The organism is Kocuria nitroreducens (assembly GCF_042879195.1).
Lineage (GTDB): Bacteria > Actinomycetota > Actinomycetes > Actinomycetales > Micrococcaceae > Kocuria > Kocuria nitroreducens.
Genome location: NZ_JBHZTC010000002.1, coordinates 171,659 through 228,727 on the forward strand (window position 1 = coordinate 171,659; position 57,069 = coordinate 228,727).

General features: G+C 73.4%; 48 protein-coding genes and 1 tRNA gene (2 of these 49 only partly in view). 12 read left to right on the top strand and 37 right to left on the bottom strand.

What is annotated here, in order from left to right:
- The 16 genes from ACFYE1_RS01920 to dinB form a co-directional block, all read right to left on the bottom strand.
- Positions 1-282: the 5' portion of a polyphenol oxidase family protein gene (locus tag ACFYE1_RS01920; protein ID WP_387739351.1), read on the bottom strand. The gene continues 450 nt to the left of window position 1, outside the view; only the first 282 of its 732 coding nucleotides appear in the window; the start codon lies at positions 280-282; its stop codon lies off the left edge, out of view.
- Between the two features lie 122 nt (positions 283-404).
- A complete protein-coding gene (gene ftsZ, locus ACFYE1_RS01925) occupies positions 405-1,652 on the bottom strand; it encodes a cell division protein FtsZ (RefSeq protein WP_387739354.1) in 1,248 nt (415 codons plus the stop codon).
- A 248-nt stretch (positions 1,653-1,900) separates the two neighbouring features.
- Positions 1,901-2,812 carry a cell division protein FtsQ/DivIB gene (locus ACFYE1_RS01930; protein ID WP_387739356.1) on the bottom strand — a complete coding sequence of 304 codons (912 nt, stop codon included), beginning with the start codon at positions 2,810-2,812 and terminating at the stop codon, positions 1,901-1,903.
- A 251-nt stretch (positions 2,813-3,063) separates the two neighbouring features.
- Complete coding sequence (gene murC / locus ACFYE1_RS01935) at positions 3,064-4,467, bottom strand: UDP-N-acetylmuramate--L-alanine ligase (RefSeq protein ID WP_387739358.1); 1,404 nt, start codon at positions 4,465-4,467, stop codon at positions 3,064-3,066.
- Positions 4,457-5,584: an undecaprenyldiphospho-muramoylpentapeptide beta-N-acetylglucosaminyltransferase gene (gene murG, locus ACFYE1_RS01940; RefSeq protein WP_387739360.1), complete on the bottom strand. Its 1,128-nt coding sequence runs from the start codon at positions 5,582-5,584 to the stop codon at positions 4,457-4,459. Before murG ends, murC begins: the two co-directional genes overlap by 11 nt.
- A complete protein-coding gene (ftsW, locus tag ACFYE1_RS01945; protein WP_387739363.1) occupies positions 5,581-6,816 on the bottom strand; it encodes a putative lipid II flippase FtsW in 1,236 nt (411 codons plus the stop codon). Before ftsW ends, murG begins: the two co-directional genes overlap by 4 nt.
- Complete coding sequence (murD, locus tag ACFYE1_RS01950; protein WP_387739366.1) at positions 6,813-8,339, bottom strand: UDP-N-acetylmuramoyl-L-alanine--D-glutamate ligase; 1,527 nt, start codon at positions 8,337-8,339, stop codon at positions 6,813-6,815. Before murD ends, ftsW begins: the two co-directional genes overlap by 4 nt.
- Entirely contained in the window at positions 8,336-9,451 is a 1,116-nt protein-coding gene (mraY, locus tag ACFYE1_RS01955; RefSeq protein ID WP_387739368.1) for a phospho-N-acetylmuramoyl-pentapeptide-transferase, read from the bottom strand. The genes murD and mraY overlap by 4 nt, the downstream gene beginning before the upstream one ends.
- Entirely contained in the window at positions 9,448-11,049 is a 1,602-nt protein-coding gene (locus ACFYE1_RS01960; protein ID WP_387739370.1) for a UDP-N-acetylmuramoyl-tripeptide--D-alanyl-D-alanine ligase, read from the bottom strand. The genes mraY and ACFYE1_RS01960 overlap by 4 nt, the downstream gene beginning before the upstream one ends.
- A complete protein-coding gene (locus tag ACFYE1_RS01965) occupies positions 11,046-12,695 on the bottom strand; it encodes a UDP-N-acetylmuramoyl-L-alanyl-D-glutamate--2,6-diaminopimelate ligase (RefSeq protein ID WP_387739372.1) in 1,650 nt (549 codons plus the stop codon). Before ACFYE1_RS01965 ends, ACFYE1_RS01960 begins: the two co-directional genes overlap by 4 nt.
- 94 nt (positions 12,696-12,789) lie before the next feature.
- Entirely contained in the window at positions 12,790-14,745 is a 1,956-nt protein-coding gene (locus ACFYE1_RS01970; protein ID WP_387739374.1) for a peptidoglycan D,D-transpeptidase FtsI family protein, read from the bottom strand.
- An 81-nt stretch (positions 14,746-14,826) separates the two neighbouring features.
- Positions 14,827-15,543 carry a hypothetical protein gene (locus ACFYE1_RS01975; RefSeq protein WP_387739376.1) on the bottom strand — a complete coding sequence of 239 codons (717 nt, stop codon included), beginning with the start codon at positions 15,541-15,543 and terminating at the stop codon, positions 14,827-14,829.
- Complete coding sequence (gene rsmH, locus ACFYE1_RS01980; protein ID WP_387739378.1) at positions 15,540-16,541, bottom strand: 16S rRNA (cytosine(1402)-N(4))-methyltransferase RsmH; 1,002 nt, start codon at positions 16,539-16,541, stop codon at positions 15,540-15,542. Before rsmH ends, ACFYE1_RS01975 begins: the two co-directional genes overlap by 4 nt.
- A gap of 230 nt (positions 16,542-16,771) precedes the next feature.
- Positions 16,772-17,203, bottom strand: coding sequence for a division/cell wall cluster transcriptional repressor MraZ (gene mraZ, locus ACFYE1_RS01985; protein ID WP_387739500.1), 432 nt, complete (start codon positions 17,201-17,203; stop codon positions 16,772-16,774).
- A gap of 551 nt (positions 17,204-17,754) precedes the next feature.
- A complete protein-coding gene (locus ACFYE1_RS01990; protein WP_387739380.1) occupies positions 17,755-18,132 on the bottom strand; it encodes a DUF3040 domain-containing protein in 378 nt (125 codons plus the stop codon).
- A 55-nt stretch (positions 18,133-18,187) separates the two neighbouring features.
- Positions 18,188-19,468, bottom strand: a complete 1,281-nt coding sequence (dinB, locus tag ACFYE1_RS01995) for a DNA polymerase IV (RefSeq protein WP_387739382.1) — start codon at positions 19,466-19,468, stop codon at positions 18,188-18,190.
- A gap of 184 nt (positions 19,469-19,652) precedes the next feature.
- On the opposite strand from dinB, the gene ACFYE1_RS02000 reads away from it, so the two are divergent.
- A complete protein-coding gene (locus tag ACFYE1_RS02000; RefSeq protein WP_387739384.1) occupies positions 19,653-20,804 on the top strand; it encodes a polyprenyl synthetase family protein in 1,152 nt (383 codons plus the stop codon).
- A 56-nt stretch (positions 20,805-20,860) separates the two neighbouring features.
- On the opposite strand, the gene ACFYE1_RS02005 is transcribed toward ACFYE1_RS02000, so the two are convergent.
- Positions 20,861-21,247: an Rv2175c family DNA-binding protein gene (locus ACFYE1_RS02005; RefSeq protein WP_017833699.1), complete on the bottom strand. Its 387-nt coding sequence runs from the start codon at positions 21,245-21,247 to the stop codon at positions 20,861-20,863.
- Positions 21,248-21,366: 119 nt separating this feature from the next.
- On the opposite strand from ACFYE1_RS02005, the gene ACFYE1_RS02010 reads away from it, so the two are divergent.
- Together ACFYE1_RS02010 and pknB are read left to right on the top strand one after the other, a co-directional pair.
- The gene (locus ACFYE1_RS02010) at positions 21,367-22,524 is read left to right on the top strand and encodes a LysM peptidoglycan-binding domain-containing protein (RefSeq protein ID WP_387739386.1); all 1,158 of its coding nucleotides are present in this window, start codon (positions 21,367-21,369) and stop codon (positions 22,522-22,524) included.
- 45 nt (positions 22,525-22,569) lie between these two features.
- On the top strand, positions 22,570-24,420 hold the full coding sequence (gene pknB / locus ACFYE1_RS02015; protein ID WP_387739388.1) for a Stk1 family PASTA domain-containing Ser/Thr kinase: 1,851 nt from the start codon (positions 22,570-22,572) through the stop codon (positions 24,418-24,420).
- Here the strand turns inward: pknB and ACFYE1_RS02020 are convergent.
- From ACFYE1_RS02020 to ACFYE1_RS02030, 3 genes are all read right to left on the bottom strand, one after another.
- Positions 24,417-25,412, bottom strand: a complete 996-nt coding sequence (locus ACFYE1_RS02020; protein WP_387739390.1) for an IS481 family transposase — start codon at positions 25,410-25,412, stop codon at positions 24,417-24,419. The two genes, pknB and ACFYE1_RS02020, sit on opposite strands and share 4 nt — an antisense overlap.
- A gap of 162 nt (positions 25,413-25,574) precedes the next feature.
- Positions 25,575-26,969 (bottom strand): class II 3-deoxy-7-phosphoheptulonate synthase, encoded by a 1,395-nt coding sequence (locus tag ACFYE1_RS02025; RefSeq protein ID WP_387739392.1) that lies wholly within the window; start codon positions 26,967-26,969, stop codon positions 25,575-25,577.
- A 40-nt stretch (positions 26,970-27,009) separates the two neighbouring features.
- Positions 27,010-27,861: a lysophospholipid acyltransferase family protein gene (locus ACFYE1_RS02030; protein ID WP_387739394.1), complete on the bottom strand. Its 852-nt coding sequence runs from the start codon at positions 27,859-27,861 to the stop codon at positions 27,010-27,012.
- 147 nt (positions 27,862-28,008) lie between these two features.
- On the opposite strand from ACFYE1_RS02030, the gene ACFYE1_RS02035 reads away from it, so the two are divergent.
- The 3 genes from ACFYE1_RS02035 to ACFYE1_RS02045 all read left to right on the top strand — a co-directional run bounded on the left by ACFYE1_RS02035 (position 28,009) and on the right by ACFYE1_RS02045 (position 31,311).
- Positions 28,009-28,863 (top strand): alpha/beta hydrolase, encoded by an 855-nt coding sequence (locus ACFYE1_RS02035; RefSeq protein WP_387739396.1) that lies wholly within the window; start codon positions 28,009-28,011, stop codon positions 28,861-28,863.
- On the top strand, positions 28,860-29,342 hold the full coding sequence (locus ACFYE1_RS02040; protein WP_387739398.1) for a hypothetical protein: 483 nt from the start codon (positions 28,860-28,862) through the stop codon (positions 29,340-29,342). The genes ACFYE1_RS02035 and ACFYE1_RS02040 overlap by 4 nt, the downstream gene beginning before the upstream one ends.
- A 70-nt stretch (positions 29,343-29,412) precedes the next feature.
- Positions 29,413-31,311, top strand: a complete 1,899-nt coding sequence (locus ACFYE1_RS02045) for an AMP-dependent synthetase/ligase (RefSeq protein ID WP_387739400.1) — start codon at positions 29,413-29,415, stop codon at positions 31,309-31,311.
- Positions 31,312-31,338: 27 nt separating this feature from the next.
- On the opposite strand, the gene ACFYE1_RS02050 is transcribed toward ACFYE1_RS02045, so the two are convergent.
- Positions 31,339-32,796: a mycothione reductase gene (locus ACFYE1_RS02050; RefSeq protein ID WP_387739403.1), complete on the bottom strand. Its 1,458-nt coding sequence runs from the start codon at positions 32,794-32,796 to the stop codon at positions 31,339-31,341.
- Between the two features lie 99 nt (positions 32,797-32,895).
- Positions 32,896-36,348, bottom strand: coding sequence for a pyruvate carboxylase (locus ACFYE1_RS02055; RefSeq protein ID WP_387739405.1), 3,453 nt, complete (start codon positions 36,346-36,348; stop codon positions 32,896-32,898).
- 348 nt (positions 36,349-36,696) lie between these two features.
- Here ACFYE1_RS02055 and ACFYE1_RS02060 point away from each other — a divergent pair, with 348 nt between their 5' ends.
- Positions 36,697-37,485 carry a ParA family protein gene (locus tag ACFYE1_RS02060; protein WP_387739408.1) on the top strand — a complete coding sequence of 263 codons (789 nt, stop codon included), beginning with the start codon at positions 36,697-36,699 and terminating at the stop codon, positions 37,483-37,485.
- A gap of 10 nt (positions 37,486-37,495) precedes the next feature.
- Here the strand turns inward: ACFYE1_RS02060 and ACFYE1_RS02065 are convergent, their stop codons facing one another.
- The 6 genes from ACFYE1_RS02065 to ACFYE1_RS02090 form a co-directional block, all read right to left on the bottom strand.
- Positions 37,496-38,098, bottom strand: a complete 603-nt coding sequence (locus ACFYE1_RS02065; RefSeq protein ID WP_387739411.1) for a MerR family transcriptional regulator — start codon at positions 38,096-38,098, stop codon at positions 37,496-37,498.
- Positions 38,099-38,271: 173 nt separating this feature from the next.
- The gene (locus ACFYE1_RS02070; RefSeq protein WP_387739413.1) at positions 38,272-38,796 is read right to left on the bottom strand and encodes a bifunctional nuclease family protein; all 525 of its coding nucleotides are present in this window, start codon (positions 38,794-38,796) and stop codon (positions 38,272-38,274) included.
- A gap of 1 nt (position 38,797) precedes the next feature.
- Positions 38,798-39,544: a transcriptional regulator FtsR gene (gene ftsR, locus ACFYE1_RS02075; protein ID WP_387739415.1), complete on the bottom strand. Its 747-nt coding sequence runs from the start codon at positions 39,542-39,544 to the stop codon at positions 38,798-38,800.
- A 9-nt stretch (positions 39,545-39,553) separates the two neighbouring features.
- A complete protein-coding gene (locus tag ACFYE1_RS02080) occupies positions 39,554-40,009 on the bottom strand; it encodes an FHA domain-containing protein (RefSeq protein WP_387739417.1) in 456 nt (151 codons plus the stop codon).
- A gap of 190 nt (positions 40,010-40,199) precedes the next feature.
- Positions 40,200-40,586: a glycine cleavage system protein GcvH gene (gene gcvH, locus ACFYE1_RS02085; RefSeq protein ID WP_387739420.1), complete on the bottom strand. Its 387-nt coding sequence runs from the start codon at positions 40,584-40,586 to the stop codon at positions 40,200-40,202.
- 93 nt (positions 40,587-40,679) lie between these two features.
- The gene (locus tag ACFYE1_RS02090; RefSeq protein WP_387739422.1) at positions 40,680-41,678 is read right to left on the bottom strand and encodes an adenosine deaminase; all 999 of its coding nucleotides are present in this window, start codon (positions 41,676-41,678) and stop codon (positions 40,680-40,682) included.
- Positions 41,679-41,878: 200 nt separating this feature from the next.
- On the opposite strand from ACFYE1_RS02090, the gene ACFYE1_RS02095 reads away from it, so the two are divergent.
- Positions 41,879-42,799, top strand: coding sequence for a PfkB family carbohydrate kinase (locus ACFYE1_RS02095; RefSeq protein WP_387739424.1), 921 nt, complete (start codon positions 41,879-41,881; stop codon positions 42,797-42,799).
- Between the two features lie 75 nt (positions 42,800-42,874).
- Here ACFYE1_RS02095 and ACFYE1_RS02100 read toward each other — a convergent pair.
- The 9 genes from ACFYE1_RS02100 to ACFYE1_RS02140 form a co-directional block, all read right to left on the bottom strand.
- Positions 42,875-42,948: transfer RNA gene (locus ACFYE1_RS02100), tRNA-Pro, on the bottom strand.
- A gap of 79 nt (positions 42,949-43,027) precedes the next feature.
- Complete coding sequence (gene der, locus ACFYE1_RS02105; protein ID WP_387739426.1) at positions 43,028-44,587, bottom strand: ribosome biogenesis GTPase Der; 1,560 nt, start codon at positions 44,585-44,587, stop codon at positions 43,028-43,030.
- Positions 44,588-44,657: 70 nt separating this feature from the next.
- Positions 44,658-45,395, bottom strand: a complete 738-nt coding sequence (cmk, locus tag ACFYE1_RS02110) for a (d)CMP kinase (protein WP_387739427.1) — start codon at positions 45,393-45,395, stop codon at positions 44,658-44,660.
- Positions 45,392-46,516: a prephenate dehydrogenase gene (locus ACFYE1_RS02115; protein ID WP_387739431.1), complete on the bottom strand. Its 1,125-nt coding sequence runs from the start codon at positions 46,514-46,516 to the stop codon at positions 45,392-45,394. The genes cmk and ACFYE1_RS02115 overlap by 4 nt, the downstream gene beginning before the upstream one ends.
- Before the next feature lie 9 nt (positions 46,517-46,525).
- Positions 46,526-47,629 carry a pseudouridine synthase gene (locus tag ACFYE1_RS02120; RefSeq protein ID WP_387739433.1) on the bottom strand — a complete coding sequence of 368 codons (1,104 nt, stop codon included), beginning with the start codon at positions 47,627-47,629 and terminating at the stop codon, positions 46,526-46,528.
- Positions 47,630-47,638: 9 nt separating this feature from the next.
- The gene (gene scpB, locus ACFYE1_RS02125; RefSeq protein ID WP_387739434.1) at positions 47,639-48,253 is read right to left on the bottom strand and encodes an SMC-Scp complex subunit ScpB; all 615 of its coding nucleotides are present in this window, start codon (positions 48,251-48,253) and stop codon (positions 47,639-47,641) included.
- Entirely contained in the window at positions 48,250-49,134 is an 885-nt protein-coding gene (locus ACFYE1_RS02130) for a segregation and condensation protein A (protein WP_387739436.1), read from the bottom strand. Before ACFYE1_RS02130 ends, scpB begins: the two co-directional genes overlap by 4 nt.
- On the bottom strand, positions 49,134-50,027 hold the full coding sequence (locus ACFYE1_RS02135) for a ParA family protein (protein WP_387739438.1): 894 nt from the start codon (positions 50,025-50,027) through the stop codon (positions 49,134-49,136). The genes ACFYE1_RS02130 and ACFYE1_RS02135 overlap by 1 nt, the downstream gene beginning before the upstream one ends.
- 581 nt (positions 50,028-50,608) lie before the next feature.
- On the bottom strand, positions 50,609-52,564 hold the full coding sequence (locus ACFYE1_RS02140; protein ID WP_387739440.1) for an AMP-binding protein: 1,956 nt from the start codon (positions 52,562-52,564) through the stop codon (positions 50,609-50,611).
- A gap of 219 nt (positions 52,565-52,783) precedes the next feature.
- Between ACFYE1_RS02140 and ACFYE1_RS02145 the strand changes: the two genes are divergently transcribed.
- The 4 genes in view from ACFYE1_RS02145 to ACFYE1_RS02160 are tightly spaced (at most 59 nt apart) and all read left to right on the top strand, a layout consistent with a single transcriptional unit that may run on beyond the window.
- Positions 52,784-53,461 carry a GntR family transcriptional regulator gene (locus ACFYE1_RS02145; protein WP_387739442.1) on the top strand — a complete coding sequence of 226 codons (678 nt, stop codon included), beginning with the start codon at positions 52,784-52,786 and terminating at the stop codon, positions 53,459-53,461.
- A gap of 59 nt (positions 53,462-53,520) precedes the next feature.
- Positions 53,521-55,041, top strand: a complete 1,521-nt coding sequence (locus tag ACFYE1_RS02150; protein WP_387739444.1) for an MmgE/PrpD family protein — start codon at positions 53,521-53,523, stop codon at positions 55,039-55,041.
- 2 nt (positions 55,042-55,043) lie between these two features.
- Complete coding sequence (gene prpB, locus ACFYE1_RS02155) at positions 55,044-55,952, top strand: methylisocitrate lyase (RefSeq protein ID WP_387739447.1); 909 nt, start codon at positions 55,044-55,046, stop codon at positions 55,950-55,952.
- 28 nt (positions 55,953-55,980) lie between these two features.
- Positions 55,981-57,069, top strand: the 5' portion of a protein-coding gene (locus ACFYE1_RS02160) for a bifunctional 2-methylcitrate synthase/citrate synthase (protein WP_387739448.1). The gene runs 54 nt beyond the window's last position; 1,089 of the gene's 1,143 nt are visible here — the first part of the coding sequence; it begins with the start codon at positions 55,981-55,983; the stop codon falls past the right edge of the window.

Genomic DNA, 57,069 nt, shown 5'->3' on the forward strand with positions numbered 1-57,069 from the left:
GGCGACCATCACGGCCAGTGGCACGCCCGCCGCCGTGACCGCGGCGTCCGCGGTCGGCACGGCCGGCCGGCCGTCCCGGTCCGCGTCGGCGACGTCGGTCCCGTGCACCTGCTCGAGGAACACCAGGGCGCCGTCGGGGACGCCCATCGACCGCTCGAGCGCGGCGCGACGGGCCCGCACCGCGTCCGCGTCGTCACCCGTGTGCAGCGCGAGGTTGCCCGCGCCGCGGTCCGTGAACGCCACCCGGACGCCCTGGCCCACGTCGTCCTGCCACCAGAACACCGGGTCCTCCTGCCGTGCCTCGTCGTGTCCCGTCGTGCCGCCGCCGGCGGCGGCGGTCGAGCGGGGATCAAAGCGCCCGGGGGCGGACGCGGGTCCTCCGCGTCCGCCCCCGGGGGCGGGACTCACTTCAGGAAGTCGGGGAAGTCCAGCGAGTCCTTGCGCCCGGATCCCGCCCCGGCGCCGGCCTCGGCCTCGGCCGGCAGGTCCACGTCGAAGCCGGCGTCGTCGGGCACGTCGTCGTTCTGCACCGGCTGCGCCCACCGCTGCGAGGTCGAGGGCTGGCTGAAGGAGGGGGCGCCGCCGCGCTGCGGGGCGCGGCCCAGGCCGGCGGGCTGGGCCGCGCCGGAGCCGAAGGCCGCGCGCGTGGTCGCCGCCTGCTGGGCGGCCGCGTTGGTGTTGTTCGCGTTGGTCTCCGGGCTCACCGAGTCGAAGCCCGCGGCGATGACGGTGACGCGGGCCTGGTCGCCCAGGGCGTCGTCGATGACCGCGCCGAAGATGATGTTCGCCTCGGGGTGGGCGACCTCCTGCACCAGGCGGGCGGCCTCGTTGATCTCGAACAGGCCGAGGTCGGAGCCGCCCTGGATGGACAGGAGCACGCCGTGGGCGCCGTCGATGGAGGCCTCCAGCAGCGGCGACGCAATGGCGAGCTCGGCGGCCTTCACGGCACGGTCCTCGCCCTGTGCGGCGCCGATGCCCATGAGCGCCGAGCCGGCGCCCTGCATCACGGACTTCACGTCGGCGAAGTCGAGGTTGATCAGCCCCGGGGTGGTGATCAGGTCGGTGATGCCCTGCACGCCGGAGAGCAGCACCTGGTCCGCGGACTTGAAGGCGTCCAGCATGGACACGTTGCGGTCGGAGATGGACAGCAGCCGGTCGTTGGGGATCACGATGAGGGTGTCGACCTCGTCGCGCAGCATCTCGATCCCGTTCTCCGCCTGGTTGGACCGGCGGCGGCCCTCGAAGGTGAACGGGCGGGTGACGACACCGATGGTCAGGGCCCCCAGGGAGCGCGCGATGCGGGCGACCACGGGGGCGCCGCCGGTGCCGGTGCCGCCGCCCTCGCCGGCGGTCACGAAGACCATGTCGGCCCCCTTGATGACCTCCTCGATCTCCTCGTGGTGGTCCTCCGCCGCCTGGCGCCCGACGTCGGGGTTGGCGCCGGCGCCCAGGCCACGCGTGAGCTCGCGCCCGACGTCGAGCTTGACGTCGGCGTCGCTCATCAGCAAGGCCTGCGCGTCGGTGTTGATCGCGATGAACTCGACGCCGCGCAGCCCCTCCTCGATCATCCGGTTGACGGCGTTGACGCCGCCGCCGCCGATTCCGACGACCTTGATGACGGCCAAGTAGTTCTGGGGGGTGGAGGAGTCCATGGGTACCTAACTCGAGATGGTTCGGGTCCGGGAACGCGAGCCGTTGCTCAACCTTCTATCCAAGGTTGACTCTCAGGCCGTCCGCTGCTCTCCCGGTGGTTCGATGTCGGGGTCAAGACTAACAACGACGGGGACCACCTGCACGACAAGCCATACCGCTTTCGACACTTTTCGCCAAAACCGCACGTCGTACCCAGATTCGGCCCTTCTCTCGACCTCTGGTGGAACGTGAGCGCGGACGTCGTCCGTCAGCGCACCACGGGCCGCGTCGGACTCGACACGTCGTAGGTCTCGACGCCGCTGCCGGCGCCGCGCGCCTCGACGAGTTCCCGCAGCACCTGCGACTTCAGCTCGCTGTCCTCGGCGGTGCCCCAGACGACCATGCGGCCGTCCGTGAACGCCAGCTCCACCGAGGACAGGGACTCGGCCGAGGCGGTGCGCAACTGGGCGAGCACGGACTCCGGCAGGGCGGCCAGCACGTCGGCGATGGCCTCGAACCGTTCGCTCGCGAGCACGTCGCGGCCGCCCGTGACGACGGGCACGCCCGCCTCCTCCGCCGAGCCGGCGGTCATCAGCTCCACCCCCTCCGAGTCGACGACCACGAAGTCGTCGCCGTCCTCGATCGCCGCCACGGGCACGCGCTCGTGCAGCGCCACCACGAGGTGGTGCGGCGGCTCGAGCAGGACCTCGATGGAGCGGACCTGCGGGATCCGCCCCACCCGGTCCCGCACCTCCTCCTTGGAGATCCGGGTCAGCGGGACGCCCCGGTAGACGTCGAGCGCGGACTCGACGCGCGCCGGGTCCGTCAGCTCGGCGCCGCGCACCGAGACGTCCCGCACGGCGAGCGCCGGGGAGAGGAACAGGACGCCGGCGAGCACCGCGAGGGCGGCCAGCAGGCCGAGGACCGCGCCGATCCGGCGGCGCCGGCGACGGGCTCCTGGCGAGGCGGGAAAGGCGACGACCGTGGCTCCGACGGCAGTGGAACCGGCCCGCGCGGGCTCGTCCTCCGGGGGGAGCCGGGAGGCGGTGAGCGTCCGGGAGGCGGCGCGCTCCTGCCGGGTCCGCCGCCAGGCACTGAACCGGCCGCCGGCGGCCGGGACCTCCTCGAGGTCGTCCTCGTCGGCCAGCGGCGTGACCTTGGTCCCGTCGTTCACGCGCACGCGCCCGCCCTGCGGAACGGTTCCGCCGGAAGCGGTGGTGCTCCCGGAGGCGGTGCTCCCGGACCGGGGCGGGTCCCCGGGTCGGGGACTTCCCGGCGGTGCGGGGACACGCTCCGGGACGGGGCCCGTGGAGGTCTCCGGCAAGGGCCCGTCAGCGGTTCCGGGAACGGGGCCGTCCCCGGCGGAGTTCCCGGTGGAGTCCCCGGTGGAGTCCCCGAACCGGGGCTGGTGCGGTCGGCCGTGACGGCTCATCAGCGGTCCCCGAGCCGGTCCACGAGCCGGGGGCCGAGGGCGGTGACGTCCCCGGCGCCCACCGTGAGCACCAGGTCCCCGGGCCGTGCGGCCTGCGCGGCCTCGGCGACCGCGTCGGCGCCGTCCGGCACGTAACGGACGTGGGCGGGGGCACGGTCGGTGACGATCGCGCTCGTGAGGCCGGCGACGGGCTGCTCCCGCGCGGCGAAGATGTCGATGACCAGAGCCTCGTCGGCCAGCGCGAGGGCGTCGGCGAACTCGGCCGCGAACTCGCGCGTGCGGGAGAACAGGTGCGGCTGGAAGATGGCGATCACCCGGTGCCCGGCCGCGACCTCCCGGGCGGCCGTGAGCGCCGCGACCACCTCGGTGGGGTGGTGGGCGTAGTCGTCGAAGACCCGGACCCCGTCCGCCTCGCCCCGCAGGTCGAAGCGCCGGGCGGAGCCGTGGAACCCGGCCAGCCCGCGCACCGCGTCAGCAGGCGGGACGCCGGCCTCGACGGCCACGCAGAAGGCGGCGGTCGCGTTGAGGACGTTGTGCCGGCCCGGGACCACGAGCTCGAGCCGCTCCTCGCGGCGGTCCGCGCCCTCGCCCAGCAGCAGGGTGCTGCTCGTGCGCAGCCCGTCGGCCTCCCCGGGGACCACCTGGACGTCGGATCCCGGGTCCGTGCCGTAGCTGACCACCCGTCCGCCGGCGGCCCGGTGGCGCTCCGCGAGCGCCCGCGAGCCGGGGTCGTCCTGGCAGGCCACGAGCAGCCCGTCCCCGAGCAGCGTTGCGGCGAACTCGTCGAAGGCCCGGAAGAAGGCCTCGCGGGAGGCGTAGAAGTCGAGGTGGTCGGGCTCGATGTTGGTGACCACGGCGATCCGCGGACCGTACGCCAGGAAGGAGCCGTCGGACTCGTCGGCCTCCGCCACGAACCACGGTCCTGGGCCGAGGGCCGCGTTGGAGCCGAGGTCGGCCACGTGGGCGCCGATGGCCCAGGAGGGCCCGAGCCCGGCGCTGTGCAGCGCCAGCGCGGCCATCGCGCTCGTGGTCGTCTTGCCGTGCGTGCCGGCCACGGCGACGACCGCCCGGCCGTGCATCGCGGCCGCGAGCGCCTCGGAGCGGTGGAGCACGCGCAGTCCGGCGGCCCGGGCGGCGGAGTACTCGCGGTCCTCGGGCGGGATCGCGGTGGACACGACCACCGTCTGCGCCCCGGCGACGTGGTCGGCGTGCTGACCCACGAACACGGTGGCGCCCAGGTCCTGGAGCTGGCGCAGCGCCGGGGAGTCCTGGCGGTCGGAGCCGCTGACCGGCACGCCGCGGGCGAGCATGAGCTTCGCGACGGCGGACATCCCGGCTCCGCCCATGCCGATGAAGTGGACCCGGCCGAGCAGGCCGGGGTCGGTCTCGTGCTCAGCGCGCACCGGGGACCTCCTCGAGGATCAGCCGTGCCAGCACGGTGTCGGCGTCGCGCACGCCGTGGCCACGGCTCGCGGCGGCCATCGCCGCGAGCCGGTCGGGGTCGGCCAGCAGGGGGTGCACGTGCCGGCGGTACCAGACGGGGGTGAACGCGTCGTCGGGGACGAGCTGCGCCGCACCGGCCGCCACGAGGGAGGCGGCGTTGAGCTCCTGCTCGCCGTTGCCGACGGGCAGGGGGACGAACACGGCGGGCAGGCCGACGGCCGCGACCTCCGAGACGGTCGCGGCGCCGGCGCGGGCCACCAGCAGGTCCGCGGCGGCGTAGACGCGCTCCATGCCGTCCACGTACTCGACCTGCACGTAGCCGGGGGCGCTCAGCGGCGCGCCGTCGTCCCGGGTGAGCTGCTTGCCCCGGCCGGTGACGTGGAGCAGCTGGTAGTCGTGCGCGGCGACCTCCTCGGCGATGCCCGCCACGGTGCGGTTCATGGCGAGGGCGCCCGAGGAGCCGCCGGTGACCACGACGGTGGGGAGGTCGGGGTCGAGCCCGAAGGACCGGCGGGCCTCGGCGCGCAGCGCCTCCCGGTCCAGGTGGGAGATCTCCCGGCGCATGGGCATGCCGACGGTCACGGCTCCGCGCAGCGGGGTGCCGGGGAACGCGGCGGCCACGGTCCTGGCCCAGCGCGCGCCGACCCGGTTGGCCAGGCCCGGCCGGGCGTTGGCCTCGTGGACCACGATGGGCAGGCCGCGCCGGGCGGCGGCGAGGTAGACGGGGGTGCAGACGTATCCACCGACGCCGAGCACCACGTCGGGCCGGACCCGGTCCAGGATGCCCCCGGCCTGCCGCACGGCGCCGAGGAGCCGCCCGGGCAGCCGGACGAGGTCCACGGAGGGCCGCCGGGGCAGCGGCACCCGGTCGACGAGCTCGAGCTCGAGACCGGCCTGCGGGACGAGCCGGGTCTCCATCCCGGACGCGGTGCCCACCGCCGTGAGCCGGGCGCCCGGGGCCTGTTCCCGCAGCGCGGCGGCCACGGCCAGCAGGGGGCTGACGTGCCCGGCGGTGCCTCCGCCGGCCAGCAGGACCGACGGCGCGGGGCCCCCGGGGGTGGGTTCGGACGGTGTCATGCGCGATCCTCGTTCGGGGTGCGGGGGCGGGGGGTGCGGGTGGGGACCTGGATCCGGCGCGGCAGCCGGGTGAAGGACATCACGACGCCGACGGCCGCGAGGCTCATCAGCAGCGACGACCCACCGTAGCTGATGAACGGGAGGGGTACGCCGATCACGGGCAGCACTCCCGTGACCATGCCGATGTTGATGAACGCCTGGCCGACGAGCCAGGTCACGATGCAGGCGGTGGCGATCCGGACGAAGCTGCTGCGGGCGCGCAGGATGACGCGGGCCATCGCCAGCGCCATGACGGCGAAGAGGGCGAGGATCAGCACCGTCCCCAGCAGGCCCAGCTCCTCGCCGATGATCGAGAAGATGTAGTCGTTGTGCGCCTCGGGGACGTAGTTGTACTTGAGCCGGGACTGGCCCAGCCCCACGCCCCACCAGCCGCCCGAGGCGAGGGCGTTGAGCCCCTGCTGGGCCTGGTAGCAGGCGTCGGTGGCGCCGCACTCCCCGAACAGCCAGCCGGTGATCCGGTCCACGCGGTGGGGCGCGGTGACCACCGCCAGCGTGCCGACCAGCGCGGCCCCGGCGGCCGCGAGCGCGAAGAGCCGCAGGGGCGCCCCGGCGAAGAACAGGGCGGCCGCGTAGATCAGCACGAAGACCAGCGCCGTGCCGACGTCGTCTCCGAGCACGATCATCAGGGCGGGGATGCTGATGCCCAGGCCCGACGGCCACAGGGCCTGGCGCCAGTCCCGCACGGCGTCCCCCTGCCGGGCGAGGACCATCGCCAGCCAGATGGCGACGGCGAGCTTGGCGGCCTCGGACGGCTGGAAGGACTGCCCGCCCACCACGATCCAGTTCCGGTTGCCGTTGATCTCCTGCCCGAGCGGGGTGAAGACGAGCATGAGCAGCAGCACGGCGAGGACCAGGAGTCCGGTGGAGCCCCTGCGGTACCAGACGGTGGGCACGAAGGACAGGGCGAACATCAGGAGCACGCCGATCCCCCCGAAGGTGGCCTGCTTGACGAAGTACGAGTACGCGGACTCCTGCGCCGAGATGGACTCGACCGCCGAGGCGGAGAGGACCATCATGATGCCGATGGCCGTGAGCAGCAGCACGGAGCCGGCCAGCGCGTAGTAGGAGTGGATGAGCGGACCGTCCACGAGGGCCCGCCAGAAGCGGCGCGCCCCGCCCAGGGATCCGCGGGCCGTCTGCGCGAGCCCCGCCCGGTCCTGCACCTGCGTCATGAGAGCCGTCCCACGATGTCGGCGACCTCCCGGACGAACGCGTCACCGCGGTGGGCGTAGGAGCTGAACTGGTCCATCGAGGCGGACGCCGGGGCCATCAGCACCGTGTCGCCCTGCTGCGCGACCTCGTGGGCGAGGCGGACGGCCTCGCCCATCACGGCGTCGCCCGCCGCGTGCCCGGGACGCTCGGCGGTCCGCAGGACGGGGACCTCCGGGGCGTGCGCGGCGAGCGCGGCGAGCAGCGAGTCGTTGTCCGTGCCGATGAGCACCACGGTCCGCAGCCGGCCGGCGTGCCGGGCGACGAGCCGGTCGTAGGAGACCCCCTTGGACAGCCCGCCGGCGATCCACACCACGGAGTCGAACGCGGACAGGGCCGCGTCGGCGGCGTGCGGGTTGGTGGCCTTGGAGTCGTTGATCCACAGCACGCCGTGCGTCGTGGCGACGGCCTGGATCCGGTGGTCGCCGGGCTCCCAGGCGCGCAGCCCCTCCCGCACGGCCTCCGGCGGGGCACCGGCCGCCCGGGCCAGCGCCGCGGCGGCCAGGGCGTTGATCACGCCGTGGGGCGTGGGAAGGGGGCCGGTGTCGGTGATCGAGGCGAGCTCGAGGGCGGAGCCGCGGCGGTCGTCGAGGAAGGCGCGGTCCACGAGCAGGTCCTCCACGACCCCGAGCATGCTGACGTCGGGCGTCTCGAGGGTGAAGCCCACGGCGCGACAGCCCTCCACGACGTCGGCCGCCTCCACCATGCGCACGGTCTCGGCCTGCTGGGCGTTGTAGACGCAGGCCACCCGGGTGTGCTCGTAGATCCGGGACTTGTCCGCCACGTAGTTCGCGTAGCCGCCGTGCCAGTCCACGTGGTCCTCGGCCACGTTGAGCACCACGGACGCCAGCGGCGACATCGAGGACGTCCAGTGCAGCTGGAAGCTGGACAGCTCCACGGCGAGGACGTCGTGCTCGACCGGCTCGCGCAGCGCGTCCAGGACGGGGGTGCCCACGTTGCCGACGGCAGCCGCGGTGAGCCCGGCGGCCCGCAGCATCGACGCGGTCATCCCCACCGTGGTGGTCTTGCCGTTGGTGCCGGTGATGCACACCCACTCGGCGGTCCGGCGCCCGGCGCGCTCGCGGACCCGCCAGGCGAGCTCGACGTCGCCCCAGATCTGGATGCCCTCGGCGGCCGCGGCGGCCAGCAGGGGATGGTCGGGCCGCAGCCCCGGAGAGGTGACCACCAGCTCGGGGCGGGCGCCCTCGACGTCGGGCACGGTCTCCTGGGCGCCCTCCCCCAGCAGGACGTCGGCGGCGCCCACGATCCGCAGGGTGTCGGCCTTCGCCCGGGTCCCCGGGGTGTCCGCCCCGTCGACGACGACGACGCGGGCGCCGAGCTCGATCAGGGTGTCCGCGGCGGCGAAGCCCGACACGCCGATGCCGGCGACGACCACGCGCAGCCCGGCCCAGTCCGCGTCCCACGAGGTGAGCCCGGCCAGGCGCGGCCGGTCCAGGTCGGGGTTGTCGTTGCTCGCGTGGATCATTGGATCATTCCTCCGTGGGAGAGCAGCCAGTCGCCGTAGAAGACGCCGAGCGCGGCCGCGACGAACAGCCCGGCGATGATCCAAAAGCGGACCACGATGGTCACCTCGTTCCAGCCCTTGAGCTCGAAGTGGTGCTGCAGCGGCGCCATCTTGAAGATGCGCTTGCCGCCGGAGAGCTTGAAGTAGCCGACCTGCAGGATGACGGAGACCGTGATGACGACGAACAGCCCGGCGATGAGCACGAGCAGCAGCTCGGTGCGGGTGAGCACCGCGAACGCGGCGAGCGCGCCGCCGAGCCCGAGGGAGCCCGTGTCGCCCATGAAGATCTTCGCCGGAGAGGTGTTCCACCACAGGAAGCCCACGAGGGCCCCGACCAGGGCGGCGGCGGTGAGGGCCAGGTCGGCGGCGTCGCGCACCTCGTAGCAGACCCCCCGGACCACGGAACCGCACAGGTGGGTGTTCTGCCACATGGCGATCAGCAGGTAGCCGCTGAACACGAGGATGGACGCACCGGTGGCGAGGCCGTCGAGGCCGTCGGTGAGGTTCACGGCGTTGGTCGTGGCGGTGGCGATCAGGTTCACCCAGACCACGAACAGGGCGGCTCCGACCGCGGTGCCCGCGAACGCGAGGTCGAGGGAGGTGTCGCGGGTCACGGAGATCGCGGAGGACGCCGGGGTCGCGCCCTGCGGGCCGGGGACGAGCAGCACGAGCAGGGCGAACGCGGTGCCGATGAGGCCCTGGAGGACGATCTTGCCCACGGGGCTGAGCCCGAGGTTCTGCTTCTTGGCGATCTTCTTGTAGTCGTCGATGAACCCGACGAAGCCCATGCCGAGCATCAGCAGCAGCGCGGAGAGCCCGGAGAGGGTGACGCCCCCGTAGGAGGGCCACAGCATCCCGGAGATCAGGTGCGTCAGGGCGTAGGCGGCCACCACGGAGCCGAGAATCGCCACGCCGCCCATGGTGGGCGTTCCGCGCTTGGTGTGGTGGCTGGTGGGGCCGTCGTCCCGGATGAACTGGCCGTAGCCGCGCCGGGCCAGGAACTTGATGAAGGCCGGGGTGCCGAAGAGGGACAGCACCAGGGCGAAGCAGGCCGCCATGAGGATCTGGATCATGCCGGCTCGTTCCCCTCCGTGGAGGGTCCCGGGGTGGTGGGCCTCCCGCTCGGGTCGAGGGCGGCGTTGACGAAGGGGCCGGCCGAGAGCCAGTGGTCGCCGTGCGCCGGGGCGTCGTTGCCCGGGGCCGGGTCGCCGGCGCCGCCCCCGGCGCGGGCGGCCACCCGGTCGCCCAGCACCGCCAGGCCGGCGGCGTTGGAGGACTTGAAGAGCACGACGTCGCCGGGCGCGAGCTCCTGGCGCAGGATCTCCTCGGCGTCCTCCGGGGTCGCCGCCCAGGTGGCCTCGTTGCCCCACGAGCCCTCGAGCTGGGCGGCGTCGTACACCGGGCGGGCGAGGTCGCCGACCGCGATGAGCTTGGAGACGTTGAGCCGCACGACCATGCGGCCCAGGGTGTCGTGCTCCTCGACCGTGCTGTCGCCGAGCTCGAGCATGCCGCCGAGCACCGCCCAGGTGCGGCGGGGCCCGGACCCGCCGGAGCCCCGGCCCAGCTGGGCCAGGGTCTGCAGCGCGGCCCGCATCGACTGCGGGTTGGCGTTGTAGGCGTCGTTGATCACCGTGACCCCGTCGGCCCGCTCGGTGCGCTCCATCCGCCACCGGCTCGCGGCGCCCTGGGCGTTGAGCGAGGCCGCGATGCGCTCCGGGGCGACCCCGGCCACGAAGGCCGCGGACGCTGCGGCGAGCAGGTTGGAGACGTGGTGCTCGCCGATGAGCCGGGAGACGACCCCGTGCTCGGAGCCGTCGGGGAAGTGCAGGCGGAACTCCGGGCTGCCGCCGGGCCCGAGCCGGATCGCGGAGGCGTGCACCCGGGCGGCCGGGACGTCGGGCAGCGCGTTGACCGGGGACTCCCCGAAGAACAGCACGGGCGCGGCGGTGCGGCGGTGCATCTGGCGGACCTGGGCGTCGTCGTCGTTGAGGACCGCCACGCCGTCGGCCCGCAGGGACTCGACGAGCTCGCCCTTGGCGCGGGCGATGTTGGCGACCCCGCCGAACTCGCCCGCGTGGGCGGAGCCCACGCACAGCACCACCCCGACGTCGGGGCGGACCATCCGGCACAGGTAGTCGATGTTGCCGATCCTGGTCGCGCCCATCTCGATGATGAGGAACCGGGTGTCCGGCTCGGCCTCGAAGACGGTCAGCGGGACACCGACCTCTCCGTTGTACGAGCCGCGGGGCGCGACCGTCGGGCCCTCCGCGGCGAAGACGCCCTGCAAGAGGTCCTTGGTGGTGGTCTTGCCGACGGAGCCGGTGACGGCGATGACCTTCACCTCGTGGTCGGCGCGCAGCTGGGCCACGACCCAGGCGGCCAGCTGACCCATCGCCTCCACCGCGTCGGCGACCAGCACGCCCGGGTAGGTGACACCCGCGGCGTCGTCGACCTCGCGCTCGACGAGGGCGAGGACGGCGCCGGCGGCGAACGCGGCGCCCACGTACTCGTGGCCGTCGGTGACCTCGCCCGGCTTGGCGACGAACAGCGTCCCGGGACGCGCCTCGCGCGAGTCGGTCGTGACGTGCTGGACGACGCGCGCCCCGGCGGCAGCGCCGACGGCGCGCCCGCCCGTGATCTGCACGAGCTGTGCGGCGGTCACTTCGATCATCGGTTCTCCCAACGGTCCTGCTGCCCGTCGGCCAGCGCGGCCCGCAGCTCTTCCCTGTCGTCCAGCGGGTGGTCCACGCCCCGGATCTCCTGGACCGTCTCGTGCCCGCGGCCGGCCACGAGCACGGAGTCGGCCCGCCCCGCCATGGCCACCGCGGCGCGGATGGCCACGGCCCGGGGCTCGAGCACGAGCACCTCCTGGGCCCGGGCCCCGGCGTCGCGGGCCGCGAACGCCCCGGCGGCGACCTCGGCGCGGATCGCGCCGGCGTCCTCGTCGTGCGGATCGTCGTCGGTGACGATCACGACGTCCGCGTGGCGGGCGGCGATCTCCCCCATGATCGGGCGCTTCGACCGGTCCCGCTCCCCCGTGGCGCCGAAGACCACGATGACCCGGCCCTCCTCGTCGGGCGGTTCGACGGCGGCGAGCGCGCGGCGCAGGGCGTCCGGGTTGTGCGCGAAGTCGACGACGGCGGTCGGCTGGGTGCCGACGAGCTGCATCCGCCCGGGCACGTCCGTGGTGAGGGGGTCCGCCTCGTCGAGGACGCGCTGCACGTCGGCGACGTCGATCCCGGAGGCCACGACCATGACCACGGCGAGCGCGGCGTTGGCCACGTTGAAGTCGCCCGGCAGCGCCGTGGACACGCGCAGCGCCCGGCCGTCCCGGTGCCGCAGCGCGAAGGAGTGGCCGATCCCGCGGCGGGTCAGGGTGGTCAGTGTCCAGTCCGCGCCGGTCCGGGCCGGTCCGGCGTCCCGGTCCCCGGGCACGCCGCCGCGCAGGGCGACCGTGTCCACCAGGTCCGTGCCGAGCTGCTCCCGCGCGTGCTCGGCCATCCGCAGGCCCCAGACGTCGTCCTCGTCCTGGACCACGACGACGGCCCGGCGGGTCCGCTGCGGGGTGAACAGCTGGGCCTTGACCGCGAAGTACTCGTCCATCGACCCGTGCAGGTCGAGGTGGTCCTGGGTCAGGTTCGTGAACCCGGCGACGTCGAAACGGACCCCGTCCACCCGGTGGAACTGCAGGGCGTGGGAGGAGACCTCCATGGACGCCGCCGTGATGCCGCGCTCGCGCATGAGCGCGAGCAACGCGTGCACGTGCGGGGCCTCCGGGGTGGTGAGCCGGGAGGGGATCGACTCGTCGCCCGCGAGGATTTCGATCGTCCCGATCAGCCCCGTGCGCTGGCCCAGGGCGCGGAGCACCGAGTTGGTGAAGTAGGTCGTGGTCGTCTTGCCGTTGGTGCCGGTCACCGCGAACAGTGCCGGGGCGGTCCCGTCCTCCGGCCGGGAGCCGTAGACGCGCGCGGCGATCGCGCCCACGGACCGGCGGGGGTCCGGGGCCTCGACCACGGGCAGCCGGATGCCGGCGTGCCGGAGGAGCGCGGCGCCCTCGGCGTCGGTGAGCACCGCGGCGGCGCCCGAGCGCTCGGCGGCCTCGGCGAACCGGGCCCCGTGGGTGCGGGCGCCGGGCAGTGCCGCGTAGAGGTCGCCGGGACGCAGCTCCCGGGAGTCCAGCGAGATGCCGGTGACGTCGACGGCGCGGGACGGTGCCGTCCCGCCCGCGAGCCGGGCGGTCTCCGCGAGGCTCAGCGGCCGGGGCCGGGCGGGGCGCATCGTCTGCGCGTCGTGTCCCTGCTGGGCTGTCGCGTCCATCAACGTCCTTCGTGGTCTGGGCGGCGGGTGGGTGGTCCGCCGGGAGCGGGGGGGCAGGCCCGGAGGGGGTGGCCGGGCACGGCGATATGGAAGTCTAGTCGCCCCCGTCGGCCCGCCGGGACGCCGCCGGGACAGGAGCAGCGCTCGCGGGGGCCCCGGTCCCGGCGCCGGCCCCGGTCTCGGCCGGGGCGCCGTCCGCGGCGCCGCCGTCCTCCGGCGCCTCGACGCCCGGCGGGGTGTCCACCGGCGCCGTCTCCTCCGCCTCGTCCGCCTCCTCCGCGTCGTCCGTGCGCAACGGGATCCTGACAGGTTCGGTGGTCGAGGGCGGAACGTCGTAGTGGCGCAGCACCTGTCCCATGATCTTGCTGAAGGTGGGGGTGGTGCCGATCGCGCGCACGTCACCCTGAGGCCGCTGGAGCGTGACCGCCACCAGGTACTGGGGGTCCTCGATCGGGGCGACCCCCACGAAGGAGGTGGTGTAGCCGTCGTAGCCGCCCTCGGGGCTGGGGGCCTCTGCGGTGCCGGTCTTGCCGCCCACGCGGTAGCCCTCCACGGCGGCCTCCTTGGCGCCGCCCTGGGTGACGGTGACCTCCATCATGTCGAGCACCTGCTCCGCCGTCTCCTCGGAGACGATCCGCTCGCCCTCGGGCCGCTCGACCGGGGTGCTGGTGCCGTCGGGGTCGAGGACGGACTCGACGACACGGGGCTCCACCTGGACCCCGCCGTTGCCGATGGCCTGGAAGATCGTCGCCGTGCGCAGCGGGGTCTGGGCCACGCCCTGCCCGAAGAGCACCGTGTACTGCTGGCGCACGTCCCACTGGTCGGCGCCCGTGAGGATGCCGGGCGACTCGCCGGGCAGCTCGATCCCCGTGGTCTCGCCCACGCCGAAACGCTGCATCCACTCGTGGCGCTGCTCCGGGGCCAGCCTGCCGCCGACCAGGACGGTGCCGGTGTTCATCGAGTCGGCGATGATCCCGGTGAACGTGCGCCGCTGCTCGCCGTGGTCGAAGGCGTCGGTGATCTTCTGCCCGTCGATCTCCAGGAACGGAGGCACCGTGACCTCCGTGTACGGCGTGGCCACACCCTCCTCCACGACGGCCGCCGCGGTGAGGATCTTCTGGGTGGACCCGGGTTCCACGGCCTGGGTGACGGCACGGGCTCCCAGGTCCTCGGCCTCCGCGGAGCCGATGTCGTTGGGGTCCACGGTCGAGGAGTCGGCCAGCGCCAGCACCGCGCCGTCCTCGATCCGCATGACCACGGCGGTGCCCCACTCGGCGTCGAGCTCTTCGGCGCGCTCCGTGACCGCCTGCTGGGCGAAGAACTGCACGTCGCTGTCGACCGACAGCTGCACCGAGGAGCCGTCCTCCACCGGGCTCTCCTCCTGAGGGGCCACCGGGATCCGCACGCCGTCAGCGCTGATCTCGAAGGTCCGGCTCCCGTCGGTGCCGCGCAGCAGCTCGTCCTGGGTCTGCTCGATCCCGCCGAGCGCCTCGTCGTCCCCGCCCATGAAGCCGACCACGCTGCCGCCCACCGGGCCGTTGGGGTAGATGCGGTCGGACGACGGCTGCCCGTACACGTAGGGCAGGCCGAGCTCGCGCACGGTGTTCCACTGCTCGGGCGTGACCCCGCGGGCCACGTACTCGAACTGCTTGTCGCCGTCGAGGGCGTCCTTGACCTCGGTGTCCTCGAGCTCGAGGGCGTCGGCGAGCTGGTACACCGCCTGGGTGGGGGTCACGGTCTCGGTGGTGCCGTCCGCGAGGGGCCGCTCGAACTCGCGCACCAGGGACTGGTCGACCGTGACGTCGTAGCGCTGCAGCGTGCGGGCGAGGACGTTGCCGTGGGTGTCGCGGATCTCGCCGCGCAGGGCGGGGACCACCTCGGTGCGGGACCGCTCGCCCGCGGCGGCCTCGGCCCGGCCGGCGACGTCGAAGCCCTGCACCCACACGAGGCGGATCCCGAGGACCACCAGCAGGCCGAGCACGAGAACGACGCCGATGTGGCTGCGGCCGATGCCGCGGGGGGCGTCGGACGTCGAGCGTGCGCGTGCCACGTGTCTGCCTCGTTCCTGGTTGCGACTGGGAGATGTCCGGGGTGGGCTGCTGCCGACGGATGCGGGGGCCGGTGCCCCCGGTCACTCCCCGGGCGTGCGCTGCGGCGGGGCCGAGAGGGAGCCGCCGTCAGCCTCCGCGGCACCGGCGGGCGCCGTGTCCTCGCGGGCCCGGCGATCGGCGTCCTCCCGCTCCTGCTCCGTCTTCTCCCGCTCACGGTCCTCGGCGCGCTGGGCGGCGCGGTCCGCGGCCTCGGAGCCGGTCTGGTGGGCGTGGTCGACCAGGATCTCGTGGTCCTCCTGGGGCTGCGCGGGCAGCGGATCGCCCTCGACCGTCCCGTCCGTGAGGTCGACCGTGCCCGAGCCCTGCGCGGGGACCATGCCGAGGTCCGTCGCCATCACCGCGAGGTTCTGCGGGGCGTTGTAGAACTCGAGGTCCTGGGTGAGCGCCTCGTTCTGCTGGCTGAGGGCCTGCTCCTGGGCGCGCAGCTCCACGAGCCGGTACTGGCCGCCGGAGATCTGGATGTTCAGGACCAGGATGGAGGCCAGCGCCACCACGAGCGCCACCAGGCTGAGCACCACGGTGGAGACCCGCTGCCGGCGCGCCCGGCCCGGGACCACGGACAGCGGGGCCCGGGTCGACCCGGCCGGCTCCTCGGTGTGCGGTGCCGGAGTGCTCAGCTGACGAGCCGAGGTGCCCTCCACCGGCGGGCGCTGCCCCCGCCGCCCGGCCCAGGCACCGATGCCTGTGCGCGCGGAGGCCGGGGGTGCGCTGCGTCGCTGGAGTCCGGTTCCGCTCATGCCGTGTACCTCTGCGCGTTCTGTGCTGTGGGGGGGACGTGCTCTCGGATGCGCTCCACCGCGCGCAGTCGCGCGGAGGCAGCACGGGGGTTCTCGTCGATCTCCCGGGGCGTGGGGGTCTCCGTCCCGCGGGTCAGGACCCGCAGGGTGGGCTTGTGCTGGTCGAGCTCCACGGGGAAGCCCTTCGGCGCCGTCGAGGCGGCTCCGCGCGCGAAGGCCTGCTTGACGATCCGGTCCTCGAGGGAGTGGTAGCTCATGGCCACGACGCGGCCGCCGACGGGCACGGCGTCCAGTGCGGCGGGGATCGCCCGGCGCAGGACCTCGAGCTCCTCGTTGACCTCGATCCGCAGCGCCTGGAACGTCTGCTTCGCCGGGTGCCCCTTGCGGTGCTGGGCGCCCTGGGGCACGGCCCCGCGCACGACCTCCACGAGCTCGCCCGTGGTCCGCAGCGGGGTCCTGGCCCGCTGCGCCACGATCGCCCGGGCGATGCGGCCGGCGAACCGCTCCTCGCCCCAGTCCCGCAGGATCCGGCGCAGGTCCTCCTCGCTGTAGTCGTTGACCACGTCCTGGGCCGTGACCGGCGCCGTGGAGTCCATGCGCATGTCGAGGGGCGCGTCGTAGGAGTAGGCGAAACCGCGCTCGCGCTCGTCGAGCTGGAAGGAGGAGACCCCGAGGTCGAAGAGCACCGCGTCCGCGTGGTCGAACCCGTGCCTGCCGAGGGCCTCCGGGATCCGGTCGTAGGTCGTGTGCACGGGGTGGAACCGGTCCCCGAACGGGATGAGCCGCGAGCCTGCCAGCGCGTGGGCCTGCGGGTCCCGGTCGATGGCCACCAGCTGGAGGCCGGGGAAGCGCCGCAGCAGTGCCTCGGAGTGACCGCCCATGCCCATCGTCGCGTCCACCGCCACGGCGTCGTTCTCGCCGAGCGCGGGAGCCATCAGGTCGAGGCACCGATCGAGCAGCACGGGGACGTGGAGCTGCTCGGCTGGGCGTTGCGCCATGGGCCCTCTCTTCGGCGGTCGACGGTGGAACGGTCTTCGGTGGCCGGCGCCGGGTCGACGCCGTGGTGCGGCGGCGGGCCTTCCAGGATCAGAACCCCATCCGCTGGCCGTCCCTCGAATCCGGCCTGGCTCAGGGGAAGGTGAGTCAGGACGGTGACGGCTGTGCGGCTGGAGATCTCATCCGGGAAGCGGCCCCGCGTGCTCCGCGGGTGGTCTCGGCGGCCGTGCGCTCAGAAGAGCCCGGGCACCACTTCCTCCTCGGTCTCGGAGAAGACGGCCTCCTTCTCGTTCAGGTAGTCGTTCCACGCCTGGGCGTCCCAGATCTCCGCCCGGGTGCCCGCGCCGATGACGGCGAGCTCCCGGTCCAGCCCGGCGTAGTCCCGCAACGGCGGCGGTATGGTGACTCGGCCCTGCTTGTCCGGGACCTCGTCCGAGGCGCCCGAGAGAAAGACCCGGATGTAGTCCCTGGCCTGCTTCGAGGACAGTGGTGCCGCCCTCAGCTGCTCGTGGACCCGCTCGAACTCGCGGACGCTGAACACGTAGAGACACCGTTCCTGACCACGGGTCAGGACGAGTCCCTCCGCCAGCTCCTCCCGGTACTTCGCCGGCAGGATCAGGCGGCCCTTCTCGTCGAGACGGGGTGAGTACGTTCCGAGAAACATGCTCACCGCCTCTCCAGCCCGAGAGTTCTCCCAGATCCATCTCTTCGCCCCACTTTACTCCACTTCACTCCCCGGTCAACGAACGCGGAGCCCGTGCGCCGCGGCGTGGCGCGGCCCCCGAGGTCCGCGGCGGGCATCACCCCAGGTGGGCGGGGCCGCGCCGCGGAGAACGGCGGCGGGGAGGAGAGCGGAGGACGGAGCGGCGCGCCGCGGCGGACACGGGAAGCGTCCGGCGGGGAGGGCGGTGGAGGACCCCGGGGCGCGCCGCGGCGGACGCCGGGACGGCACGCCGGGGAGGACAGTGGAGGACGCCGGTCGCTGCGTGGCGGGCACCGCGGGTGACGGCGATGGGGAGGACGGTGGGGGCACACTCGGCGAGGAGCTCCCGGGACATGCAAAAGCTCCCCGGTGGTGCACCGGGGAGCTGCTCGGACGCTGCGCGCCGTCGTGCGGCGGCTCGGTGGTGGGAGGTGGAGGGACGGGGCCGGTCCGGCCGGGCGGCGCCCTGCGGTGGGCGTCCTGCGACCGGCTCCGCGCCCGGGCGGGACCGGTCAGGTGGACGGGCCTCCGGAGTTGCGCTGGTCCCAGCGCTCCTCGAGGTTCTGCAGGAAGGGCGACGACCTGCGGGGAGGTCCCCCCTTGCCGGCCTCGCCGCCGGAGCGGGGCTTGCCGGAGCGCAGCGTGGCGACGTAGACACCCGCGCCCATCACGACGAAGCCCAGGACCCCCACCAGGATGGAGTCGATGACGACCCCGCCCAGGAGGACGAGCAGGCCGACGACGGCGATCACGATCCCGAGGACGATGTTGCGGGTGGACGCACCCCTGACGGCACGGGAGCCCATGCTCGTCACGAACCTCGGGTCATCCGCGTGGAGCTGCTTCTCCAACTGGGCCAGGAGCTGTTGCTCGTGCTCGGACAGTGGCACGGTATGCCTCCTCATCCTTCGGGTGCGGATTCCCCGGCTGTTCCGGCGCCGCCTGCTACCAGGATAGACCGTCGGGTGCTGAATTGGCACCGCGCACACGGCTGTCAACACCCTCCGAGTTGCCTCCCGGATTCCGCGGTGCGGGCGGCAGGAGGCGTGCGGGTCCGAGGCGCTCGGCGCCGAAGCGGGCATGCACCCGGTCCATGGCCTGCTCGGCGGCCCCCCACTCCTCCTCACGGCCGTCCAGGCTCAGCTGCAGGGCGTCGGTGGCAGGCTCCAGCCGCTCGGCCCGGATGCCGATGAGCCGGACCGGCTGGGGCCGGGCCCCGAGCTCGTCGAGCAGCCCCACGCCGTGCTCGAGCAGGTCGTGGGCCGATGTGAACGGGTGCTGCAGGGTCCGGGAGCGGGTGATGGTCGTGAAGTCCGCCCAGCGCACCTTGAGCCCCACCCGGCGGGCGCGCAGCCCCTGACGGCGCAACCGTGAGGCGGTCCGGTGGCTGAGCCGAAGGAGGGTCTCGTGCAGGACCCGGTCGTCCGCCACGTCCCGGGGGAACGTCTCCTCCGCGCCCACGCTCTTCTCCTCCCGGACCGGCTCGACCGGGCGGGGGTCCCGCCCGTTGGCGAGCTCGTGCAGGTGGTGGCCGGCCGCCCGGCCGACCAGGCGGGTCAGCACCGGCACGGGGGCGGCCGCGAGGTCCCCGACGCTCCTGAGGCCCGCGCCGGTGAGCGTCTCGGCGGTGCGCCCGCCGACACCCCACAGCGCCGAGACCGGCAGCTCCGCCAGGAACGCGACGGTGTCCTCGGGCTGGACGAGCAGCAGGCCGTCCGGCTTGGACCGGGTGGAGGCGATCTTCGCGACGGTCTTGGTGGCGCCGATCCCCACGGACGCGGTCAGCCCCAGCTCCTCCCGGACGCGGGCGCGCAGGTCGCGGGCGATGCCGACCGGCGGGCCGAGCCGCCGGACCGCCCCGGCGACGTCGAGGAAGGCTTCGTCCACGCTGATCTGCTCCACCCGGTCTGTGATCTCCCGGAACATCGCCATGACCCGGCGGGAGTAGGCGTCGTAGGCGTCCCGGTGGGGCTCGAGCAGAACGGCCCGCGGGCAGATCGCCCGGGCGCGCGCCAGGGGCATGCCGGAGCGGACGCCGAACGCCCGGGCCTCGTAGGAGGCGGAGAGGACGACGGAGCGGTTGCCCGCCCCCGCCACGATGACGGGCCGGCCGCTCAGCCCGGGGGCCGCGAGCAGCTCCACGCCGACGTAGAACATGTCCATGTCGACGTGCAGCACGGCGCACGCCCGCCAGCGGTCCAGCCGGTCCTTCGGCGTCTCGTTCACCGTGGCCTCCTCCCGGGTCCGGCACAGCATAGCTTCCGGCGCGGACATCGCGGCCGCTGCGCGGGCACCGTCCCCGGCGGAGCGCCCCGGCCCGTCCAGCGGGCCTTCGATAGGCTGGGGCGGACATCGCGGACGGCCGTCGGAGGGCGTCCGCCACCGCCCCGAGACCGAGGTCGAGCCACCCATGACGTGCCCGCCGCTCCCGCACCACCCCGACGCACCCCCCGGCACCGCGCCGCAGGCCCGGCCCGAGGACGCCTACCGCGCCGAGGACGAGCGGTTCGTGGCCCGGCTACACGCGGAGCTGGAGGAGTTCTTCGGGCGGCAGCGGACGGTCCTCGGCGGCATCTCGGCGGACGCCCTCCCGCTGCTGGACGCCGTCGTCGCGCTCTCCGCGGGCGGCAAGCGCCTGCGGGGGCGGCTGTGCTACTGGGGCTGGCGGGCCGCCGGCGGCGATCCGGAGGACCCGGCCGTGGTCCGGGCGGGCGCGGCGCTCGAGCTCTTCCAGTCGGCCGCGCTCATCCACGACGACGTCATCGACCGCTCCGACACCCGCCGCGGCGCCCCCAGCGTGCACCGCCGCTTCGAGTCCGTGCACGCGGACCGGGGCTGGGCCCTGGACGGACCCGCGTTCGGCGTGGCCGCCGCGATCCTCTCGGGGGACCTGTGCCTGTCCTGGAGCGAGCAGTCGTTCGCCACGGCCACCGCGATGGCACGCGGCGGCCGCCGCGCACGCGCGGTCTTCGACCTCATGCGCTCGGAGGTGATGGCCGGGCAGTACCTCGACGTGCAGGGCGAGGTCGCCGGCGGGGGTCAGGACCGCGACGGGGCGGTGAAGCGGGCCCTGGCCGTCATCCGGTACAAGTCGGCGAAGTACTCGGTGGAGCACCCCGTGGTGCTCGGCGCCGCTCTCGCCGGGGCGCCGGAGCAGGTCCTGGAGCGCTGCTCCGCGTTCGCGCTGCCCCTGGGCGAGGCGTTCCAGCTGCGCGACGACGTCCTGGGGGTGTTCGGCGACCCGGCGGCCACGGGCAAGCCCGCCGGCGACGACCTGCGCGAGGGCAAGCGGACGGTGCTCGTCGGCTACGTCCGCACGCTCGGCACCGAACCACAGATCGCGCGGCTCGAGGAGGCACTGGGCCGGCCCGACCTGACGGAGGAGGACGTCGAGGTGCTCCGCACGCTCATCACGGCGTGCGGAGCCCTGGGCGCCACGGAGGAGCTCATCGAGCGGCTCAGCCGGGAGTCGTTCACGGCGCTGGACCGGCTCGGGGCCGACGCGGTGCCCATGGCGGCGCTGCGAGGCCTCGCGACGGCCGCGGTCCGCCGCTCGTCCTGAGGCCGGTGCGCCGGGCGCGACCACGGGGCCGGCCCGGCGCGCCGGTCAGGAGAGCGTCACCAGGCCAGGGCCTGGGCCCGGCGGCGGATCTCCGTCTTGCGCCCGTCCCGCAGCGCGTCGACGGGACGGCCCGGCAGGGACTCGTCCTCGGTGAACAGCCACGTGATCGCCTCGACGTCGGTGAAGCCGGAGTCCCGCAGCACCGCCACGGTGCCCTTCAGGGAGTCCACCACGGCGCCGTCGAGCAGGAACGCGGCCGGCACCCGGCGGATGCTGTCGTGCGGGTTGCGGACGGCGAGGAGGGTCCCGTCGTCGACGAGGCCGTGGACGCGGGTGACCACGAGGCCGAGCTGCTCGGCGACGTCGGGCAGGGGCAACCACTCCTGGACGAGACCGTCCAGGCGGTCGAACTCCTCGGTGCTGATTCCGGATGTGTTCTTCACGCCCCCAGGGTGCCACGTCGGCCGGTGCCCGTGCCACGCGGGCCCGCCACGGTATGCTCGACCCGCGGAGCCGGCTGAGACCTCCGCACCTTCCCCGATCAGCGTCAGAGAGCCACTTCATGCCGTATCCCCCCGACAGCGACACGACCGACCCGAACGACGCACCGCTCTGCACCACCGAGCCCACCGGGCACCAGGACGACCGCTCCCCCGGCTGGTCGCGCCGCGCGCGGACGGGGTCGGCGGTCACCGCCGTGGCCGCCCTCGCCGCCCTGGGCGGGGGCACCGTGGCCCACGCCGCCCCTGCGCAGACGGCCCAGGTGGCCTCGGCGCCCCTGCTCGTCGGCCAGACCACGTCCAAGACCCCCGTGCACACCGTGTCCCCCGGCGACTCCCTGTGGGCGGTCGCCCAGCGCCACGGTGTCGCGGTGGACGAGCTCATGAGGTGGAACGACCTCTCGGGCGCGGCGCTGCTGATGCCCGGGCAGAAGCTGCGCCTCTTCGGCGGCGCGGCCCCGGCGGCCGCGCCGCCGGAGCAGACCGCCCCGCCCGCGGAGGATCCGCCTCGCAAGGAGCACGTCGTGCGCCCCGGCGACTCGCTGTGGAGCATCTCGCAGGCACGCTCGGTGTCGGTCCAGTCGCTCCTCGACGGCAACGACCTCACGGTGAACTCGCTGCTGCGCCCGGGACAGCGGCTGTCGGTCGCCGCGCCGGCCCCCGCCACCGTGCGGACCGCGGAGGCCCCCGCCCCGGAGCGGGCCGAGAAGCCTGCGTCGGCACCCGAGCGCGCCGTCGGCGACACCTTCCTGGGCCGCACGTACGAGGACGGCGTGGTGGACTCCGCCAACCGCCACCACGATGAGCTCGCCTCCCGCCCGGTGCCGTCCCGCGAGGAGATGCGCCGGCTCGTCCACGACACCGCCGTGCAGATGGGCGTGGACCCGGCCCTCGCCCTCGCGCACGCCCACCAGGAGTCCGGCTTCGACCACCGGGCCGTCTCCCCCGCGGACGCCGTGGGCGCCATGCAGGTCATCCCGGACGCCGGGGACTGGGCCTCCGGCCTCGTGGGCCGGGAGCTCGACCTCCTCGACCCGCAGGACAACGTCACCGCCGGCGTGGCCATCATCCGGCAGCTGGGCCGCGCCGCGCCCAGCACCGACGTGGCCATCGCCGCGTACTACCAGGGCCTGCACGGCGTGGAGAAGTACGGGATGTACGACGACACCAAGCAGTACGTCAAGAGCGTCAAGAGCCACCGGAAACGGTTCGGACCGTGACCTCCGACCCAGCCCGCGCACAGCACCCCGCCCTAGGCTGACCCCGTGCAGCACGCGCTCCCCGACCACCTGACCGGGACCCTCCTCGAGGGTCGCTACGAGCTGGGTCCGCGCATCGCCCGAGGCGGCACCGCCACCGTGTACCAGGCCGTGGACACCCGCCTGGAGCGCATCGTGGCGGTCAAGCTCATGCACCCCCACCTGGCGGAGGACCCGGCCGCGGCCGACCGGTTCGTGCGGGAGGCCCGGGCGGCGGCGCGGCTGTCCCACCCCCACGTCGTCTCCGTGCTGGACCAGGGCCATGCCCCGGACGGGGTGCCCTACCTGGTCATGGAGCACGTGGCGGGCTCGACCCTGCGCGACCTCCTGCGCCGCCGCGGCGCCCTGCCCCCGGGCGAGGCGCTGTCGCTGCTGGAACCGGTCCTCGACGGGCTCGCGGCGGCCCACCGGGCGGGCCTGGTGCACCGCGACGTGAAGCCGGAGAACGTGCTGATCTCCGGCACCGGCCGGGTGACGGTCGCGGACTTCGGTCTCACCCGCGCCGTCGACCAGCACACGGCGACCGGAACGGTGCTGGGCACGGTGGGCTACGCCTCGCCGGAGCTCGTGACCGGGCAGCGGGTGGACACCCGCGCGGACGTGTACTCGGCCGGGATCGTGCTCTTCGAGCTCCTGGCCGGCCGCCGTCCTTTCGAGGGCGGCCCGCTGGCCGTGGCCCGCGCCCACGCGGAGGGCGCCGTCCCGGACCTGCGCACCCTGGACCCCGGTCTCCCGGCCGGCCCGGCGCGCCTCGTCGCCCGGGCCACGGCACGGGACCCGGAGCAGCGCCCCCCGGACGCCGACGCCTTCCTCGAGGAGCTCCGGGCGGTCCGGGCAGTTCTGCGTCCGGCAGAGCTCGACCGTCTCCCGGCACCCGGCGCCGTCCGCGGCAGCCCCCCCGCACCGGCCCCCGACAGCGGCCCCACGACGGCCCTGGACCCCGCCGCCGAACCCACCGCGGCCCTGGGCGCCGGAGGAGCCCCCACGGAAGCCCTCGGCCCCGCCGCCCTCACGGAAGCCTTCGGCCCGGCGGCCACCCTGACCGAGATGCCGCGGCCGCAGGGCACCCCCACCGAGCCCCTGAGCCCTGCAGGGTCCGGCGCACCGGCGGTGTCCGGCCGGCGGCTGCCCGCGCGGCCGATGAGCGGTTCCTCCGACCCGTGGCGTCCCGAGGTCGAGCTGCGCCCCGCCCGTCACCTGCACGCGGCGGGGACGCTGGCCCTGGTCGCCCTTGCGGTGGCCGGGGCCGCGTTCCTGGGCTGGCTCCTGGGCTCCGGCCCGGGCGGGACCGTGAGCATGCCTGACGTGCGGGGAGCGGGTCCCGAGCTCGCCGAGCAGTACCTGTCCGGGGCCGGGCTCGACAACGTCGCCGTCCACGAGACCGCGGACCCGGTGGCTCCCGCCGGCACCGTGCTCGGCACCGACCCGCAGGCGGGCGCCACCGTGCGGACCGCGGAGCAGGTCGTCCTGCTGGTCTCGACCGGTCCCCAGCGCACGACCGCCCCCGACGTCCTCGGGATGACGGAGGAGGACGCCCGGGCGCGCCTCGAGGAGGCAGGGCTGACGGTCGGCAGCCGGAGCGTGGTCCCCGACGACGCCGACCCCGGGACGGTCGTGGGCCAGCACCCCGAGGCGGGCGAGGCACTGGCCGAGGGGTCCGCAGTGCACCTCGCCGTCTCCGGCGGGACCCGCGCCGACACCGCTCCCGGGGTGCTGGGGCGGTCCGTGGACGAGGCGGTCCGGATCCTCGCGGAGGCGGGTTTCCCGGCGCGGGTCGAGGAAAGTCTCGGCGCCCCCTTCGGCTACGTGGTGGCCCAGACGACGGACGGGGCCGAGGTCGTCCTCACCGTCGTCTAGCTGTGATGTCCAGGGAGGTTGGTCAGTCGGGTGACCGGTGGCCGGCCTCCGAGGGCGGAGTGGGCTCGGTGGTTATTGTAGAAGTGCAGCCAATCCGGTAGGGCTGTGTTCCGCTGATCGGTGGAGTCGTAGAAGCGCGCGTAGGCCCATCCATCGGCGAGGGTGCGGTGGAAGCGCTCGATCTTCCCGTTGGTCTGAGGCCGGTAGGGGCGGGTGCGTTTGGGTTTGATGCCCAGTTCGGTGCAGGCCTCGGCCCAGGCGTGGGAGCGGTAACAGGACCCGTTGTCGGAGAGCACCCGTTCCACGGCGACGCCCCGAGCGGCGAACCAAGCCGTCGCCCGGCGCAGCACGTCGATCGCGGTGCCCGCCTTTTCATCGGCACAGATCTCGGCGTACGCCACTCGCGAGTGGTCATCGAGGACGGTGTGCACGAATGCGGTGCCGATCCGCGGATTGCCCTTCTCGGTTCTGCCGGTCCGCAGCGCGGTGGTGGCCTTGTTCCGATCGCCTTGCTGCTTACCGAGATAACGCCACCCGCCGCCATCGGGGATGTTGCCGAACTTGGTCACGTCGACGTGGATCAGCGCACCGGGGTGCGGGTGCTCGTAGCGGCGGAGAGGTTCGCCGGTGACCCGGTCGATACGGGAGAGCCGGTTGATCCGACAGCGCACCAGCACCGCGTGCACGGTCGAGGCCGGCATGCCGAGCCGGCCGGCGATCTGAACCGGGCCCAGCCGGTGCCGCCAGCGCAGGGCCACGATCCGACGAACCACGGCGGGCGTGGTCCGGGTCGGGCTGGTGCGCGGACGCGAGCTGCGATCGGCCATCCCGGCCCAGCCCTCGGCCCGGTACCGGTCGGCCCATTTCCTCGCGGTGCGTGGGGCGACCATGAACATCCTGGCAGCCGTGGCACAGCTCCATCCACGATCAACGATGAGTTGTGCGAGCCGCAGACGGGCGCGTGGGGTCAGGGCAGCGTTAGCGTGGGACACGAGGACCTCCGGTCGGTGAAGCGGTTCCTAGACAGCTCCACTTCACAACCGGAGGTCCTCACCTGTCAGCCCGACTCACCGCCGCGAGGCGGCACAACCTCCCTGGACATCACATCTAGCGGACGGCAGGTCCGGCCCCGGCCCCGTCGGCCGATCCCGTGCTCAGCGCCGCGAGAGGTAGCCCGCCACGAGGAACGCGATCTCCAGGGACTGCATGTGGTTCAGGCGCGGGTCGCACAGCGACTCGTAGCGGTCCTGGAAGGAGGACTCGTCGACGGGATCGGCGCCGCCGAGGCACTCCGCGACGTCGTCACCGGTCATCTCCACGTGGATGCCGCCGGGGAAGGAGCCGATCGCCTCGTGCACCTCGAAGAAGCCGCGGACCTCGTCCACGACGTCGTCGAAGTTGCGGGTCTTGTAGCCGGACGGCAGGGACACCGTGTTGCCGTGCATGGGGTCGGTGACCCAGACGACCTTGGCGCCGGAGCGCTCCACGGCCTCCACGAGCGGCGGCAGCTTCTCCCGGATGTTCTTCGCGCCCATGCGGGTGATGAAGGTGAGCCGGCCGGGCTCGCGCTGCGGGTCGAGCTTGTCGATGAGCGCGATCGCGTCGTCCCCGGAGGTCTTGGGACCGAGCTTGACGCCGATCGGGTTGCGCAGCCGGGAGAGCAGGTCCACGTGGGCGCCGTCGAGCTCCCGGGTGCGCTCCCCGATCCACAGGAAGTGCCCCGACGTCCCGTACGGGAGGTGGGTGCGGGAGTCGATGCGGCTCAGCGCCCGCTCGTAGTCCAGCAGCAGGGCCTCGTGGCCGGCGTAGAACTCCGTGGTGCGCAGGGCGTCGAAGTCGGCGCCGCACGCGTCCATGAACTTCACGGCCCGGTCGATCTCGCGGGCCAGCGACTCGTACCGGGCGTGGGCCGGGTTCGTGGTGAAGCCCATGTTCCAGGCGTGCACGAGGCGCAGGTCGGCGAACCCGCCCGTGGTGAAGGCGCGGATCAGGTTCAGGGTGGAGGCGGCGGTGTGGTAGCCGCGCACCATCCGCCGCGGGTCGTGGACCCGGGACTCCTCGGTGAAGTCGAAGCCGTTGACCATCTCGCCGCGGAACGTCGGCAGGGTCACCCCGTCGCGGGTCTCGTCGTTGGACGAGCGGGGCTTCGAGAACTGCCCGGCCATGCGGCCCATCTTCACGACGGGCATGGACGCGCCGTACGTGAGCACCACGGCCATCTGCAGCAGCGTCTTGACCCGGGCGCTGATCCGGTCGGCGGTGGCGCCCTCGAAGGTCTCGGCGCAGTCCCCGCCCTGCAGGAAGAAGGCCCGGCCGTGGGCGACCTCGGCCAGCCGCTCGCGCAGCTTGTCCACCTCGCCCGCGAAGACGAGGGGCGGGACCGCGTTGAGCTCGGAGATCGAGGAGGAGAAGTCGGGGTGGTCGTCCCACGTCGGCTGCTGGTCGGCGGCCAGCCCGCGCCAGTCGTCCAGCCCCGGGTAGTCGGCCGCTGAAGGCACCGGGGAGGCGAGGTTGCGGAGGCTGTCGGGAGCGGTGAAGTCGAGCATCATGTCTTCCTATGTCTCGTCCGGGGCGGGACCGGGCGCGTGATCAGGGGGCTGTGGGTCGCGACGCGTCGTCGTCGGTGGCAGCGGGACGGTCGCGGTGGGTGAGGGAGTCGGCGGCCTGCTTCGCGGAGTGGGCGGCGGTGCGCGCCCCCTCCTTGGCGCTGTCCACGAACCCCGCGGCGGCCTGCTTGGTCTCCTGGCGCTTCTGCTCCGCGAGGCGCTTCTTGTGCTCGGCCGCGTAGACGTCCACGCGGACCTGGCCGGAGAGCGCCTGGACGGCGTGCATGATCTCGTCGGTGACCTCGCGCAGCAGGGCGTGCTCGCCCTGGCGGCCCTGGTAGCGGGAGAAGTCGAGCGGCTCCCCGAAGATCGTGGCCACCCGCGCCGAACGGTGGGGCAGCGGCACCCGGGTGCCGAGCGGCTGCACCTTGTCGGTGCCCACCATGGCGACGGGCACGACGGGTGCGCCCGTCTCGAGGGCGAGCCGGGCCACACCGATCTTGCCCTTGTACATCCGCCCGTCCGGGGAGCGGGTGCCCTCCGGATAGATCCCGAGCAGCTCGCCCTCCAGCAGCTTGCGCCCGCCGGTGCTCAGGGACTGCGCGCTGGCCCGGCCTCCGGAACGGTCCAGGGGGATCTGGTTGATCGCGCGGAAGAACGCGGCCATCACCCGTCCCTTGACGCCGGGGCTGTTGAAGTAGTCGGACTTCGCCAGGAAGTACACCTGCCGGGGCACGGCCACGGGCATGAACACCGAGTCGGAGACGGAGAGGTGGTTGCTCGCGAGGATGGCCGGGCCCTCGTCGGGCACGTGCTCCAGGCCGCGGACCTCGGGACGGAAGGCGACGTTGATCAGTGGGCCGACGACGTAGCGCTTCAAGAACATGTAGACCATAGGGGAGAGGACTCCTTCGTGCTGATCGGGATGTCGCGAGGGTCCGTGCCGCTCGGACCGGGTCCGGCCTCCGGTATTCTCTCACGTCCGCGCGGGCACCGACGCCGGTCCGCCCCCTCCTGGGCTCCGTCCTGACATCATGGACGCATGACGCCACCCGTCGAGGACCAGCACCTGCCCTCACCCTCCGCGACCGGGGGGCCTGCCGCCGGGCAGGATCCGGGCGCCCCCTTCCGCTATCCGGCCGACGGCCCCGCGGGCGCGCTGGTGCTGCACGGCTTCACCGGCGTCCCGTTCAGCGTCCGTCCGTGGGGCCGGGCCCTGCACGAGGCGGGAGCCGACGTCGTCGGGCCCGTGCTGCCCGGTCACGGCACCCGCTGGGAGGACCTCGCCGGCGTCCGCTGGGAGCAGTGGCGCGACCACGCGGCCCAGCACGTGCAGCAGCTGCGGGCCCGGCACGACGTCGTGGTGGTGTGCGGGCTGTCCATGGGCGGTGCGCTCGCCCTGCACCTCGCCGCGACCCTGCCCGTGGACGGGGTCGTGGCCCTGAACCCGGCCCTGTCCCTCGTCAGCCGCACGGCACGCCTCGCCCCGGCCCTGCACCGCGCGGTGCCCTCCGTGCCGGGGGTGGGGGACGACATCAGCTTCCCCGGGGTCACCGAGCACGCCTACCCGCGCACGCCGGTGGCGGGCGTCGCCGAGCTGGGCCGGTTCATGACCCGCACCCGGCGGATGCTGCCCGCCGTCACCGCCCCCGTCCTGGTGCTGCGCTCGCAGCACGACCACGTGGTCTCCGACGCCTCGCACCACCACGTGCTGCGCCGGGCGGGCGGGGACGTGGAGCTGGTCCGGCTGGCGGAGAGCTTCCACGTGGCCACCCTGGACCGGGAGGCCGACGTGGTCGCGGCGCGGTCCGTGCGCTTCCTGGAGGCCCTGCTGGGCGGCCGCAGCCCGGTCACCGGGAGACCGCTGCATCCGGCTGCCCGGGGAGACTTGCGATGAGCGCCGGTCCGGGGACGCCGGGCGGCGCCGGGCACGGTCCCGAGGACGAGTGGAGCCGGATCGTGTCGGACCTCGAGGACGTGCGCCGGGCCGGGGACCGGCACCTCGCCGGGCCCCGTGACTGGTCCCCCGAGGACACCGCCCCCGGCGGATCCGGCGCCGGTGCGGAGGACGCCGAGGACAATGAGGACGCCGAGGACAATGAGGACGCTGAGGGCGCCGAGGGCGCCGAGGGCGCCGACGCGCCCTACTCCCCCGACCCCGGGCCGGTCACGCAGGGACTCAGCGGCGGGGCGCTGCTGTCCTGGACCGTGCTGGTCGGCGTCCCCGTCCTGCTGGTGGTGCTCTCCCTGCTGCCCGGCTCCCTGCCGTGGTGGGCCATCGTGACGGGTCTGGTCGCCGTGGTCGGCGCCATCGGCCACCTGCTGCGGTCCCTGCCCGACGACCGCGACGACCTGGACGACGGCGCCCGCGTCTGATGGGGTTTGCGTGAGCCAATTCACTAGACTGGGCTGGACGGCACACCGACCCCGATCCGAGGAGAACTCCATGCGCCACGTCGCGACCGACGCCCTCGTGGACCCACCGGCCCACAGTCGCATCACCGACTTCCTGCTGATGCAGGCGGCTCAGGACGACGATCCGCACCTGTACACCGTCCTCGCTGCGGAGGGGACCGCCCGCGAGGTGCACGCCCGGGAGTTCCTCACCACCGTGCAAGGGGTGGCCAAGGGTCTCGTGGCCGCAGGGATCGAGCCCGGGGACCGGGTGGGCATCCTCAGCCGGACCCGCTACGAGTGGACCCTCGCGGACTTCGCGATCTGGTACGCCGGCGCAATGCCCGTCCCCGTCTACGACTCGTCCTCGGCCCAGCAGATCGCCTGGATCATGGGTGACTCCGACGCCAAGGCCGTCTTCGTCGAGACGCAGGCCCTGGAGGACTCCGTGCACGCGGCCTCGCGGGAGACGTCGTTCCGCGCCGCGGACAAGGTGTGGCGCCTGGACGGCACGGGCACCGGGCTCGACGAGCTCGCGCGGGCCGGCGCAGACGTCCCCGACGAGGAGCTCGAGGCCCGCCGCACGTCGTGCGGGCTCGAGGACGTCGCCACGATCATCTACACCTCCGGGACCACCGGACCGCCCAAGGGGTGCGAGCTCACGCACGGCAACTTCGTGCGGCTGTGCGAGAACACGACCCTCGTGGTCTCGGACATCATCCGCCCCGGGGCCCGCACGCTGATGTTCCTCCCGCTGGCCCACGTCTTCGCCCGCTTCGTGGAGGTGATCGCCCTCTACTCCGGGACCGTCCTGGCGCACACCCCGGACGTGAAGAACCTCATGGGCGACCTCGAGTCGTTCCGTCCCACGTTCATCCTGGCCGTCCCGCGCGTGTTCGAGAAGATCTACCAGAGCGCCCGCCTCAAGGCCGAGAAGAGCGGAAAGGCGAAGTCTTTCATCTTCGAGCGCGCGGTGGCCACGGCCGTCGCGCACTCGAGGGCCGGTCAGGACGGACGGGTGTCGCCGGTCCTGCGCGCCCGCCACGCCCTCTACGACCGCCTCGTGTACTCGAAGCTGCGGGAGGCGATGGGCGGGGAGGTCACCCACGCCGTCTCGGGCGGAGCGGCCCTCGGGACCCGCCTGGGCCACTTCTTCAACGGGATCGGGGTGTACGTGGTCGAGGGCTACGGCCTCACCGAGACGACCGCCCCGATCGCCGTGAACACCCCGGAGGTCGGCAAGATCGGCACGGTGGGCCTGCCGCTGCCCGGCAACGAGGTCCGGATCGCCGAGGACGGGGAGGTGCAGGTCCGCGGCACGCACGTGATGCGCGGCTACCACGGGCGGGAGGACCTGACCTCGGCCGCGTTCGAGGACGGCTGGTTCCGCACCGGCGACCTGGGCTCGCTCGACGAGGACGGCGCGCTGACGATCACCGGCCGGAAGAAGGAGATCATCGTCACGGCCGGCGGCAAGAACGTGGTGCCGAACGTGCTGGAGGACCCCATCCGCGCGTCGGCAGTGGTCTCCCAGGTGATGGTGGTCGGCGACGACCGCCCGTTCGTGGCGGCCCTCGTGACCCTCGACCAGGACGTGCTCCCCGCGCGCCTGGAGCTGATGGGCCTGGACCCCGCGATGCCCGTGGCCGAGGCCGCCCGGCACCCGAGAATCGTGGAGCACGTGCAGGAGATCGTCGATCAGGCCAACAAGGCCGTCTCCCGCGCGGAGAGCATCCGGGCCTTCGAGATCCTCGACGTCGACTGGACGGAGGCCTCCGGGCACCTCACCCCGTCCATGAAGATCAAGCGGGCCAGGATCGCCCAGGACTTCGCGGACCGGATCGAGGAGATCTACTCGCGTCCCGCCCCTGAGCCGGCCCCCGCCCCCGCCACCCCGGCGGAGCGGATCAAGGAGAAGATCTCCCAGGCGCACCTGCCGGGCCGCGGGTAGTGCTGAGCCGGTCGGCGGCCGGTGGGCTCACCGGCCGCCGACGAGGGCCTCCGGGACCAGGGGCGAGTGCTCGGGGACGTCGAGGCCCAGCAGGGCGTTCTCGACGACCTCGCTCAGGGCGGGGTGGATCCAGTACTGGCCGCGGGCCATCGTGTGGGCGTCGAGGCCGAAGGACATGGCCTGCACCAGGGGCTGGATGAGCAGGGACGCCTCCTCGCCGATCAGGTGTGCGCCCAGGAGGCGCCCGGTGCCCTTCTCCGCGATCAGCTTGCACAGGCCCGTACGGTCCTCCATGGCCCACCCGTAGGCCGTGGCCCCGTAGTCCTGCACCTTGACGGTGATCTCGCTGCCCTGCTCGACCGCCCACTGCTCGGCCTCCTCCTGGGTCATGCCGACGGAGGCGATCTGCGGGCTGGTGAACACGGCGGAGGGCACGAACCGGTGGTCCGTGGCCCGGAGGTCGCCGGGGTGCAGGAGGTTGTGCTGCACCGTGCGCGCCTCGGCGTTCGCCACGTGCTTGAGCTGGTAGGGCGAGCTGATGTCGCCGAGCGCCCACACGCCCTCGACCGGACGGCCTCCGGCGAGGGCACGCTGGTACTCGTCGACGGCCAGCAGACCGTCCTGCCGCACGTCCAGGCCACCCGTCCGGGCCTCGAGCACGTCCGTGTTCGGCTGCCGCCCCGTGGCCACGAGCACCACGTCCGCAGGAAGGCGCATGACGAGCTCCGGGTCCTGCGGGTCGCGGAAGGTGACCATCACGGCGCACTCGTCGCCGTCCCACTCCTCGACCTCGCTCAGCGACCAGCCTGTCTCGAGCTTCCACTGCCGGGAGGCCTCGCGCGCGAACCGCTCGGCGATCTCCGGGTCGTGGTAGCGCAGGATCCGGTGGGAACGGTTGACCTGGGTCACCCGCGCGCCGAGGCTGGAGAAGACGTGGGCGAACTCGGCGCCGATGTAGCCGCCGCCCACCACCACCACGCGGCGTGGCAGCTCGTCGATGCGCATCACCGTGTCCGAGGTGTGCACCTGGGGCAGGTCGATCCCGGGGACCTCCGGCCGCACCGGGCGCGAACCGGACGCCACCACGATCTGGTCGGCCGTGAGGTCCTCCCCCGACGCGGTGCGCAGGGTCCGCGGTGCGGTGAAGCGCACCTGCTCCGTGTAGACCGTCACGTGCGGCAGCGTCCGGCGGTACTCGAGGCCTCCGTGGGAGATCGCGTCGATGCGTCCGAAGATCCGGTCCCGCATCTCCCGCCAGCGCACGCCGTTCACCGCGGCGTCGAGGCCGAGCCGGTCCGCCTCGTGGGCGCGGCGGGCCACGCTCGCCGGGTACGCGTACATCTTCGTCGGGATGCAGCCCACGTTGAGGCAGGTGCCGCCGAAGGTCCCGCCGTCGACGATGGCGACGTCCAGACCCTCGTAGTCCTCGGTGAGGATGGAGTTGCCCGAGCCGGAGCCGATGATGATGAGGTCGAATTTCCGCATGGCGCCCATCCTATGCGCGGGCGCGGCGGTCCCAGGCGGCCTCTGCCGGCGCCGCGCCCCTCCCGGGGGCGTGGCGGCGCCGGCGGAGGCGGTACCGGGTCAGCCCGCGCTGTCGAGCGCCAGGAGGAGGTCGCCGCCGGAGACCTGGGTGACGCCCTTGAGAGCCACCCGCCGGACGGTCCCGCCCCTGGGCGCGGTGATGGAGGCCTCCATCTTCATGGCCTCGATGGTGGCGACCTGCCCCCCGGCCTCCACGGTGTCGCCCTCGGCCACGGTCACGGTCACCGCACCGGCGAACGGGGCGGCCACGTGGCCCGGGTCGGACGGGTCGGCCTTCTCGGTCTCGGGCACCGAGGACGTGATCGAGGTGTCGCGGACCTCGATCATGCGGGGCTGGCCGTTGAGGGTGACCATCACGGAGCGCATGCCCTTGTCGTCCGGCTCCGAGACGGCCTGCAGGGTGACGAGCAACCGCACCCCCTTGCCGAGGGAGATGATGTGCTCGCGGTCGGAAGTCAGACCGTAGAGGAAGTCCCGGGTGTGCAGCAGCGCCAGCTCCCCGTACTTGGCCCGGCTGGCCTCGAAGTCCCGGGTGGGGCCCGCGAACAGCAGCCGGTTCAGCGTCGCCCGCCGGGTCGCAGAGTCCCCCGCCAGCGCCTTCGAGTCCTCCGGGGCCAGGTCGGTGACCCCCACCTTCACGGTGCGGCCCTCCAGGGCCTTGGAGCGGAACGGTTCGGGCCACCCGCCGGGGGGTGTGCCGAGTTCCCCGGCGAGGAAGCTGATCACCGAGTCCGGGATGTCGAACGTCTGCGGGTTCGCCTCGAACTCCGCCGGGTCCACCCCCATGCCCACCAGCTGCAGGGCGAGGTCACCGACGACCTTCGAGGAGGGGGTGACCTTCACGAGGCGCCCGAGCATGGCGTTGGCGGCGGTGTACATGTCCTCGATCGCCTCGAACCGCTCGCCCAGACCCAGGGCGATCGCCTGCTGGCGCAGGTTCGACAGCTGCCCGCCCGGGATCTCGTGCCGGTACACCCGCCCGGTCGGGGCGGTCAGCCCGGACTCGAACGGGGCGTACATCCGCCGGATGACCTCCCAGTAGGGCTCCAGAGCGGTCGCCGCCTCCAGCGGGATGCCGGTGTCGCGTTCGGTGTTCGCCAGGGCGGCGATCAGCGCCGAGGCCGGGACCTGGGAGGTGGTGCCGGCCATCGACGCCTCGGCCACGTCCACGGCGTCCACCCCGGCGCCGATCGCGGCCATCAGAGTGGCCAACTGGCCGCCGGCGGTGTCGTGGGTGTGCAGGTGCAGGGGCAGGTCGAAGCGCTCCCGCAGGGCGGCCACCAGTCTCGCGGCCGCGGTGGGCCGGAGCAGACCGGCCATGTCCTTGATCGCCAGCACGTGGGCGCCGGCGTCGACGCACTGCCGGGCGAGGTCGAGGTAGTAGTCGAGGGTGTAGAGGTCCTCGGCCGGATCCAGCAGGTCCCCGGTGTAGCACAGGGCGACCTCCGCCACCGCGGTGCCCGTCCTGCGGACGGCGTCGATGGCCGGGCGCATCTGCTCGACGTCGTTGAGGGCGTCGAAGATGCGGAAGATGTCCACCCCGGTCGCCGCGGCCTCGGCCACGAACGCGTCCGTCACCTCGGTGGGGTACGGGGTGTAGCCCACGGTGTTGCGCCCGCGCAGCAGCATCTGGATCGGGATGTTCGGCATCGCCTCCCGCAGCAGCCGCAGACGCTCCCACGGGTCCTCGCCGAGGAAGCGCAGCGCCACGTCGTAGGTCGCTCCGCCCCAGGCCTCCACCGACAGCAGCTGCGGCAGGGTGTGGGCGTAGGCCGGGGCCGCCGCCAGCAGGTCGCGGGTGCGCACCCTCGTGGCCAGCAGGGACTGGTGGGCGTCCCGGAACGTCGTCGACGTCACCGCCACCGCGTGCTGATCGCGCAGGGCCTGCGCGAAGCCCTCCGGGCCCAGGTCCTGCAGGCGCTGCCGCCACCCGTCCGGCGGGGTGTGCTCGGAGGGCCCGTCGAAGGGCGAGCGGAACGGCTCGTCCTGCTTGTCCCCGGGGTAGTGCGGCAGCTTGGTGCGCGGGTCGATGCCCTCCACCCGCTCCCCGTTCGGCCGGTTGACCGTGACCTCGGCCAGCCAGGTCAGTGCCTTCGTCGCCCGGTCGCCCGAGGTGCGGGCCTCGAGCAGCTCGGGGCGGCGCTCGATGAAGTCGGTGGCCACGTTGCCGGCGAGGAACTCCGGGTCGGCCAGCACCGCCTGGAGGAACTGGATGTTGGTGGCGACCCCGCGGATGCGGAACTCGGCCAGGGCCCGCTGGGACCGGTGCACCGCGGTGGCGTAGTCCCGGCCCCGGCAGGTGAGCTTCACCAGCATCGAGTCGAAGTGCGGGGAGATCTCCGCCCCCGCGTAGACGGTGCCCCCGTCCAGGCGGACCCCGGCGCCACCGGCGGAACGGTAGGCGGAGATCTTCCCGACGTCGGGGCGGAACCCGTTGGCCGGGTCCTCGGTGGTGATCCGGCACTGCAGGGCGGCGCCGCGCACGGCCAGCTCGTCCTGGGCGATGCTCAGGTCGGTCAGGGTCTCCCCGGCCGCGATGCGCAGCTGGGACTGGACGAGGTCGACGTCGGTGATCTCCTCGGTCACGGTGTGCTCGACCTGGATGCGCGGATTCATCTCGATGAACACGTGCTGCCCGGCCCGCTCCCCGGCGGTGTCCACCAGGAACTCCACGGTGCCGGCGTTGACGTAGCCCAGTTCCTTCGCGAACTTCACCGCGTCGGCGTGCAGGGCCTGGCGGATCCCCTCGTCCAGGTTCGGCGCCGGGGCGATCTCCACGACCTTCTGGTGGCGGCGCTGCAGGGAGCAGTCGCGCTCGAACAGGTGCACCATCCCGCCGTCGTTGTCGGCGAGGATCTGCACCTCGATGTGGCGGGGCCGCAGCACGGCCTGCTCCAGGAAGACGGTGGGGTCCCCGAAGGCCGTGTCGGCCTCGCGCATCGCGGCGGCCAGCGCCTCTGGCAGCGCCTCGGGGGTCTCCACCCGGCGCATGCCGCGACCTCCGCCTCCGGCCACCGCCTTGACGAAGATGGGGAACCCGATCCCCGCCGCCTGCTCCAGCAGCTCCTCGGGGTCCGCGGAGGGCTCCGTGGAGGCCAGGGTGGGGATCCCGGCGCGCTTGGCGGCCTTCAGCGCTACGACCTTGTTCCCGGCCAGCTCCAGGATGTCGGCCTTGGGGCCGACGAAGGTGATGCCTTCCGCCGCCGCCGCCCGGGCCAGGTCCGGGTTCTCCGAGAGGAACCCGTACCCGGGGTAGATGGCGTCCGCCCCGGACTCCTTGGCGACCCGGATGATCTCGTCCACGTCGAGGTAGGCCCGCACCGGGTGGCCCTCCTCGCCGATCTGGTAGGCCTCGTCGGCCTTCTGCCGGTGGATGGAGTTGCGGTCCTCGTACGGGAACACCGCCACCGTCTTCGCCCCGACCTCGTACGCGGCACGGAAAGCGCGGATCGCGATCTCGCCGCGATTGGCCACCAGGATCTTGGAGAACATCAACACCCGTTCCGCACCCGGGCCGTCCGGCGGACGCCCGGGCACTGATTCGTCGAAGGTTGTGCAACGTCGCGCCCACGGTCAGCATGGCCGTCCGCGGGCGGTCCTGACCAGTGAACCACGCCACCCCGGAGCAGACTGTGACCGCTGTCACAGAGCGACGTGGTGGTCAGCGTACACGGGCGCGGCGCCGTGCGGCGGACCGGCTGCGCGTGCCTCCGTGCCGCACCGGGGCGGAGCCCGCGCACCCGGCTACGATGGGCGCATCCGTCTCCTCGCCGCGGCCCCCGATCCCGCGCCCGAGGAGCCGTTCCTCCCGTTTCCCCGCGAGCGAAGGGTGTTCCCTCCGTGCAGATCGTCAGCATCAGCAGCCTCAAGGGCGGTGTCGGCAAGTCCTCCGTGACGTTGGGGATCGCCTCGGCGGCCCTGCAGGCGGGAGTGCCCACGCTGGTGGTGGACCTCGACCCGCACGCCGACGCCACGACCGGGCTCGGTGTGCACCCGGAGCGCGGTCACGACATCGGGGAGGTGCTGCGCAGGCCTCGTCGGGGATCGCTCGAGCGCGTGGTCGTGGCTTCCTCCTGGGCCGTGCGGGACGGCCTGGACAGCAAGTCCCTCGACGTCGCCCCGGGCTCGGCCCGCTCGTCCCACCTCGACCGCTCCGAGTACCGGGACAAGGACCTCGGCCGGCTGGAGCGGGCGCTCTCCGGCGCCAGGGGCTACGACCTGGTGCTCGTCGACTGCCCGCCCACCCTCAGCGCCCTGACCCGCACCGCGTGGGCCGCCAGCGACAAGGTGCTCTCGGTGGCGGAGCCGTCCCTGTTCTCGGTCGCGGGGACCAAGCGCACGATGACGGCGATCGCCCAGTTCGAACAGAGCCGCACGTGGGCCGTGCCCGCGGCCGGCGTGGTGGTCAACAAGGTCCAGCACTCGTCGGTGGAGCACCGTCACCGCCTGGGCGAGCTGGCGGAGCTGTTCGGGCCGCTGCTCGTCAGCCCGGTGATCCCGGACCTTCCGGTCTGGCAGCAGGCGCAGGGCGCGGTCTGGCCGATCCACCGCTGGCCGGGCGCGGAGGCCCAGGACATCTCCGGGCGGTACACGGCCATCCTGCAGGGCCTGCTCGACGGCGCGTCCTGAGCGGCCCGGGTCAGCCCGCGTTCTGCCGGCGGGCCCGGCGCGCGGAGAGCTCGTCGTCGGGCAGGGGCTCCTGCGCGGGGGCTCGGTCCGGTCCGGTGTGCTCGCCGGGGAGCGCCGCGAGGGTTCCCTCGACCTCCCGCCACACCCGGCCCACGGCGATCCCGAAGACGCCCTGGCCGCCCTGCACCAGGTCGATGACCTCGTGGGGCGACGTGCACGCGTAGACGCTGGCGCCGTCGCTCATCATGGTGAGCTGGGCCAGGTCCTCGACCCCCTGGGCGCGCAGCGCGCGCACGGCGGTGCGGATCTGCTGCAGGGAGACACCGGTGTCCAGGAGCCTCTTGACGATCTTGAGGACCAGGATGTCGCGGAAGCTGTAGAGGCGCTGCGTGCCGGACCCGGAGGCGCCGCGGACGGTGGGCTCCACGAGTCCCGTCCGCGCCCAGTAGTCGAGCTGCCGGTAGGTGATGCCCGCGGCCTTGCACGCGGTGGGACCCCGGTAGCCCACGGACTCGTCCCGGACCACGGAGTCGTCGAAGAGGACGCCCTGGGTGCCGTGCGCCGGAGGGCTGCCGGTCCCTGCCGTGACGCCGGGCTGCTCGCGGTCGCTCACGCCGCCTCCTCGCTCGTGGACCCGGTCCTCGCGGCACCGGGAGTGGATGGTCTCACAGAGACGTCCGGATCCCCCCGGGAACACCTCGAGTACAGCTCCGACGGTAGACCTCCCCGGGGACGGGGTCAAAGACATCCGCCGCCCGGGCCCCGTGTCGGGCGCACGGCGACGGGTCAGAAGTCCTCGGGGTCGACGTTGTCGAGGAAGTCGCGGAACTGCTCGACCTGCGTCTCCGGCGGCAGCTGCGGCTCCCCCTCTCCCGCGCGGGTGGACGGCTCCCGCAGCTCCCCGTCCCCGCTCATCACGAGACCGGCCTCGTCGAGGACGGTCTCGGTGCACAGGATGGGGCAGTCCGTGCGGGCCGCCAGGGCGATCGCGTCCGAGGCACGGGAGTCGACGACCGTTCCGTCCGAGAACTCGAGGGCGGCGTGGAAGACGCCCTCCTCCACCGTGTGGATCCGCACGCGGGTGAGCGTGCGGCCGAAGGCGGTGGCCACCGACAGCACGAGGTCGTGCGTCAGGGGCCGGGGTGGTTCGATCCCCTGGACGGCGAAGACGATGGACGTCGCCTCGTTCGTGCCGATCCAGATCGGCAGGTGCCGTCCGCCCTCGACCTCGCGGAGCACGACGACGGGCTGCGCCGACGGCACGTCCATGCGGACGCCCGCGATCTCCATCAGAACCTGGTGCACGGCCATGTCAGCCCTCCACCGCGGCGCGCTCCTGGAGCGCGGCGATCTCCGACCGCACGAGCGAGGTGTGGATGGTCAGGCACAGTCCTGAGATCTCCTGGGCGCGCTCGACGGCGCGGGCCCTCGAGGCGGCGTCCCGACGGGAGGTCAGGGGCGCCACAGCACGTTCCACCAGGCCCAGTTCCCGGTCGGCGGCGGCCTTGAAGGGGCGCAGGTGGCGCGGTTCCAGGCCGTGGGCGGTCAGGGCGAGGGCGGCCCGGGTGATGGCAAGGGCGTGGTCGTCGAAGGCCCCGTTCTGCTCCCGGATCAGCCCGTAGCTCACGAGCTCGCGGACGAGCGGGATCCCGGCGCCCGTCCGGGTGGCGAGCTCCCGCAGGTTGTAGGTGCGCGGCGCGCTGACGACCGGCAGCGGGGCGGTGACGGGGTCGCCGGTCTCCGCGGCGCGCCGGGCGTCGTCCGCGCGGGCGTCCTCGTCGGCGTCCAGCCGCTCCCGGATCACCTTCAGCGGGAGATAGCGGTCGCGCTGGAGCTCCAGGATCCGGCGCAGCCGGGCCACGTCGGCGCGCGAGAACTTGCGGTAGCCGGACGCGGTGCGCGCCGGGTGGACCAGGCCCTTGTCCTCCAGGAAGCGCAACTTGGAGGCGGTGATGCCGGGGTGGTCCTGGCCGAGCTCCTTGAGCACGGCGCTGATGCCCACCCGGGGCTCGTGCTGGACGTCGTCCCGGTGGGCGTCGGTCTCCGCGGGATCGGTCATGGCTCCCTTCTACTGGTCCGACTGCGAGCGCAGCGAACGGTAGAACGTGAACCTGAACTTGCCGATCTGGACCTCGTCCCCGTTGTCCAGCTGGGCGCTGTCGACGCGGTCGCCGTTGACGTAGGTGCCGTTCAAGGAGCCGGAGTCCACGATCTCGAAGGAGTCACCACGCCGGACGAAGCGGGCGTGCCGGCGCGAGACCGTGACGTCGTCCAGGAAGATCTCGGAGGACGGGTGGCGGCCGGCAGGGACGTCGTCCCGGTCCAGGAGGAAGCGCGACCCGGAGCCGCCGCTGTCGTGGGCGACGAGCAGAGCGCTGCGCGGCGGGAGCGCGGAGACCGCGGAGCTCTCCTCGGGGGAGAGCTTGTGGGAAGCTGCGTGCGAGAGGACCTCGGCCACGATCTGGATCGACGTGGTCTCCGGCTCCCCCTGGGGTGCGTTCGAGCCGTTCTGGGTTCTGGACATCTCTTCCCTCGACTGGTGACGTGATGGTGGACGGATCCTGTGGGACCCCTACCCCGCGACCTCCTATCCCGGCGGTTTCCGGGCGACCGGCCGGAGCCACCCGGTTGGACTTCAGTGTACCGGGTGGTGGAGACACGGAGGGGCGGCCGGGACACGTCCCGGCTCGCGCGCGGCGGGGTTCCTGCGCGGGTCAGTCGAGCTGGGCGGCGTATCCCTCGGCGTCGAGCAGCCCGGACCGGTAGTCCTCCCCGGCGGGACGGACCTCGAACAGCCAGCCCTCCGTGTAGGGGGCGGAGTTCACGGTCCCGGGCTCGCCCTCGAGCGCCCCGTTGACGGCGGTGACCTCGCCGGAGACGGGTGCGAAGATGTCGCTCACGGACTTGGTGGACTCGATCTCGCCCACGGCGGCGCCCGCCTCGACGTTCTCCCCCACCTCGGGCAGCTGGACGAACACGACGTCGCCCAGCTCGCTCTGCGCGTGGTCGGTGATCCCGATGCGCACCGCGCCGTCGGCGTCGGGGCCCGCGATCCACTCGTGCTCGGCCGTGTAGGACAGGTCGGCGGGGATGTTGCTCATGGGTCACTCCTGGTCCAGCGGGTGCGGTCGGCTCGATTATGGCACAGACGTCACCGGGGCCCGGGCGTGCGGAGCCCGTCGGGTGTCGGGAGCTCAGGGGCCCTCCCACGCGGTGATCTCGGCGTGGATCGAGCGCTTGCGCTCCGTCCCGGCGAAGGACGCGTCCACCGAGTTGCGGGCCAGGGCGGCCGCCTGCTCGTCGGTGAGGCCCAGCGTGTCGCGCAGGGCCTGGAAGACGTCGCCCACGTAGCCGCCGAAGTAGGCCGGGTCGTCCGAGTTGACCGTGACCAGCAGCCCCCGCTCGAGCATGTCCAGGACGGGGTGGGCGGCGAGCGTGTCCACCACGCGCAGCCGCACGTTGGACAGCGGGCACACGGTGAGCGGCACCTGCTCCTCGACGAGCCGGTCCACGAGCTCGGGGTCCTGCAAGCACTGGATGCCGTGGTCCACCCGCTCCACGCGCAGCACGTCCAGGGCCTCCCGGACGTACTCGGGACCCGCCTCCTCCCCCGCGTGGGCGACGACGCGCAGTCCGGCCGCCCGTGCCCGCGCGTACACCTCGTCGAAGAGGCCCGGCGGATGGCCGACCTCGGCCGAGTCGAGGCCGATCCCGTCGATGCGCGCCAGCTGGTCCCCGAGCGAGTCGTAGAGCTGCCCGGCCTCGGCGGCGGGCCGGTCCCGCAGGAAGCACAGCAGCAGCGTGCTGGTGAGCCCGTGCTCGGCGCGTGCGGCGTCGAGGGCCGCGCGGATGCCGTCGACCACCGTCCCGAGCGGCACTCCCCGGACGGTGTGCGCCTGGGGGTCGAAGAAGACGTCGACGTGCCGCAGCCCCTGCGCTGCCGCTCGCTCGAGATAGGCCCGGGTCAGCCTCTCGAAGTCGGACGCGTCGCGCAGCACCGCCATCGTGGCGTAGTAGAGCGCGAGGAATGAGGACAGGTCCTCGAAGTCGTACTGCCGCCGGAGCTCATCGACGGAGCCGTAGGGCAGCGCCACCCCGTTCTTGGCGGCGAGCTCGAGGGCGAGCTCGGGCTCGAGGGTGCCCTCGATGTGCAGGTGCAGCTCCGCCTTGGGCAGGGTGTGCAGGTCCTTCAACTCCGGTGCTCCTCCGTGCTCGGGTCCGTCGCCGGGCTGGAGCACTCGACGTCCCGTGCAGTGTATGCGCCGGCGGGCGGCGGCGGTGCTCCGGAGGCGGGCACGGCCCGTTCCGGCCGTGCCCGCCCTCGGCCCCGGGGACGGCGTGCCCTAGGCTCGCGGGCGGGACCGCTCGGAAGCAACGGAGACAGGAGAGCCGCATGTCGGGTGTCGTGGTGGTGGGGCAGGTGGCACGGGATCTCGTGCTGAGCGTCGAGCAGCTCCCGGAGGCGGGCGGGTCGACGGACGTGCTCGAGCGGCAGGAGCTGCTCGGCGGCAAGGGCGCGAACCAGGCGGTGGCGTGCCGTCAGCTCGGCGCCGAGGTCCGCCTCGTGGGGGTCGTGGGCACCGACACCGCCGGGGCGGAAGTGCTCGCCCAGGCAGCGGGCGACGGGATCGACGTCGGTGCCGTGGTGCGCCGCCCCGGCGCCCCGACCGCGCTGCTCGTCGACCTCGTGGGACCGCGCGGGGTCCGCCGGCTGCTGGAGGACGTGGACGCCGGGATGCTGCTGGACGCCCGGGACGTGCGCGCGAGCCGGGGCCTGCTGCGCTCGGCGGACGCAGTCCTGATCCAGCTGCAGCAGCCGGGGCCGGCCGTGACGGAGGCCCTGGAGGCGGCCTCCGCAGGGAGCGCGCTGACGGTGGCCGACGGCGCCCCGGCGGACGACGCGGTGCGCCGGCGGGTGCTGGGCACCGCGGACGTGGTGCGCGCCGACACCGCCGAGGCCGAGGCGCTGGTGGGCTGGGCCCCGCAGGACGTGCCGGCAACGGTGCGGGCCGCGGAGTCGCTGCTCGCGGAGGGCCCGCGCGTCGTCGCCCTGGCGACCGGGGAGGGTGACGTGGTCGCCTGGCCGGGCGGGCACGTCGTCCTGCCCCACCTGGGCGAGGACCCCGTGGACCCCACCGGCGCCGGCGACTCGTTCGTCGCCGCGCTCACCGTCGCGCTGCTCCGCGGCGAGAGCCCGGAGTCCGCCGCCTGGTGGGCCGCGGCGGCCGCAGCCGAAGTCGTCGGCACGGCCGGCGGCCGGCCGGACCTCGACCTCCACCGGCTGCGCCGGTCGGCGTCCCGGGCCCGGAGATAAGGCCGGCGGCACCGAGGAGGAGGGACGACAGAAGGCCGGTGGTCCGCGTTCCCGCGGTCCACCGGCCTCGAATCGTCGGGCTGACAGGATTTGAACCTGCGACCCCTTGACCCCCAGTCAAGTGCGCTACCAAGCTGCGCCACAGCCCGAAGTGCTCAGTGCGTTGCCGCCCTGAGCACTCGCATCACATTACAGCAAGCTCCGGCGGAATTCATCTCGGCGGACGCCTCAGCGCTTCCGGTTCCGCTTCTCCCGCACGCGCATGGACACCTCGATGGGAGTGCCCTCGAAACCGAAGGTCTCGCGGAGGCGGCGGGTGATGAACCGCCGGTACCCGGGGTCGAGGAAGCCCGTGGTGAACAGCACGAAGCGCGGCGGGCGGGAGGAGGCCTGGGTGCCGAAGAGGATGCGGGGCTGCTTGCCGCCGCGCACGGGGTGCGGGTGGGCGGCCACGATCTCGCCGAGGAACGCGTTGAGCCGCCCGGTGGGGACGCGGGTGTCCCAGGAGTCCAGAGCCGTCTCCAGGGCGGGGACGAGCCTGTCCTTGTGCCAGCCGGTCTTCGCCGAGACGTTCACCCGCGGCGCCCAGGCCACGTGGGCGAGGTCGCGGTCGATCTCCCGCTCGAGGTAGTAGCGGCGGTCCTCGTCCATGAGGTCCCACTTGTTGAAGGCGAGCACGAGGGCGCGGCCGGAGTCCACGGCCAGCTGCAGGATGCGGACGTCCTGCTCGGAGAGCACCTCGTCCGCGGCCAGCAGCACGACGGCCACCTCGGCGCGCTCAAGGGCGGCCTGGGTCCGCAGGGACGCGTAGAAGTCCGCGCCCTGGGCCATGTGCACGCGGCGGCGGATGCCCGCGGTGTCGATGAAGCGCCACGGCTTGCCGCCGAGCTCGATGAGCTCGTCCACGGGGTCACGGGTGGTCCCGGCGAGGGGGTCCACGACGACGCGCTCGGACCCGGCCAGCTTGTTGAGCAGCGAGGACTTGCCCACGTTCGGGCGCCCGATGAGCGCCACGCGGCGGGGGCCGCCGGTCAGTTCGGTCTCGGCCACGGCGGAGAACTCGGGCAGCAGCTCCGTGACCGCGTCGAGGACGTCGGCGGCGCCGCGCCCGTGCAGGGCGGACACCGGGTGCGGCTCCCCCATGCCGAGGGACCACAGGTAGGTGGCCTCGACCTCGAGCTGCGGGGAGTCCACCTTGTTGGCGACCAGGATCACCGGCTTCCTGACCTTGCGCAGCATCTTCACGATGGCCTCGTCCGCGGCCGTCACGCCCACGGTCGCGTCGAGCACGAGCAGCACGGCGTCGGCGAACTCCACGGCCATCTCGGCCTGCTCGGCGACCCGGGCGTTGATGCCCTTGGCGTCGTACTCCCACCCACCGGTGTCCACGAGCGTGAAGTTGCGCCCGTTCCACGTGGCCCGGTAGGAGACGCGGTCGCGGGTCACGCCCGGGGTGTCCTCCACGACGGCCTCGCGCCGGCCGAGGATGCGGTTGACGAGGGTCGACTTCCCGACGTTCGGGCGGCCCACGATGGCGAGCACCGGGGCGGGCCGGCGCACCGGCGCCCGGTCCCCGTCCTCCGCCCACTCGGCGAGCAGCGCGGCGTCCTCCTCGTCGAGCTCGTAGTCCTCGAGCCCGGCCCGCAGCGCCTGCGCGCGCTGCTCGGCCTCGTCGTCGTCGATGGCCGCGAGCCGCTGGGCGACGTCGTCCGTGGTGCCGCCGAGGATCTCGGCCTCGTAGGGGTCGTGGGCGGTGTCGTGCGCGGAATTCTCGGGGTTGCCGGTCATGGCTGTCCTTCGCTGGGCCGGGTGCGGCCGGTCGGAATGCGGAAAAGTGTCGGGGAAGCGGGGCGGGGGTTTAGGCGGAGCGGCCCGCGGCCCGGACGACCACGTCGATGACGGCCTGCACCGTCTGCTCCACGGTGAGCTCGGAGGAGTCGATCGTCACCACGCCGTCGGCGGCCTCGGTGAAGTTCACGACCGTGGCGTCCTCCGCGTCCCGGCCCACGACCCGGGCCCGCAGCTGCTCGGCGTCCTCGACACCGCCGTTCTGCAGGCCTCGGCGGGCCATCCGGGCCCGTTCGTCGGCAGTGAGCAGGATGCGGGCGTCCGCGTCCGGGGCCACCACGGTGGTGGTGTCCCGGCCCTCGGCCACGATCCGCCGGCCGCTGTCCGCGATGAGCTCCTGCTGGCGCGCCACCAGCACAGCCCGCGCCGCCGGATTGGTGGCCACGGCGCTGACAGACTCCGTCACCCGGGCACCCCGGATCTCGACGCCCACGTCGGTGCCGCCCACGAACACCAGCTCCCGGTCGGGGTCGGTGCCCTGGGCGAGCGGGAGCGCGCGGGCGGCCTCGACCACGGCGTCGCCGTCGGAGAGGTCCACCCCGCGGTCGAGGCACCACCACGTGAGGGCGCGGTACATCGCGCCCGTGTCCAGGTAGGCGAGGCCGAAGCGGCGGGCCACCTCCTTGGACACGCTGGACTTGCCGGAGCCGGAGGGGCCGTCGATGGCGACGACCAGCTGCCGTCCGGCGGCCGTCGGCTCCCCGGTCCCGGGTGCTGCGCTGCGGGCGGTGTTCGTTCCGGTGTTCACTGCACGACCTTCCATCCGCGCTCCTGGAGCGCCTCGACGAGTTCCTTGCGGCGGTTGGGCAGCACGGAGACCTCGACGAGGCCCACGGGCTGGCCCGGGGAGTGCTCGAGGCGCAGGTCCTCGAGGTTGACGCCGATCTCCCCGATCTCGGTGAGCAGCCGGGCGATCTGCCCGGGGACGTCCCCGACGAGCACGGTCAGGGTCGCGAACGCGCGGGGCGCGCCGCCGTGCTTGCCCGGGATGCGGGCCCGGCCGGCGTTGCCCTCCGCCATGAGCTGGGCGATGTCCAGCCGGGCGCCCGGAGCCTCCGGGGCCTCCAGCGTGGCGATGAGCCGGTCGAGGTCCTCGCGCACCCCGTGCAGGGACGCAACCACCGGAGCGGCGTTCGCCGAGAGGATCTGGACCCACAGGCCGGGGTCGGAGGCGGCGATGCGCGTGGTGTCCCGCAGCCCCTGGCCCGCGAGGGACAGGTGGTGCGGCGGGGTGGCCTGCAGCCGGGAGGCCAGCAGCGACGACATCACCTGCGGCAGGTGCGAGATCAGCGCCACGGTCGCGTCGTGCTCGCGGGCGTCCATGAACGTGACGGTGGCCCCGAGGTCCACGGCCAGGTGCTTCGCCGCGGCGAGCGCCGCGGGCGCGGAGTGCCCGGAGTCGCACACGACCCAGGGCATGGACGTGAACAGCTCGCCGCGGGCGGCCACGGGACCGGACCTCTCCCGCCCGGCCATGGGATGGGTGCCCACGTACCGGGTGAGGTCGCCGCCCAGGGTGCGCACGTCCTCCAGCACGGCCTCCTTCACGGAGGCGATGTCGAGGACGACCGCCTCCGGGTGGCGTCCCAGCACATCGACCACCGTCTGCGCGGTGACGTCGGGCGGGGTGGCGACGACGACGAGGGCCGGCTCCGGGACCCGGTCCTCCCCCGCCGCGCGGCAGGAGCGGCCGGCGCCGATGTCCTGGGCCACGGCCTCGGCGGTCGGCGAGGAGTCCTGCAGCCAGACGTCCACGCCGAGGTGGCGCAGGCCCAGCCCGATGCTGGCGCCGAGCAGGCCGGCGCCGACCACGAGCACGGGCCCGGAGGTCGCCGCGGGCGCCGGCGGTGCGGAGGGGGTCTGCGTCACGGGTGCTCCTTACATGCCCACGGAGGCGAGGAGGTGCCCGACCTCGGTCCTGGAGAGCCGGCGGACGGTGCCCTGGCGCTGGTCCCCGATCCGGATGGGGCCGACCTCGGTGCGCACGAGCTTCTCGACGGGGTGGCCCACGGCGTCGAAGAGGCGGCGCACGATGCGGTTGCGCCCGGAGTGCAGGACCACCTCCACGAGCAGGTGGCCGGGGGTGGAGTCCACGAGCCGGAAGGAGTCGACGGAGGCGGTGCCGTCCTCGAGCTCGATGCCGGCCTTCATGGCCGCGCCGACGCCCTTCTCCATGGGGCCGCGGACCTGCACGAGGTAGGTCTTGGGGACCTCGTAGGAGGGGTGGGTGAGCCGGTTGGTCAGCTCGCCGTCGTTGGTCAGCAGCAGCAGGCCCTCGGTCTCGACGTCGAGGCGCCCCACGTGGAAGACGCGCTCGTTCTTCTGCTGGTTCAGGTAGTCGGCCACGCACGGCCGGCCCTCGGGGTCCTCCATGGTGGAGAGCACCCCTTCGGGCTTGTTGAAGGCGTAGTAGACGAGGTTCTCGTCGAGCTGCACGCGGACGCCGTCGACGTGGATCTCGACGGTGTCCGGGTCCACCCGGATGCCGAGCTCGGTGATGGTCTCCCCGTTGACCTGCACGCGGCCGGCCTCGATCATCTCCTCGCACACGCGCCGCGAGGCCACGCCGGCCTGGGCCATGAGCTTCTGCAGCCGCACCCCGTCCGGGTCGTGCTGGTCGAGCCGGTCCACGGGCGGGTTCTTGGGCCGCCGCTTCCGGTGCGGCAGGCGGTACGGGGTGGCGGGCATCCGCCGGGCGCTCTTCTCGGAGGACGCGAAGGGCCGGGGCCCGCGCTCCTGGCCGGCGCCCCTCGAGGACCCGCCCTTGGCGCCGCCCTTCGCGGCCCCGCCCTTGGCAGCCCCGCCCTTGGCAGCCCCGCCCTTCGTGGCGCTGCCCTTGGCGGGCCCGCGGCCGGAAGCGCCCTTCCCGCCCTGGAACGACGTGCCGCCCTGGCCGGTGCGGGGCTTCTGGCCGCCCTGGGAACCGGGGGCGCGGCGGCCGCCCGGTCCGGGGCGGCCGGATGATGAACGTGAAGTGGCCATGGTGGTGTCTCAGTCCTCGTAGTGGTCGATCTGGTCGATGCCCGGCAGATGAGGGGCGATGTCGGGGAGCTCGTCGAGCGAGCCGATGCCCATCTTCTCCAGGAAGAACGTGGTGGTGCCGTAGAGCACGGCGCCGGACTCGCCGTCCCGCTCCAGCTCGCGGATCAGGCCTCGTTGCACGAGCGTGCGCACGACGCCGTCGACGTTGACCCCGCGGATCGCGGAGATGCGTCCCCGGCTCACGGGCTGGCGATAGGCCACGACGGCCAGGGTCTCCAGGGCCGCCTGCGACAACCGGGCGGTCTGTCCCTCCGCGACGAACGCGGAGACCACGGGGGCGAACTCGCTGCGCGAGTGGATCCGCCAGCCGGCGCCGGTGCTGCGCAGCTCGAACCCGCGGGGCGCCAGCGTCCCATCATACCCCGGATCCGTGGCGACGCCGTCGTACTCCGCGCGGAGCCGGTCGAGGACCCGCTGCACGGAGGCCACCGGGACGACCAGGGCGGCGGCGATCTCGTACTCGCTGACGGGCTCGTCGGCGACCATCAGGATCGCCTCGACGGCGGCCCGCACGCCGCCGGGCAGCGCCCCGAGATCCGGTCCGTCCTCGGCCGCGGGACTCACGCGGGCGCTCCCGAGGCGGCCGGGGCCTGGTCCGGAGCCCGGCTCCCGTCCTCGGGGCCGGCGGCGTCCTCGGACAGCCGGTCGGCGGTCCACCCCGTGCCCGCCCCCGTCCAGCGGACCGTCAGCTCCCCCAGCGGCTGCTCCTGAGCGAGCTCGAGCACCGCGTCCCGGTACATCTCGAGCAGCGCCAGGAACCGCACGACCACGGCGAGGGCGGACCCGGCGTCCGCGACGAGCACCCGGAAGGAGCGCGGGTCGCCGTCCTCCAGCATCGCGGCGAGGATCTCGGCCTCGTCCCGGACCGACACGGCCGCCCCGTGCAGGTGGTCGACCCCGACCTCCGCGGGTGCCCCGGGCCGGGGCACGAAGACGGAGCGGGCGATCTCGGCGAACTGCTCGGGGGTGGTCCGCCAGTCGAGCTCGGGCAGCACGGCCGCCACCTCCGGGTCCAGCGGCACCGATCGGGGCAGCCGGGTGGACTCGGTCCGCATCCGCTCGTCGAGCAGGACGGCCACCTCCTTGAACGCCTTGTACTGCAGCAGGCGCGCGAAGAGCAGGTCCCGCGCCTCGAGCAGGGCCACGTCCTCCTCGTCCTCGACCTCCCCGCGCGGCAGCAGCCGGGCGGCCTTGAGGTCCAGGAGGGTCGCGGCGACCACGAGGAACTCGCTCGCCTCGTCGAGCGCACGGGCCGAGCCGATCTCGTGCAGGGCGCGCACGTACTGGAGGAACTCGTCCGTGACGGTGGCCAGCGCGATCCTGGTGATGTCCAGCTCGTGCTTGGCGATGAGGGAGAGCAGGACCTCGAAAGGTCCCGCGAAGTCCTCCAGCTGCACCGCGAAGCCGCCGGACCCTGCGGGGACCGGCGGCTCCTCGGGATCCATCAGGGCGCGCCGCCGCGCGAGATGAGCTCCCGCGCCAGCTGGCGGTAGGACTCGGCGCCCTGATGGGCCGTGGCGAAGGAGAGGATGGGTTCGGCGGCCACCGTGGCGTCCGGGAACTTCACGGTGCGCTTGATGACGGTGTCGAAGACCTTGTCGCCGAAGGCGTCGACGATCCGGGCCATGACCTCACGGGAGTGCAGGGTCCGGGAGTCGAACATCGTGGCGAGCACGCCGTCGATCTGCAGACGGGGGTTGAGCCGGTCCTGGACCTTCTCGATGGAGTCCACGAGCAGCGCCACGGCGCGCAGGGCGAAGAACTCCGCGATGAGCGGGATGACCACCCCGTGCGCGGCGGTCAGCGCGTTGACCGTCAGCAATCCCAGCGAGGGCTGGCAGTCGATGATGATGACGTCGTAGTGCTCCTCGAGCTTGCGCAGCGCGCTGGCCAGCACCTGCTCGCGAGCCACCTCGGTGACCAGCTGCACCTCGGCCGCGGAGAGGTCGATGTTGGCGGGGAGCAGGTCGACGCCCTCGACGTCCGTCTCCTGGACCACGTCCCAGACGTCCACGGAGCGGTCCATCATGACGTTGTAGACCGTCAGCTCCAGCTCGTGCGGGTTGGCGCCGAGACCGGCGGAGAGGGCTCCCTGCGGGTCGAAGTCGACGAGCAGGACCTTGCGGCCCAGCTCGGCGAGCGCCGCCCCCAGATTGATGGTCGAGGTGGTCTTGCCGACCCCGCCCTTCTGGTTGACCATCGCGATGATCCGGGCGGGCCCGTGGGTGGGGAGCTCGGGCGGCTCGGGGAAGTCACGGACGGGACGGCCGGTCAGGCCGACGGTTCCCGTCCCGGCCTCGCCCGTGCCGGGGTTCCTCTCGTCGCTCTGCTGGCTCACTCGTGGCACCGCTCTTTCGTTCGGGGTCGCTCTCGGGCGGACCGGCCCCGGGCACGGGGCGGCCCGGGCCGGACGGGCCGACCTGGGGTTTTCCTGGACTCGATCAGCTACCAGGGTACCGCCGCCGCCGTGCCGCCCCGAATTCCCGGGAGCGGTGGAGCCGGAGGACGGCAACGGCCCGTGCCCGTCTGCCGCAGGGCGAAGCCCGGAACGAGCGCCGCGAACGGGCTCTGCAGGATGTTCCCCTCGGCCGGGGAGGGCATCAGCGACGTGGGGACGATGCCAGCAGGAAGCCGATGGGCCCTCCCTCGCCGTCACCGTGGCCCGCGTCCGTGATCTCGTGCTCCATGCCCTGGATGTTCAGCACCTCGCCGGGGCGGACGTGCGGGTGGCCTCCGACAGCCCGCCCGGCGGCTCGTGGTCCTGGTCGGCCCCCGTCTCTGCCCCTCTCCCGTGGGCACGGCCCGCGCCGGCACGACCGGGCCCGGGCCGATCCACGCTTCTCCCGGTCGGGAGGGGGCGCAGGGCGAGGACCGCCACCCCGGGCGAACGTCACGGGTCCCTCGCCGGGCGTCGACGCGCTACCGCCCGCTCGGCGGGCGCAGCACCTCTTCGAGGGCCTCCAGCACGGAGACGTCCTCGATCGTCGAGGGGACCGCGTAGTCCTCGCCGTCGGCCATCTGCCGCATGGTCTTGCGCAGGATCTTCCCGGAGCGGGTCTTCGGGAGCCCCTCCACCACGGCCACGTCCTTGAAGTCCGCCACCGCTCCGATCTGGCGGCGCACCAGCGCCACGAGCTCCTCCCGCAGCCGCTCCGGCTGCACGTCCGCCCCGGTCTTGAGCACCACGTACCCGGACGGCCGCTGGCCCTTCAGCGGATCCCCCACCCCGATCACGGCGCACTCGGCCACCGCCGGGTGGGAGGCCAGGACCTGCTCCATCGCCCCGGTGGACAGGCGGTGCCCGGAGACGTTGATGACGTCGTCGGTGCGCCCCATGACGTAGACGTAGCCGTCCTCGTCCACGTGGCCGGAGTCGCCCGTGGCGTAGTAGCCGGGGAACGCGCTGAGGTAGGAGTCCACGAACCGCTGGTCGTCGCCCCACAGCGTGGCCAGCGTGCCCGGCGGCAGCGGGAGGCGCAGGGCGATGTTGCCCTCCTCGCCGGTCCCGACCGGCCGGCCCAGCGGGTCCAGGATCTCCACCCGGTAGCCCGGCACCGGCACGGACGGCGAGCCGGCCTTGAGGGGCAGCCGCTCGATCCCGAAGGGATTCGCGCAGATGGCCCACCCCGTCTCCGTCTGCCACCAGTGGTCGACGACCGGGACGCCCAGCACCCGGGAGGCCCAGTGGTACGTCTCGGGGTCGAGCCGCTCCCCCGCCACGAAGAGGGTCTGCAGGGAGCCGATGTCGTGCCGGCGCACCAGCTCGCCCTCAGGATCCGCCCGGCGGATGGCCCGGAGGGCCGTGGGCGCGGTGAACAGCACCTTGACGCCATGGTCCTCGACGCGCTGCCAGAACGCCCCGGCGTCCGGGGTGCCCACGGGCTTGCCCTCGTAGAGCACGGTCGTGGCGCCGGCCAGCAGCGGGCCGTAGACGATGTAGGAGTGGCCCACGACCCACCCGACGTCGGACGCGGTCCACATCACCTCGCCGGGGCCGACGTCGTAGATGTGGCGCATGGACCACGTCAGGGCCACGGCGTGCCCGCCGTTGTCGCGGACCACGCCCTTGGGGGTCCCCGTGGTCCCGGACGTGTACAGGACGTAGAGCGGGTCGGTGGCCGCGACCGGAACGGGCGCCGCGGGCTCGGCGCCCTCCACTGCGGCCGCCCAGTCGAGCCACTCGACCGCGGGCCGCCCGTCGGCACCGGCCCGGCCCCGGGCGTCCCCGACCGTCGTCTCGAAGCCCGGTCGCTCGTGCACGAGCACCGTCCCGGGGGCGTGCTCGGCCATCCGCAGGGCCTCCTCGATCGCCGGGATGTACTCGATCCGCCGCTTCGGCTCCACCCCGCCGGTCGTGGTCACCACCACGACCGGCCGGGAGTCGTCGATGCGCGAGGCGAGCTCCTTCGGGGCGAACCCGCCGAAGACCACCGAGTGCACGGCGCCCAGCCGGGCGCAGGCGAGCATCGCCACGACGGCCTGCGGGATCATCGGCAGGTAGACGAGCACCCGGTCCCCCTTGCCCACCCCACGGGCCGCGAGCGCCCCGGCGAACAGGGCGACGTCGTCCCGCAGGCGCGCGTAGCTGAAGCGCTCCTGGACCCCCAGCACCGCGGAGTCGTAGACCAGCGCGGTGCGCTCGCCGTGGCCGGCCTCCACGTGCCGGTCGAGGGCGTTGTAGGAGGTGTTGAGCTCGCCGTCCGGGAACCAGCGGTAGAGCGGGGCGACGGCGTCGTCCAGGGCGGTGGTGGGCTCGCGCACCCAGTCCACCGCACGGGCGGCGTCGAGCCAGAAGCCCTCCGGGTCCCGTACGCTGCGGCCGTAGACCTCCGCGTAGCCCTCGGTCTGCGGCGGCGTTCGGCGGTCGGTGCTCATGGATCCTTCCCGGGGGTTGCGGTCCTGCCGGACACCTTAGTGGTGCAGATCACACAGGACAAGAGCTCTGTATACACTGGTGCACAACCAAGTGGGAACCGATCCGATCCCTCGTCATCTCTCGGGAACTGTGTATACAATGGTCCTGCATTGTGATGCCTGTCACCCAGGGTCCGCGTCGCACTCCCCGGCGCGGCCGGCCAGAGCGAGGAGGGAGCCGTGCGAGCCAGCGACCGCGCCTACGAGGCCCTGCGGGAGGACATCGTCGAGTGGCGGCTGCTCCCGGGCCAGGTGCTCGGCGAGGTCGAGCAGTCGGAGCGCTTCGGCATCTCCCGCACGCCGATCCGCGAGGCCCTCAGCCGGCTCACCGCGGACGGTCTCGCGGAGGCGCACCGGGGCCGCGGCGTCGTGGTGTCCCAGATCTCCCTCGACGACGTCCGCGCCCTGTTCGAGCTGCGGGAGGCCCTCGACTGCCGAGCGGCCCGGCTCGCCGCCCGGCGCCGCGACCCCACGGTGTTCGAGGGACTGGCCGCCGAGCTCGACACGGTCGTGGCCCAGCTGGACGGGCCGGGCACGGACCGGACCGGGTACTACGACCTCGTGGAGCGCATGGACCAGGCCATCGACGAGGCCACGAACAGTCCCTACCTCACCGCGGCCCAGCGCTCACTGCGCCTGCACCTGGCCCGGGTGCGCAAGCTCTCCCGCACCAACCCCGACCGCCTCGCGCGCGCCGCCGCCGAGCACGCCCAGATCGCCCGGGCCATCGCCGACGGATCCGAGGAGGTCGCCGAGGCCGCGACGCGCGTGCACCTCGCCAATTCCCTGCAGGCCGTCCTGACCACCCCCGTCCGCGAGTGGGTCAGCCCCGCTCCCCCGCTCGAGGCCGCCGGCTGAGCGAGGACATCCCCTTCGACCGCCGCCGGCGGTCGCCCGTCCCCACGAGAGGAAATTCCATGACCGTTCTCCACTCCGTGCGCGTCCACCCGTCCCAGGACAACCTGCCCCGCGAGGAGCAGCTGGCCTGGAGGATGGCCGAGGTCGCCGCGGACCCCGTCGAGGTCACCCCGGAGGTGACCGAGATGGTGATCAACCGGGTCCTGGACAACGCCTCGGTGGCGATCGCCTCGCTCGACCGGGACCCGATCGTCTCGGCCCGGGACCAGGCGCTGTCCCACGCGCCGGGACCGCACGGAACCGGGTCCGCTCTCTACGGCGTGCCCGCGGACCGGCACAAGGTCTCGCCGGAGTGGGCTGCCTGGGCCAACGGCGTGGCCGTGCGCGAGCTCGACTACCACGACACGTTCCTGGCCGCCGAGTACTCCCACCCCGGCGACAACATCCCGCCGATCCTGGCCGTGGCCCAGCACGTGGGCTCGTCCGGCCACGACCTGGTGCGCGGCATCGCCACCGGCTACGAGCTGCAGGTGGACCTCGTGAAGGCCATCTGCCTGCACGCCCACAAGATCGACCACGTCGCCCACCTCGGCCCGTCAGCGGCCGCCGGGATCGGGACCCTGCTGGGCCTGGACGTGGAGACGATCTTCCACGCGATCGGCCAGGGTCTGCACACCACCACCGCGACCCGCCAGTCCCGCAAGGGCGAGATCTCCACCTGGAAGGCCCACGCCCCCGCCTTCGCCGGGAAGATGGCCGTGGAGGCCGTGGACCGCGCGATGCGCGGTCAGACCTCCCCCACCCCCATCTACGAGGGCGAGGACGGGGTCATCGCCTGGCTGCTGGACGGCCCCGGCGCCGTCTACGAGGTGCCGCTGCCCGCCCCGGGCGAGGCCAAGGCCGCGATCCTGGACACCTACACCAAGGAGCACTCGGCCGAGTACCAGGCGCAGGCCTGGATCGACCTGGCCCGCAAGCTGCACCGCGAGCGGCCCGAGCTCGCCGACCCGGCGCGGATCTCGTCGGTCGTGCTGCACACCTCCCACCACACCCACCACGTGATCGGCTCCGGGGCGAACGACCCGCAGAAGTACGACCCGGCCGCCACCCGGGAGACCCTCGACCACTCGATCCCCTACATCTTCACCGTGGCCCTGCAGGACGGACACTGGGACCACGTGGGCTCCTACGCCCCCGAGCGCGCCGGCCGGCCCGACACGGTCGCCCTGTGGAACAAGGTCAGCACGGCCGAGGACGCGGAGTGGACCCGCCGCTACCACTCCCTGGACCCGGCCGAGAAGGCCTTCGGGGGACGGGCAGAGATCACCTTGACCGACGGCTCCACCGTGGTCGAGGAGATCGCCGTGGCCGACGCGCACCCGCTCGGTGCCCGCCCGTTCGCCCGCGACCAGTACGTCACCAAGTTGCGCACCCTCGCCGCCGGCGTCGTCGCCGACGACGAGCTGGAGCGCTTCATCGCCGCCGCCGAGAACCTCGCGGACCTGGGCGCCGGCGAGCTGGACGCCCTCAACGTCACCGCCGCCGCGGACCTGCGCACCGGCACGAAGGGAATCTTCTGAGCATGCTGTTCTCCACCACCACCCCCGAGGCCAAGCGGATCGCCCTGCGCGAGATGCTGGCCGGTCCCCGGACCGTCCGCTTCCCCGGCGCCTACACCCCGCTGTCCACGAAGCTGATCCAGGAGCAGGGCTTCGACGGCGTCTACATCTCCGGGGCCGTGCTCGCCAACGAGCTCGGCTTCCCCGACATCGGCCTTTCCACCCTGCCCGAGGTGGCCGCCCGGGCCGGACAGATCGCCCGGATGACGGACCTGCCGTGCCTGGTCGACGCCGACACCGGCTTCGGGGAGCCCATGAACGTGGCCCGCACCGTCCAGGAGCTCGAGAACGCGGGCCTGGCCGGGTGCCACATCGAGGACCAGTTCAACCCCAAGCGCTGCGGTCATCTGGACGGCAAGAACGTCGTGGACCTGGACACGGCCGTGAAGCGGGTCCGTGCCGCCGCCGAGGCCCGCCGGGACCCGAGCTTCCTGATCATGGCGCGCACCGACGTCCGCGGCGTCGAGGGTTTGGCCGCGGCCACCGACCGGGCCAGAGCCCTGGTGGACGCCGGGGCCGACGCGATCTTCCCCGAGGCGATGGCCGATCTCTCGGAGTTCGAGGCGATGCGGGCGGCCGTGGACGTGCCGATCCTGGCGAACATGACCGAGTTCGGGAAGTCGCGCCTGTTCACCGCCGACCAGCTCCAGGAGGCCGGGGTGAACATGATCATCTACCCGGTGACCCTGATGCGCGCCGCCCTGGGCGCCATGGAGCGCGTCCTGGACACCATCCGGGCCGACGGCACCCAGGAGGCGGCCGTGCCGGACATGCTCACTCGCGCCCGGCTCTACGAACTGGTGGACTACAACGGGTACAACCAGTTCGACTCCGGGGTGTTCGACTTCGAGGTCCCCGGACTGCACCACTGACTGCACCGACCACGTGAAGGAGACCACCATGACCGAGACCCAGGGCGAGGTCCACAAGGGGCTGGCCGGCGTCGTCGCCGACTACACGGCCATCTCCAAGGTCAATCCGGACACCAACTCGCTGCTCTACCGCGGCTACCCCGTGCAGGAACTGGCCGCGTCCTGCTCCTTCGAGCAGGTCGCTCTGCTGCTGTGGAACGGTGAGCTGCCCACGGAGGAGGAGCTGGCCGAGTTCCGGGCCCGGGAGCGGGAGCACCGGGCCCTGACACCGGAGCTGAAGGCGATCATCGACGCCCTGCCGGCCACCTGCCACCCCATGGACGTGTGCCGCACTGCGGCGTCCGTCCTGGGCGCGCAGGACCCGCAGGCCGAGGACTCCACCCCTGCGGCGAACCTGACCAAGGCGCAGAAGCTGTTCGCGGCCATGCCGGCCGTCGTCTGCTACGACCAGCGCCGCCGCCGCGGCCAGGACGTGGTGCCTCCGCGCGAGGACCTCGACTACGCCGCGAACTTCCTGTGGATGGCCTTCGGCGAGGAGGCCGACCCCAAGGTCGTCGAGGCGTTCAACGTGTCGATGATCCTCTACGCCGAGCACTCCTTCAACGCCTCGACGTTCACGGCCCGGGTGGTGACCTCGACCCTGTCGGACCTGCACTCGGCGGTGACGGCCGCCATCGGCGCGCTCAAGGGACCGTTGCACGGCGGGGCCAACGAGGCCGTCATGGAGACGTTCGTGGAGCTGGGCATCCGCAAGGAGGAGTCCGCCCAGGACGCCGAGGCCCGCGCCAGGGCCTGGATGGACGAGGCCCTGGCGGCCAAGAGGAAGGTCATGGGCTTCGGCCACCGCGTGTACAAGCACGGGGACTCGCGGGTGCCCACCATGAAGGCGGCCCTGGACACGATGGTCGACCACTACGGCCGGGGCGAGATGCTGGGCCTGTACAACGGGCTCGAGAAGTCCATGGACGAGGCGAAGGGCATCAAGCCGAACCTCGACTACCCGGCCGGGCCGACCTACTGGCTCATGGGCTTCGACATCCCCACGTTCACCCCGCTGTTCGTGGCCGCCCGGATCACGGGCTGGACCGCCCACGTCATGGAGCAGGTGGCCTCCAAC

Coding starts and splice junctions, on each gene's coding strand:
- ACFYE1_RS02040 (WP_387739398.1), top strand. CDS start 28,860: ATGAGCGCCGGTCCGGGGACGCCGGGCGGCGCCGGGCACGGTCCCGAG.
- ftsZ (WP_387739354.1), bottom strand. CDS start 1,652: ATGGACTCCTCCACCCCCCAGAACTACTTGGCCGTCATCAAGGTCGTC.
- ACFYE1_RS02055 (WP_387739405.1), bottom strand. CDS start 36,348: ATGTTCTCCAAGATCCTGGTGGCCAATCGCGGCGAGATCGCGATCCGC.
- mraY (WP_387739368.1), bottom strand. CDS start 9,451: ATGATCCAGATCCTCATGGCGGCCTGCTTCGCCCTGGTGCTGTCCCTC.
- ACFYE1_RS02045 (WP_387739400.1), top strand. CDS start 29,413: ATGCGCCACGTCGCGACCGACGCCCTCGTGGACCCACCGGCCCACAGT.
- ftsW (WP_387739363.1), bottom strand. CDS start 6,816: ATGACGCAGGTGCAGGACCGGGCGGGGCTCGCGCAGACGGCCCGCGGA.
- ACFYE1_RS02130 (WP_387739436.1), bottom strand. CDS start 49,134: ATGGATCCCGAGGAGCCGCCGGTCCCCGCAGGGTCCGGCGGCTTCGCG.
- ACFYE1_RS02050 (WP_387739403.1), bottom strand. CDS start 32,796: ATGCGGAAATTCGACCTCATCATCATCGGCTCCGGCTCGGGCAACTCC.
- ftsR (WP_387739415.1), bottom strand. CDS start 39,544: ATGACCGATCCCGCGGAGACCGACGCCCACCGGGACGACGTCCAGCAC.
- ACFYE1_RS01960 (WP_387739370.1), bottom strand. CDS start 11,049: ATGATCGAAGTGACCGCCGCACAGCTCGTGCAGATCACGGGCGGGCGC.
- ACFYE1_RS02070 (WP_387739413.1), bottom strand. CDS start 38,796: ATGGCCGTGCACCAGGTTCTGATGGAGATCGCGGGCGTCCGCATGGAC.
- ACFYE1_RS02140 (WP_387739440.1), bottom strand. CDS start 52,564: ATGAGCACCGACCGCCGAACGCCGCCGCAGACCGAGGGCTACGCGGAG.
- ACFYE1_RS02095 (WP_387739424.1), top strand. CDS start 41,879: ATGTCGGGTGTCGTGGTGGTGGGGCAGGTGGCACGGGATCTCGTGCTG.
- der (WP_387739426.1), bottom strand. CDS start 44,587: ATGACCGGCAACCCCGAGAATTCCGCGCACGACACCGCCCACGACCCC.
- ACFYE1_RS01975 (WP_387739376.1), bottom strand. CDS start 15,543: ATGAGCGGAACCGGACTCCAGCGACGCAGCGCACCCCCGGCCTCCGCG.
- ACFYE1_RS01965 (WP_387739372.1), bottom strand. CDS start 12,695: ATGGACGCGACAGCCCAGCAGGGACACGACGCGCAGACGATGCGCCCC.
- ACFYE1_RS02025 (WP_387739392.1), bottom strand. CDS start 26,969: ATGATGCTCGACTTCACCGCTCCCGACAGCCTCCGCAACCTCGCCTCC.
- rsmH (WP_387739378.1), bottom strand. CDS start 16,541: ATGGCGCAACGCCCAGCCGAGCAGCTCCACGTCCCCGTGCTGCTCGAT.
- prpB (WP_387739447.1), top strand. CDS start 55,044: ATGCTGTTCTCCACCACCACCCCCGAGGCCAAGCGGATCGCCCTGCGC.
- gcvH (WP_387739420.1), bottom strand. CDS start 40,586: ATGAGCAACATCCCCGCCGACCTGTCCTACACGGCCGAGCACGAGTGG.
- ACFYE1_RS02150 (WP_387739444.1), top strand. CDS start 53,521: ATGACCGTTCTCCACTCCGTGCGCGTCCACCCGTCCCAGGACAACCTG.
- ACFYE1_RS02035 (WP_387739396.1), top strand. CDS start 28,009: ATGACGCCACCCGTCGAGGACCAGCACCTGCCCTCACCCTCCGCGACC.
- ACFYE1_RS02000 (WP_387739384.1), top strand. CDS start 19,653: ATGACGTGCCCGCCGCTCCCGCACCACCCCGACGCACCCCCCGGCACC.
- mraZ (WP_387739500.1), bottom strand. CDS start 17,203: ATGTTTCTCGGAACGTACTCACCCCGTCTCGACGAGAAGGGCCGCCTG.
- ACFYE1_RS02010 (WP_387739386.1), top strand. CDS start 21,367: ATGCCGTATCCCCCCGACAGCGACACGACCGACCCGAACGACGCACCG.
- ACFYE1_RS02120 (WP_387739433.1), bottom strand. CDS start 47,629: ATGGCCACTTCACGTTCATCATCCGGCCGCCCCGGACCGGGCGGCCGC.
- ACFYE1_RS02080 (WP_387739417.1), bottom strand. CDS start 40,009: ATGTCCAGAACCCAGAACGGCTCGAACGCACCCCAGGGGGAGCCGGAG.
- murD (WP_387739366.1), bottom strand. CDS start 8,339: ATGATCCACGCGAGCAACGACAACCCCGACCTGGACCGGCCGCGCCTG.
- murG (WP_387739360.1), bottom strand. CDS start 5,584: ATGACACCGTCCGAACCCACCCCCGGGGGCCCCGCGCCGTCGGTCCTG.
- ACFYE1_RS02030 (WP_387739394.1), bottom strand. CDS start 27,861: ATGGTCTACATGTTCTTGAAGCGCTACGTCGTCGGCCCACTGATCAAC.